This window comes from Acinetobacter sp. 2JN-4, from assembly GCF_003687745.1.
Taxonomy (GTDB): Bacteria; Pseudomonadota; Gammaproteobacteria; order Pseudomonadales; family Moraxellaceae; genus Acinetobacter; species Acinetobacter halotolerans.
This window is the reverse complement of the sequence record NZ_RDNY01000001.1, coordinates 1-57189: the sequence shown is the minus strand read 5'-3', so window position 1 is coordinate 57189 and position 57189 is coordinate 1. Positions and strand designations below refer to the sequence as shown.

Below are 57189 nucleotides of genomic sequence, written 5' to 3'. Positions count from 1 at the left end.
AAGCCAGGGACTAAATAACGGTCATCATTTTTTATTACGTCAGATTCTTGAGAGTCTGTTTCAAGTGTTGAGTTCATCTGTTCAATTTTCCTATTTAAAAGCACAAATCAGTACATTCAGCTTTATTTGAATCCTATTGTAACTGCAAATAGATTTATGGAATATAGTTTTATATATGAAACTATATTTTTTAAGTAAAACGTAAAAGAATGTGTAATAAATATCAAGTGTATGAATTTTAATAATATATATAGTTTGACATGAAAAACATCATAGGAGTATTCTTAATTAAAGTTTGTTATATCAAATTATGTTTTATATATAAAACAAATGAGGATGCAAGGATGAGTTGGATCTCAGTTTGTCAGCAAGACGACATCACCGAAGATGAGCCGAAAGCCATAGAAGTCGACGGTAAGAAAATTGGAGTATTTTTCATCGATGAAAATTACTTCGCTATTGAAAATGTATGCCCACACGCCTACGCCTTATTAACAGAAGGCTTTATTGAAGATCAAACCGTGGAATGCCCATTGCATGAAGCAATTTTTGATATTCAAACAGGTGAATTGAAAAGTGGTCCGGGATGCCGAAATCTGTGTACTTATCCCGTACGTGTTGAAGGGCAGGACGTTCAAATTCAACTATAAGTCAAATTTATAAGGATGGAATCTCATGAAAACATTTAATGAGAAGCTCGCGAACTGGATTCATGCCACGCCAGCGAAAGAAGCAGGGATTAACAATATTCAGGTTCCAGGACAGCCAGAACTTTTGGTTTGGCAAACGCGTTATAAAGCGCCAACGGTTTATGAGCAAGACTTTGTTCAGCACTTAATCAGCGCATTTTCATCAGGTGTAACTGAGCTTGCAGATTTGGTTCAGTCTTTAAACCAACAAGGTTTTCGTTGTGAGTCTGGTGAACTTTGGACTTCTGAGTCGTTCTCAGAAGAAATGCAACGTTTAGGTTATTGATTCAAGGAAGAATAGTGATGAACGCAGCAGTATTAGCCACGCCAAGTGTCGAAGAGTATTTAGATTTAGGTTTACGTGATCAATGGCATCCAGTGCTTGCAAGCTGGGAAGTTGCAGCAAATCCAGTGGGGATCACTCGTTTAGGTGAAAATATTGTGGTTTGGCGTGATGACCAAGGTCAAGTCCATGCCTTAGAAGATCGCTGCCCGCATCGTGGCGCACGCCTTTCACTCGGTTGGAACTTGGGCAATCGCGTTGCTTGTTGGTATCACGGTGTAGAAGTTCGCCACGATGGTGTGGTTGAAGATGTACCCGCTGTACATGACTGCCCAATGAAAGGCACTAAATGTATAAAAAGCTATCCAGTAATTGAAGCGCACGGTGCGATTTTTATGTGGTTTGGGATTGATCCAAGTGAAGAGCCTAAAACACTTGAGTTTCCTGAACAACTTGCGAGTGAAGACTGGAGTGCATTTCTTTGCCAAGCAGATTGGAAAGTGAATCATCAATATGCGATCGATAATGTGATGGACCCAATGCATGGTAGTTATTTGCATTGCACATCTCACTCAATGGCAGAAGGTGATCGCACCGCGGAAATGAAACATCGTTCAACTGAGCATGGTTTTGTCTTTGAAAAAGAAGGTCAAATCGGTGTCAACTTTGACTGGGTTGAATATGCCAATACAGGTGCAAGCTGGTTGCGTCTTTCGATCCCATATCGTAAAGATTTTGGACCGGGTGGTGAGTTCTGGATTGTGGGTTATGCAACACCGATTGATGCCAATAATACCCGCGTATTCTTTTGGCGTTGCCGCAAAGTCAGTGGCTGGCAGCGTAATGTGTGGCGTTTCCTCTATCGTAATCACTTGGAGAAATTGCATTGGGATGTATTGGAACAAGATCGCATTATTTTAGAAAACCTTGCACCGAATGCACGCCAACAAGAATTCCTCTATCAACATGATGTCGGTTTATCACGCTTACGCCGTTTGATGAAGAAAGAAGCGGAAAAGCAATTAAAGAAAATTGCAGCGTTGAATAGCTCAAACCGGATTGAAATGCAGGAAGAAGCGCATGGCTAATGTCGCATTGTTACAAGGTAAAAAAGTCCTTGTCACAGGTGCGGCAAGAGGCTTGGGACGCGACTTTGCACAAGCAATTGCGGAAGCAGGGGCGCACGTGGTCATGGCGGATATTTTAACTGATCTGGTGCAGCAAGAAGTAGTTGCCTTACAGGCGCAAGGTCTAAATGTTGAGGCGGTAACGATCGACTTGGCGAATGCAGATTCGATTGAACTAGCTGTTCAGCAAACAGTTGAATACTTGGGTGGGATCGATGGCTTGGTGAATTGTGCGGCTCTTGCAACCAATGTTGGTGGCAAAAGCATGATGGATTATGACGCTGATCTTTGGGATCGTGTGATGAACATTAATGTCAAAGGGACGTGGTTAGTGACAAAGGCCTGTGTACCTTATCTTAAACAGTCTGAGGCAGCAAAAGTCATTAATGTGGCATCGGATACAGCACTTTGGGGTGCTCCAAATCTGATGGCTTATGTGGCAAGTAAAGGTGCTTTGTTGGCGATGACGCGTTCAATGGCGAGAGAGTTAGGGCCGTTCAATATTTGTATCAATACGCTTTCACCAGGATTGACTCTGGTCGAAGCAACCGAATATGTACCGCAAGAACGCCATGATTTATATGTCAATGGTCGTGCGATTCAACGGCAGCAGTTACCTCAGGATTTAAACGGAACAGCCTTGTATTTACTGTCGGAATTGTCCTCATTTGTGACGGGTCAAAATATTCCCGTAAATGGTGGTTTTGTCTTTAATTAAGGAGTGATCACATGATTACAGGGATTGAGATTTTAAAGTTTGGCGTCGAGGACAGAGCTGCTTCAAATAAGTTTTTAGCAGACTTCGGATTAACGCACACTCATTCAGACATTGAAGGTGCTGATCTCTATCAAACCCAAAACGGCAGCAAAATTTATTTATTTGATTGTGATGATGCGCGTTTACCTCAAGCAATTGAATCAGGTTCGACGTTACGCGAAGTCATATGGGGTTTAGATGATATAGCACATGATTTACCGGATTTAGCTGTTCGATTGCAAGATGTAGATGGTTTTGAGGCAACAGAAGAAAGTGTGCAATGTATTGATCCTAATGGGATGACCATTCGCTTTCAGAAAAGTTTTACCCACGAAATACCTGCGTTAAGAACCGAAGGGATCAATCAGTACGGAACAGTCAATCGTATTAATGCAGCCAGTCCAGTCTATGAGAAGGGCCAGCCTGTTGCGATTGGTCATGTGGTGTTCTTCACCCCGGATTTGGAAAAAACCGAACAGTTCTATATTGAAAAACTGGGGTTCTACTTATCAGATGCTTATCGTAATCGTGGTGCATTTTTGCGCTGCCGAGGCAAGGGTTATCATCATGATTTGTTCTTACTTTCAGTACCCAATAAACCCGCAGGTCTAAATCATGTTGCCTTTGTGGTCCGTGATATTCATGAAGTCATTGGTGGTGGATTAAATATGAATCGTTCTGAATGGTCGACTTTTATCGGTCCAGGGCGGCACCCGATTTCTTCAGCTTACTTTTGGTATGTCAACTCGCCATTAGGTGGTGCATTTGAGTATTACACCAATGATGATTATTTGACTGAGGAATGGCAGCCACGTGTTGAAGAACACTGTTTAGAACTATTCACTGAATGGGCGATTGAAGGCGGTCTAGATGATCATACCCGTCGTCAAGTCAAACCTGCGTAAGACTCAATCGGGCAGGGAGATCAAGCTATGGAAAGAATCGTAATTGTTGGTGCAGGTCAGGCAGCAGGTTGGGCGGTAAGCACACTACGTCAAAATGGATACTCAGGTGAGATTCATGTGGTATCCAATGAAGATCAAGTGTTTTACGAGCGTCCACCACTTTCTAAACAGGTGCTATCAAAAGAAGCCAGTTATGAAAGTTTGCATCTGTTTTCTCCAGAGCAAGTGCAAGAATTTAATATTCAGTGGCATAAGCCTGCTGTGGCGACTCAAGTCGATCGCCAGCTGAAACATGTGGTCTTAGCAAGCGGTCAAATTTTACCTTATGACAAGTTGTTGATCGCAACAGGAAGTCGTGCCCGTATTCCAGTCAATACATGGCAGTTTATTCCGAATGTGGTGACTTTACGTAATGTGCAAGATTGTGAGCGTCTTGCTGAAATCTTACAGCATGCGCAAAAACTAGCGGTGATTGGTGGTGGCTGGATTGGTCTTGAAATTGCAGCAACGGCACGGAAACAAGGCAAAGAGGTTCATATTTTTGAATATGGCGATCGGCTCTGTGCTCGTAGTGTAAGTCCTGATGTATCTGATTTCTTGAAACAGATGCATGAACAACAAGGCACTCAGATTCATTTGAATAGTAAAAATTTACATTTGATTGAAGCTGGTCATCAGAAAGTTGAAGTGGTGAATCATCCAAATGTAAGTGTATTGTTTGATTGTGTGGTGGTGGGTGCAGGTGCTGATATAGCCAAAGAACTGGGTGTCAATGCAGGCTTAGATGTCAAAGATGGCATCGTGGTGAATTGTTTTGGGCAAACCTCTGACCAAGATATTTATGCCGCAGGCGATGTTGCAACTCATCCGATGCTTGGATATTGCATTCAGTCTTGGGCAAATGCGCAGAACCAAGCGATTGCAGCAGCAAAGTCGATGTTAGGTATGGATACCGAATATGCTGATATCCCTTGGCTCTGGTCCGATCAATATCACTTCAATATTCAAATATTAGGGACTTATCAACCTGAAAGAACCAAACAGATCGTCGTACGTAAAAGTACAGATGATCAATGTAGTTATCTTTATTTAGATGATCAAAATTGCTTAATCAATATGATCGCAATCAATGATTCGAAACTGGTCAAATTGGCTAAACGTTGGATGCAGTCCAATACCATTTTAGACCCAAAATTATTAGCAGACCCTGAATTTAATGTCATGAAATTAAAACCATAAACATTAAATCCGGTTCATGACTCAATCGAAGGAATGAAGTATGAGTAATGAAGTGAAAAGTGGATGGAAGCATTGGGTTCCTGCTTTCGTTCTGATGGTATGTGTTGTTCTCGCATTTTTCGACAAAATCAGTATTGCGGTTTTGTTTGCGGATCCAACCTTCCAAGGTGCAATGGAGATTGCTGAGAACAAAGCCAAACTCGGATGGTTAATGACCAGTTTCTTGCTGGCTTACGGTTTTTCATCTGTATTCCTCAGTTTCCTTGGTGATATTTTCGACCCAAAGAAAATGCTGTTTTGGAGTGTTGCATCTTGGGGTGTGCTTATGTTGTGCATGGGCTTTACCACCAGTTATGCAGGGATGTTGTTCTTACGTATTTTGCTCGGTTTGGCTGAAGGGCCTTTATTCGCCTTAGCTTATACCATCGTGAAACAAACCTATACCGATCGTCAGCAAGCACGCGCCTCGACCATGTTTTTGTTGGGAACACCGATTGGGGCTTTCCTTGGTTTTCCGATCACTGCTGCGGTATTAGCAAAATACGATTGGCATACCACATTCTTTGTGATGGCCGCACTCACGCTCATTGCTTTGTTTGCGATCATGATTGGTTTACGTGATTTACAGCTTAAGAAAACCATTGAACTGCAATCCACCAGCAAGCGTATCAATTTTAAAGGTCATCTTCAGAACACCAAAGTGTTGTTGCAGAACCGTTCATTTTGGTTGGTCTGTATCTTCAACATTGCTTTGATGACGTATTTGTGGGGATTAAACAGTTGGGTGCCTTCTTATTTAATCCAAGACAAAGGTTTCAATCTTAAAGAGTTTGGAATGTATTCAAGCTTGCCATTCATTGCCATGTTGATTGGTGAAATCGTCGGTGCATTCCTTTCTGATAAGACAGGTCGTCGTGCAATTCAAGTTTTTGGTGGTTTATTGGTCGCAGGTATTTTCATGTACGTGATGGTGCTCATGACTGATCCAATCTTGGTGATCGCTGCGATGTCTTTCAGTGCAATGGCTTGGGGTTTTGGTGTGGCATCGGTATTCGCTTTGCTCGCCCGAGTGACTACGGCTGACGTCGGTGCAACAGCAGGTGGGATCTTTAATGGAATGGGTAATTTTGCCAGTGCAATCGCACCTGTTTTGATCGGTTACATCGTAATGCAAACACATAGTTTTAATCTAGGAATTACCTTCTTGGCAGCAGTCGCCGTTATTGGGTCGTTCTTCTTGCTTCCTTTATTGAAACGCTATTAATCAAAGAGATCTAGGAGTTAAAACATGACTAATCAACAATTTGAATCATGGAAACAGCCAGAAGGCACGAGTTTAAATGATTGGTTAAACACACGTATCGCACGTTTTGAAACACGTAAATATGACTTTGATGCGTTGAAGTTCCAAGCAGATTATGACCCGAAATATCGTCGTGCTCAAATGCGTTATATGGGAACTGGGGCAACAGGGGTAGTCAATGATGGCAACACTGTCCCAGCAGAAAACTTTACTTTTTCAACCATGGTATTGCCTGCACAGTGTGAAGGTCCATTGCATATTCATCACGATGTGGAAGAAGTGTTTTTCATGTTACGTGGCGAGATTGACTTATTCATTGAGCATAACGGTGAAAAATTCCAAACCAAACTCAAAGAGCGTGATCTAATTTCAATTCCTCCGGGGATTTATCGTGGTCTATTTAACCCTGGTCAGGAAGATGCCTTGATGTGTGTGATGTTAGGGGCTGGAAAACCAACCATTCCGAACTATCCACCTGAGCATCCATTGTCTCAAATTAAACGTTAATTCGATTGATAAAAGTATTTGAGGAGTGAAATGATGACTTTGATCGACACATTAGCCAAATACCCAGTGAAAATTATTGAGGTCAATGGTCAAGTGCAAGCCTACCGTGAAGCAGGTCAAGGCCAACCACTGATCCTTTTACATGGGATTAGCTCAGGTTCAGCCTCTTGGGTGAATCAGTTAGATGTGCTCAGTCATCATTTTCATGTCATTGCTTGGGATGCACCAGGTTATGGCATATCAACTGGCTTAAATATGGAACAGCCCAATGCAGCAGATTATGCACAACGTGTATTGGGTTTAATGGACGCTTTAGCTATTCAAAAAGCCATTGTAGTGGGACATTCGCTCGGCGCATTACAAGCCAGTGCCTTTGCTCATCTTTATCCTGAACGAGTTGAAACTTTAATTATTGCCAATGCTGCACAGGGTTATCAGCGATCAGATGAAGAAACCAAAGCACAGGTTTATCACAAACGCCCAAATCTATTAAAAAGCTTGGGCAATGCAGGCATGGCGGCGAGTCGTGGACCACATTTAATCTATAAACAAGAAGCTCAGGCCCTTGCCTTGGTGAACGAGGTCATGAGCCATTTAACTTTAGACGGCTTTACGCGGGCATCGTATTTGTTGGCGTATGACGAAATCAGAAATTATTTAACCAATATCAGCGTTTCGTGTGTGGTGATTGCAGGTGACAAGGATGAAATCACCCCTGCGCAAGCGATCAAGGAACTTGCTATCGAAATGCAATTGAGCCGATGTCATCTCATCACAGATGCAGGTCATCTGAGTTATGTCGATCAACCTGAACAGTTTAACGACATTGTTTTATCGGCAAATTAAGATTTAAACGAGAGATATGGATATGAGCTTCCAAGTTGAAGGAAAAGTAGCAGTTGTAACAGGTGGCTCTTCAGGCATTGGTTTGGCTGCTGTGGAAATTTTAGTTGCAGAAGGTGCCAAGGTTGCGTGGTGTGGTCGAGATGAAGCGCGTTTAGCAGCATCGAAACTTTATATTTTAGAGAAATATCCGCATGCCAATATTTACACCAGTATTTGCAATGTCTTAGACAAAGAAGATGTAAAACGATTCGCACAACAAGTGAATCAAAATTTAGGCAATGTCGACATGTTGATCAATAACGCGGGTCAAGGTCGTGTGTCGAATTTTGAAAATACCCAAGACGAAGATTGGATGAAAGAAATTGAACTCAAGTATTTCAGTGTATTGCATCCCATCCGTGCATTTTTAAATGATTTAAAGCAATCAGCTTGTGGCTCAATCACCAATGTGAACTCATTGTTAGCATTGCAACCTGAGCCGCACATGATCGCAACCTCATCTGCACGTGCGGCATTACTGAATCTTACCCATTCACTGGCACATGAATTTACCCAATATGGTGTCCGTGTGAACTCGATTTTGCTGGGTATGGTGGAGTCAGCACAATGGAAACGCCGTTTTGAAACACGTTCTGACCCAAATGCAACGTGGGAACAGTGGACGGGAAATATTGCAAAGAGTCGAGGTATTCCGATGCAACGTTTAGGCAAGCCTGAAGAACCTGCACGTGCTTTGGTGTTTTTGGCATCGCCATTGGCATCCTATACCACAGGTTCAACATTAGATGTCTCTGGTGGATTTAATAAACATTTATAAGGTGTGCACATGAAACAGTTGATGATGATCGGTTTTGGCGCGATGGCAGCAGAGGTTTATACGCATATGCCATATGACCTACAACTTAAATGGATCGTGGTACCCGCACGGAGTGTTGAAAAAGTTCAGGCACAAGTTGCTCCAGATGTTCAGGTCATTTCATCAATTGATGAGTGTCAGGGCACACCTGATTATGTGATTGAAGTTGCTGGCCAAGCCGCGGTGAAAGAACACGCGCAAAAGGTACTGGCGAAAGGTTGGACGATTGGTCTGATTTCAGTGGGGACTCTTGCAGACAACGATTTTTTCATCCAACTAAAAAATACGGCGGAACAACATGATGCTCATCTTCACCTTTTAGCAGGTGCGATTGCAGGAATTGATGGAATCTCAGCGGCAAAAGAAGGTGGTTTAGAAAGAGTCACCTATAAAGGTTGTAAAAGCCCAAAGAGTTGGCGTGGCAGCTATGCAGAGCAATTGGTAGATCTTGATCAAGTCAGTGAAGCAACCGTTTTTTTCCGTGGTACAGCGCGTGAAGCTGCACTGAAGTTTCCAGCCAATGCCAATGTTGCAGCGACGATTGCGCTTGCAGGTTTAGGTATGGATGAAACGATGGTTGAACTGACTGTTGATCCAAACATCAATAAAAACAAACACACCATCGTGGCAGAAGGTGTGTTTGGTGAAATGACCATTGAATTAGTTGGTGTGCCTTTGGCGAGCAATCCCAAAACCTCAACTTTGGCGGCGCTGAGTGTGATTCGGGCGTGTCGCAATAGTGTTCAAGCGATTCAGATTTAAAAGGATTTGATCATGATAAAAGAAATTTATATCGCAGGTGAATGGCGATTAGGCAAGGGCGGTACGATTCAAAGTCTGTTTCCAGCAGATCAATCTGTGAATGCTGAGATTTCAACCGCGAGTTTAGATGATGTCAATGAAGCGATTGAAAAAGCGGATTTGGCATGGCGTAAGGCGGAGTGGCGCAACAGTCTACCGCATGAGCGTGCGCGGATTTTGTATAAAGTGGCTGACATCATTGAAGCGCGTGTTGATGAACTTTCAAAACTACAAACACGCGATAATGGAAAACCACTGGCGGAAACACGTGCCTTGACCATGAGTGCCGCAGCAACTGCACGTTATGTCGCAGCAGCTTGTGAAACGATGAATGGTGAATTGACCACGCAACGTGCAGCAGATTTCATGACAATGAGTGTGCATGAACCTGTGGGAGTAGTTGCGGCAATTACCCCATGGAATTCACCGATTGCCAGTGAAGTACAAAAACTTGCACCAGCCATTGCGGGCGGAAATGCTGTGATTTTAAAACCAGCAGAAGTGACTTCTTTGATCGCATTGGAATTAGCAAAAATCTTTGAAGAAGCAGGTTTGCCTAAAGGCTTACTGAGTGTGTTGGTTGGTCGTGGTTCTGTGATTGGTGATGCAATTGCGAAGCATCCATTGGTACGCAAAATTTCATTTACAGGTGGAACCAGTACAGGTCGCCATTTGGCACATATCGCAGCAGATAAACTCATTACAACGTCTTTAGAACTTGGCGGAAAATCACCAACAATCGTCATGCAAGATGCTGATATTGAGCTTGCTGCGAAAGGTGTGGCTTATGGCATTTTTAGTTCAGCAGGACAGGCATGTATTGCAGGCGCTCGCTTGTTTGTGCATAGCAGTATTTATGAGCAATTCCTAAATCGCTTGGTTGAAATTACCAAAAGCTTGCGCGTAGGACATCCCGAAACAGCAGGTGTGCATCTCGGTTCTTTGATCAATCCGAAGCATTTAGCTTCTGTGGATGCTTATGTTCAATTGGCTAAAAAAGAAGGAGGGCAAATCCTTATTGGTGGTCATGCGTTGACTGAGGGTGAGTTGGCAAAGGGTAGTTTTTATTCACCGACCATTATCACAGGTCTCAATAATTCAGCACAAACTTGTCAAGAAGAAATTTTTGGCCCTGTGCTGGTCGTCATGAAATATGACGATGAAGCTGATCTGATTGCTCAAGCCAATGATAGTTGTTTTGGTTTGGCAGCAGGGATTTGGACTGAAAACTACCGTAAGGCATGGCAACTTGCCCGTGCTTTAGAAGTGGGAACAGTTTGGATTAATACCTACAAAAAATTCTCTATTTCTGCGCCATTTGGTGGCTTTAAAGAAAGTGGTATCGGACGTGAAAAAGGACGTTTAGGCATTTTATCTTACATGCAGCAAAAAAGTATTTATATGGGATTGAGCGAGCAGCCAAACCCTTGGTGTGATTAATAAATTCATGGAATGAATAGTTTTTGAGGAATAAACCAATGACAGAACGTGTAAATGTAGGCGAAGCCATCGCGCGTGTTTTAGAAGCACATCAAGTAGATAGTATTTATGGCGTTATTTCAATTCACAATTTACCAATTGCTGATGCAGTCGGTCGCCGTGAAAAAATCCGTTTCGTAGCGGCACGAGGTGAAGCAGGTGCAGTGACGATGGCAGATGGTCATTCACGCTTTAAAGGTTTGGGTGTCGCTTTAACCAGTACAGGTGCGGGTGCAGGGAATGCGGTCGGTTCATTGATTGAAGCGATGAATGCAGGTAGCCCAGTGTTACATCTAACTGGTCAAGTTGAACGTGAATATTTAGATCGTGATGCAAGTTTCATTCATGAAACCAAAGATCAGCTCACCTTCTTACGTGCATCAAGCAAAGCCGCTTTTCGTATTACCAGCCCTGACAATGCTGTAGGTATTATTCGTGAAGCGATTCGCGTAGCCACTACAGTACCCATGGGGCCTGTCAGTGTTGAATTACCGATTGATGTTCAAGCAGCTGAAATTGATCTACCACTGAATCTAGGTCCAGTCAAAGCACTTGAATTGCCTCAAGCAGATCAAGTTGAAGTTGATTTGATTGTTGATGAGATTAAGAAAGCTAAACGTCCAATTTTTTGGATTGGCGGCGGTACGCTGAATAGTGTCGATGAAGTCAAAGCCATTGCTGACTTGGGGATTCCAGTGGTGTCTTCAACCCATGCGCGTGGTGTATTGGCAGATGATCATCCACGTAGCCTAGGTGCATTCCATAACTCTGCAGGCGTTGAGCAACTTTTAAAAGATGCCGATTTGTTGGTTGTGGTCGGTTCGCGTTTACGCAGTAATGAAACCAAAACCTATTCAGTGCAGTTCCCTGAAAATATTATTCAGGTCGATGCCAACCCTGTCGCACAGCAACGTAATTACAAAATTCGTAATTTCATTTGTGGCGATGCCAAAGATGTGTTGCAACGTGTTCTCACAGGTTTAGCAGGCATGTCTAAAGTCGATGCGGAATATGATGCAGCCGTAGTTCAAGCAAAACAGGCTGCAATAGATGCCTTACGTACACAACTTGATCAATATGCATTAATTTGTGATCACCTTCGTGCAGCATTGCCACAAGACGGCATATTTGTGCGTGATATCACCATGTCAGGTAGTACATGGGGAAGCCGTTTATTCCCAGTACAAGCACCAAACCAAAATATTCACTCTTTAGCAGGCGCAATTGGTTTAGGTTTAGCAACCGCAATAGGCGCTTCGATTGCCAATCCAGACAAGAAAGTGATTGGTTTGGTCGGTGATGGTGGTCTGATGCTAGGTATCGGTGAAATTGCCACGATGGCGCAAGAAAATACCAATATGGTACTGATGATCATGAATGATGGTGGTTATGGGGTGATGCGTGGCATCCAAAAAAATTACTTTGGTGGTCGTCAATATTTCAATGAATTACATACACCTGACTACAAAGTTCTAGGTGAGGCGATGGGCGTGAAAAGCTGGAAAGTCGGCAGTGCAGAGGATTTTAAAACAGTCATTCAGCAGGCAGTTGATTTCCAAGGACCAAGCGTCATCGAATTGGATATGCATTCAATTGGGCCACTGAATTTTGCAGGTCCGCCACAAAAGAAATTGTATTAATCCATCGCAGCATTGCTAGGTAAGGCTGCTGAAAAATGATTTGTAGGCAAAATTTTTTGTCTACAAATCGATAAAAACTATGTTTTACAGGTAAAACAAAAACAGAGCCAACAGGATGGTTGGCATCAAAGCGAAGGAACATGATATGAAAAAGACAATGATGGTCGCGATGCTTACTGCATGTTATTTGGGTACAGCATCTCATGCATTTGCACAAAGTTCGGCACTAGAATGGAAAAGTGAAGATGGGACAGATTCTGTCAAACTTGGTGGTGTAGTGCGTTTAAATCAACGTTACGAAAACTGGGAGGGGCCGAACGGTGGTTTTGGAAAACTCTATTTTGATATTTTTAGAGTCGATCTGAAAGGCAAGTTTGATGATGCCTATTTTAATGCCAGTTACCTCTTTCAAGATCAAGGTAAGCGCTCGATAGAAAAAGCCTATGTGGGTTATCATTTGGATGAACATAACAGCATAGAAGCTGGTTTTGTCTATAAACCCTTTGCAATTTATCCTTATCCACAAAATGGTTGGACTTATCACATTCCATTTTTCTTGGGTTACGGTAATAACATTGCTCCAGGTTTGAATTGGAATTTTCAGAATAAAGACTGGGACATGAAGCTCGGTTATTATCCTGAAATGCTGGCAACCAATCTTCGTTATTCTCCTGAAAGTGCCACCTATGATGATTTAGCTGACAATGCATTCCCAATACAACAAGGCTATCAAAATGAAAAACGTCATCAAGTGAATACAAGGATTGTTCGTAAGTTAGAAACCGAATTTGGCAAGCAAGAGTTTGGTGTATCAGGTGCTGTTGCTCAGTTACACAATAAAATTACTGATAAAGATGGTAAGTATTATGCAGTAGGGCTGCATAGTAACAACAACTACAAACGCTTTAATTTACAAAGCTCGGTAATTCATTATCAATATGATGCGAAAAATCCAGATGGTGTAAACAATGATATGACACTGATGGGTGCGAATGGTTTCACCCCTGCTTATTTTATTGCTTCTGAGGCTACAGTAGCCAGTCTAAATTTGGCTTATACCTTACCCGTTCAAGACATGGGGAAACTCAAAGCAATCCGTTTCTACAATGATTATAGTTACTTAGACAAAAAACGGGATGATTGGTCTGATTCGCAAATGAATACCACAGGGATGATGTTTATTGCTTCGCCATTTATGGTGTGGACTGATTATACATGGGGCAAAAACGCCAATATCATTGGTGGTGCAACCAATGCCACAGGCTTTACTTCAACAGTCTCTTCCAATAGTGACAAATGGCTTTATCGCATTAACTTAAATATTGGATTTAGTTTTTAAATCTTCATAAATTTTGATCACAAACAAAAAAGCAAAGCCGAGGCTTTGCTTTTTTATGATTGAATTGCCAGCTTAAATTTTGCTAATCAATTCATTAATTTGTTTTGCTTGTTCAGCAGCGTTACCTGTATATGTTGCTGGGGTAAGTTCTGCTAAACGCGCGCGTTCATCTGCTGGTACTTGTAATAGTTCATCACCATTCACAAAATCAACCATCATGTCGCGTGTCATTGCTTGACCACGCGTCAATGCTTTTAATTTCTCGTATGGTTTTTCAACGTTATAACGACGCATAACGGTTTGAATTGGCTCAGCAAGCACTTCTTGCGCTTGGTCTAGATCTTCATTAATACGCTGTGCATTCAGCTCAAGTTTACCAACACCTTTTAGGCATGCATCAAAAGCAATCAAGCTTTGTGCAAAACCAACACCCATGTTACGGAGTACAGTTGAGTCAGTTAAGTCACGCTGCCAACGAGAAACAGGAAGTTTTTCACCGAGGTGACCCAACACTGCATTGGCAATACCTAAGTTACCTTCAGAGTTTTCAAAGTCAATTGGATTCACTTTGTGTGGCATCGTTGAAGAACCCACTTCGCCATCTTTTAACTTTTGTTTGAAGTAACCAAGCGAGATATAACCCCAAACGTCACGGTTAAAGTCGATCAAGATGGTGTTATAACGACGTAATGCATCAAACAATTCAGCCATATAGTCATGTGGCTCAATTTGCGTAGTGTATGGGTTGAATGCCAAGCCTAAAGACTCAACGAATGCTTGTGCATGCACTGCCCAGTCAATTTCTGGATAAGCAGAAAGGTGAGCATTATAGTTACCAACCGCGCCATTGATCTTGCCAAGTAATTCAACATTTTCAAATTGCTTGATTTGGCGCGCTAAACGATAAGCAACGTTAGCCATTTCTTTACCCAAAGTGGTTGGGCTAGCAGTTTGACCATGGGTACGAGACAACATAGGTTGTTCAGCATGGGTGGTTGCCAAAGCTGAAATCGCATTTAAAAGTTGCTTCATACTTGAAACTAAAACTTCACGACCATTTTTAAGCATCAATGCATGAGACAAGTTGTTGATGTCTTCTGATGTGCATGCAAAGTGAATAAATTCACCTGCATTTTTGAGTTCATCAATATTCGCAATTTTTTCTTTAAGGAAATATTCAACTGCTTTTACATCGTGGTTAGTGGTGCGTTCGATCTCTTTAATGCGGTTGGCATCTTGCTCAGAGAAGTCTGCAACAATCGCATCTAAAGCGGCATTGGTTTCAGCAGAAAATGCTGGAACTTCGATGATTTCTGCACGATTTGCCAGTGCTTGTAACCAACGCACTTCAACTGTGACACGAGCGTGGATTAAACCAAACTCAGACAAAAAAGGGCGTAGTGCATCGCATTTGCTTGCATAACGTCCATCAAGTGGTGAGAGTGCGGTTAAAGCATTCATACAGATTCCTTAATCTTGGAATAAACATAAAAATAAATTCGTTGTAGCATCGGTTTAAACCACCTGATACTGCAAACGAGCGAGAGCTTGAATATCGTGCAATAACTTACGTTTGCTAAAAATCATACCCCATGAACTGCCACCGAGTTGTCGCCATAAGTGTGCAAGCTGTATGCCGGTAAACAGGCAAGCTCGAATGCGATTGGTATGGTTCATATCTTTGAAGGCTTCAGCATTGCCACGGACTAAAATGCGTGGATTAATTTGACCCGCAGTTTCAACATAAGTTTGCGCTAAACTGGCAATAATACTTGGGTGTAAATAGTTATTATCGAAAAAAGACAACTGTTTTAAGATTTTTTGTTGTGCTTTTTCAATGATTTTTACATATTCTGGGTTGCTATAAACTTTCTTTTCTAACTGCAATAGTGCCATTGCATAAGACATTGGAAGTTTGGCAGTGCCCAGTTTAGGAACTCTTGATTTAGGTGCGGTATTAAAAGGCTGAGTAATACAGCCTTCTAGGGTTTTTAAGCCCAATGAAATATCAGCGAGTTGATTAAAAAAATCTAAAGTCTGCGTTGCACTATTACTGGCGGGACGAATATTTAAACTGGCTTTGATCAGTAGTTCTAAATAGAAATTACCACTGTCACCAATACTTTGTTGACCTGCCATCGCCGTCATATGCGTAAGCTGAGTTGCCTGAAAGACAGCCGCCAATGCCAAAGCACGGTTTTGTCTAACATTCAACGCTTGAGTGGGCTGAAAGGGGAACTCCGCCATGCTTCGCTTCCAATGTCCTTAAATAAAATCTGGCTGAGGTGCATTGGTATGGTGAATAACACCACCGCCTAAGCAGACCTCTCCTGAATAAAACACCACACTTTGCCCAGGAGTAACGGCTCTTTGTGGTTCATCAAATTCAACACGAATTCCATTTTCTGTCTGTTCATCGCGGTAAATTGTACATGCTTGATCCGACTGACGATAACGTGTTTTAGCAGTACATCGGAAACCTGTGCTCGGAATTTCCTGTTCGCCAGCAACCCAATCAATCGACTCACTCCAAAGTTGTGTACTTTGCATGAGTGGATGTTCGTGTCCCTGTCCAATCACCAGTCGGTTATTGGCAATATCTTTGTGTAATACGAACCATGCACCTTCTTGTACACCCTTCATACCACCAATTCCGATACCACCGCGCTGACCCAGCGTATAGTACATTAAGCCGTGATGTTCACCAACTTCTTTACCATTGTCTAAAACAATTTTTCCAGCTTGAGCAGGGAGGTATTGTTTTAAGAAATCACTAAAACGACGCTCACCAATAAAACAGATCCCTGTTGAATCTTTTTTCTTGGCTGTAGCGAGATCTAGTTCTTCTGCGATTTTGCGTACCTGCGGTTTTTCAATTTCACCGACAGGGAACAAGGTTTTATTAATTTCACGACCATGAACTGCATGGAGGAAATAAGTCTGATCTTTATTATTATCTACACCACGTAATAACGGTGCATACGTTTCACCATGTGAGTTTTGCATCGTTGCACCGCGACGCGCATAGTGACCAGTTGCAATAAAATCTGCGCCAAGAGTCATCGCGTGATCGAGGAAAGCACGGAATTTAATTTCTTTATTACAGAGAATATCTGGGTTAGGCGTACGTCCAGCCGCATATTCTGCTAAGAAGTGCTCAAACACACGATCCCAATACTCCATCGCAAAGTTTGCGGTATGAAGTTTGATCCCAATCTTATCTGCAACGGCTTGAGCATCAGCCAAGTCTTCTAGTGCTGTGCAATATTCCGTACCATCATCTTCTTCCCAATTCTTCATGAAAAGACCTTCAACTTGATATCCTTGTTGAAGTAAAAGCGCGGCAGAAACAGAGGAATCTACACCACCAGACATACCGACGATGACACGTTGTTGCATAGGATTAAGCATCCAAATGAGGGGTTAATGAGGGAGAGAAAGGGTGCTCATAAATAAGCGATAAAGGATATTTTTTGCCAGCGAGGGCATCTTGAACAGCTTTTAAAACCAATGGGCTACGCGCACGTGCTGATTCTTGTAGTTCATCTACATTCATCCATACCGCAGCAACGATGCCTGTATCGAGTTGCGCATTTTCTTCAACTGAAGTGACATGCGCCAAGAAGCAAAAACGGTAATAGGTACGATCAGGAAACATCGGTGGCGTATAGGTATAAATACCGAGTAAGTGATCAACTTCAACATGATGACCTGTTTCTTCTAAGGTCTCACGAATTGCTGCCTGGATAATGGTTTCATCACATTCAACATGACCAGCAGGTTGATTAAACACGGTATGTACATAGCCCTCGCTGTGTTCTTCGACAAACAAAAAACGTCCGTCTTTTTCGACTACAGTGGCGACTGTGACATGAGCTGTCCAAGCGGTCATAGAAAGCACCATAATTTTAAAAAATGTATTCTACAAAATTTGTGAGTTTTTGGCTATGGTGAAGTTTTTCATTTGGGCACAATGATTTCAGGTTGAATTTTAAGTTTTGCTGCTTTTCGTGAGAATTTTTTATCGTCAAATGAATAGATTTTTTCACAAGTCGAATAACTTACTAAATGTATAGCATCAGCAAAGTCCAGGCCCTTTTCATAATATTGTAAGGCTTGGTTTATATTTACTTCGTCTTCAACCTTGATATGACTTAAGGTTGATATATGTTCAAACACACTGGAAATTTGTTGACGATTAAATTGATAAAATCCACGCATTACCCATTCAAACTCTAATAATACTGTTTTTGCAACGTATAGTTGTTCAGTCGACTCAATGATGTCTTTTGCCAGTAATCGCTGCTTTTGCGCTTCGTTATCTGATTGATCTTCTATGTAGTAACGGGCAAGAATATTAGTATCTAAGCCAATCATTTTGATAATAGACTCGCAACATCAAAATCTACAGGAACAGGGGTTTTATTCGATTTGAGCATGCCAAAACCCGTATTTGATCTATTTTCATTTTTTGCTTGTAGTGCTTGCTCTAATAGTTTTGCTAATTCCTCAGATTCAAGTAAGCCCGCTTGTTCTGCTTTTTTAACTAATTCATCAGGTAAATGAATGGTTAAAGATGTCATGTCACACCTCACGTTTAATTTTTATAAGAATTGTTGCTTATTTGATCATAACATAGTCTCTTTTATTAATGAGTTGCATCTTTATAATTATCCTTCACTTTCACATAGTTCTGCGCCGAATAAGGTAAAAATGCTTTTTCTTTATCTGTGAGAGGGCGGACTTGCTGTACTGGACTACCAACATACAGATAACCACTTTTTAAGACTTTACGGGGTGGAACTAAACTACCAGCACCGATCATCACATCATCTTCAATAATCACGTCATCTAGAACCACGGTATTAATCCCAATCAGGACGCGATTACCAATGGTACAACCATGTAAAGTCACATGATGCCCAACAGTCACATCTTCACCAATCACCAAAGGTGAACCGTTTGGTTTAGATTGATTTTTATGGCTGACATGCAACATACAATGGTCTTGCACATTACTGTTTTTTCCAATCTGAATTGAGTTTACGTCACCACGAATCACGGCAAAAGGCCAAACTGAAACATTCTCAGCTAATTTGACATCACCAATCACGACAGACATGTCATCAATATAACAGCTAGAATCAATATCAGGTGTTTGGTCTAAATAAGCGCGAATGTTCTTGGTCATAAGGGGCATCAACATAAAAGATAGCGGAATTATAAAATAAAAAAGCACTCGAACTAAATAGTCAGAGTGCTTAATTCACTTATTCAAAAATGAGGATTTAGAATAAGTTACCAAAGAATAATTTAATATGATCAATCATACGTGCAAAGAAACCTGCTTCTTCGATCGGTTTTAATGCAACAAGTGGTTTTTCAGCAATGACTTTACCATCAAGGCTAGCAACCAATTTTCCAATCACTTGACCCTGCGCCAAAGGTGCATTGAGTTGTGGCTGTACCACGAGCTGAGTTTTGATTTTATCAGCTTGTCCTTTTGGCATGGTGACATTGAAGTTTTCAGCTAAGCCAATTTGAACGTCATCTTCTTTACCAAACCAAACTTTTGCTTTGGCAATGGCTTGGTTAGCAGGCTGCACATTTGCAGTTTCAAAGTTTGCAAAACCCCAAGCGAGAAGGGCGCGAGTTTGACTGGCACGTTCGTTCATGCTTGGCGTGCCGAAGATCACCGAGATCAAGCGCATTGGACCACGTTTACTTGAAGTGGTTAAACAGAACCCAGCTTCATTGGTGTGACCTGTTTTTAAACCATCTACACTTGGGTCAGTGTAAAGCAAGGCATTACGGTTACCTTGTTTAATACCATTAAAGGTAAACTCTTTTTCCGAATAAATCGGATAGTACTTTGAGCTGTCCTTGATGATATGTTGCGCCAAGATCGCCATATCTTTTGCAGTCGAGTAATGACCTTCAGCAGGCATACCTGTTGAGTTGATAAAGTTGGTATTGGTCATGCCAAGACGTTTAGCTTCTTGGTTCATCATATGAGCAAATGTACCTTCATTGCCCGCGATATGTTCAGCCATTGCTTTTGATGCATCGTTACCAGATTGAACAATGATGCCACGCAGCATTTCAAGCACAGTTGCAGAACCATTTAATGGGACATACATACATGACTCGGCGCTACTACCACGGCACCACGCCGATTCGTTCATGCGGACTTGTTCTTCTTCGGTCAGTTTGCCTTGTAGTAATTTTTGTTCAATGATGAAACTGGTCATCATTTTGGTCATCGAGGCAGGCGCAAGTTTTTCATTTTCATTTTTTGCAGCGAGGATCTGACCTGTTTCATAATCCATTAATACATAGGATTTATTATTTAATTCTGGTGGAGCAGATAGGACAGTTGCTGCATATGAAAAGCTTGGCAAAAGTAGTAATGCAGCAATAGCGCTTTTTCTAGTCATTCTAGGTGGTTCCAATATCTTGTATGGTACGGATGAGCCTAGCATTTTAGGATAAAGCAAAGCCGACTTCTATGGGGGAAGTCGGCTTTTTCATACAGTATTGTAACTAAGACATATCGGGTACTTTTATTTGGTCATACCTGATACGTTGTTATGGTTATTTTGAATTAATAGTTTCGAACATCTTCGCAAATTTGACGATTCTTTTCATCAGCGGCAGCTTTGGCATCTTTACGTGCTTCGACGAGGAATTTTTGGAAATCTTTTGCTTTTGCCCGTTTATTGAGGGCGTCAACGGCTTTAGATTCTTTTGGTAAGTATTCTTTGACCAAGCGTTCATAGCCTTGCGTAAACTTCTTATCTTCGTCAATTAAACTTGGACAAATTTCAGAAAGTACATAAATTGCTGCTAACTCTTCTTGTGTTGTTGTTTGCGACATTGGAGTCACTTCAATGTTTTCTGACTCTTGTTTTGCATTTGCTGCATATGCAATCGGTGTTAAAGCACTTGAGGCAATAAGCAATGATAAACCTAGTGTTTTAAAAACATTTTTCTTCATAACAAACCAAACTCAAATTAAGACTTAAACGATTTGAATAACTTATAGCATAGAAGAAAAATAAAATTGTATATTTGCTGTAGGGAAAGTGGAGGGAATGTGGTTTTAAAGACTCGGTGTGTTAAACCACCGCAGCACTTTAATAATTGATTTATCTTCGAAAATTAAAGAGTTTAATTGCTAGGTTGAGTTGCTTTTGGTCTTGGCTTGACTTGTGATTTGTTCTATAACATGATTAAAAAACAATCAGAACATCACCTCTGATGAGACTAACTTTTCAGAATGTTTCAGCAGATGAGCAATCTAAATAATAAATTGTTGAAGTTACGGTCAACCTGAGCAAGCCGAGTCCTTCTTTTATAAGTAAACAAAAGTAAGCCTGTTTGCGATCATCGGAATGTGAATGAAAAAGGAGCAGGATATGACGACCAAATTTGAGGGCGGTATTGATATCGCATTGAAGCTACCACCACATCAATTCGAAGCGACTGTTGCTTTCTATCGTGATGTTATCGGTCTAAAGCAGATTACAGAAAAGGGAGCGGAGGTAGGCTTCGAATTCGGTCCAGTCAAATTGTGGATTGATATCGCACCAGAGATGAGCCAAGCCGAGATTCGGCTCGAATTATTCACGGATGATTTTGCTAAGGCGGCTAAACATCTTAGTGATGCTGGTGTTGTTCGTTGCGATGCAATTGAACCATTGCCAGAAGGCTTTCGAGGGGGATGGATTACAAATCCAGCCAACATTATCCATATGGTTCGTGAGCCAGATGCTTGGTAATTTCATTGTATTTTTAAGTTGCCAGACTTGAAATAAATGTGGTTTTAAACAGACCTCTATCATCATTATTTGCCCTTTTGTATTTCTCCTATGAGGTGAAATAAAAGGGATCTATGAAAGAAGTTTAATATTTAAAACCACAAATAGACGATACTTTTAATTACGCTTCAAAATCTACGACTTCTTGGCACACTGTCTTTTGCTCAGCTCGGTCAACTTCTTTTGCAGCCTCATGAGCATCTTTGAGCAAAGCTTTGAACTCGGCATCTTGCTGCAAGCTTCCAAGTGAAGCTGATTTGTCTGAATAGCCACTTAAATAAGAAGCGATGATTGTTTTAATGTTTTGGTCGAACTGGGCATTTTTACCGATCAATTTTGGACACATTTCGATCAGTACTTGCGCATTGGCGATATCATCTTTGATCAATGCATTTGCTTCTTGAGCTGAAACGGCTTCATTTGCATAAATTGCTTGTGCTGTTAAAAGTGAGAAAGCAACCCCAAAAACTCGAATAAATTTAGATAAATGTCTCATGATTGTATAAATTTCTAATACTATGAAGTAATAAATATATATAATTCAATGAATAATTCAATTGAAAAAACTGTGTAGTAGACGGGCTATTGACATGTTATCAATACATGGTTGAAGTAGCAGCAAGCCCTAATGAGAGAGACTGAATTTTAGTGAATATTTTGATTGCAAATGATGATGGTGTATTAGCACCAGGGCTTCAAGCATTGGCTTTAGCGTTAAAACCTTTAGGTCGAGTGGTCGTGGTTGCGCCTGAAAGTGAGCGTAGTGGTTATTCAAGTGCATTAACCTTAGATCGTCCTTTACGTCCTATTCAGATTTCCGAAGATGTTTGGGCGGTAAATGGCACACCTGCGGATTGTGTTTATTTATCCACTAATGGGCTTTTTGATTTTGAATTTGATCTTGTGGTCAGTGGTATCAATAATGGAGCGAATTTGGGGGATGATGTTTTATATTCAGGCACTGTGGGCGCAGCGTTTGAAGGGCGCTTAATGAAACATCCTGCTATTGCGGTATCACTCGCAGGAGCAAATGTACGCGCATACGACCACCCTCAACAATACGCACAAGCAGCACAGTGGGTGCATGATTTCATTGCTCAGGGTTTGCCAATTTTACCACCACGTCATATTTTCAATATTAATATTCCTGATGTTGAACAGATCAAAGGCACTCAAATCACCTATCAAGGGCGCAGGGCGCAGTCTAAACCGATTAGTAGTCATGTTGACCCACGAGGGCGTCAAGTCTATTGGATCGGTCTTGCAGGTGAGGCGGTAACTGATCCTCAACAAGCCTCGAGTCAGATCCAGTCAGACTTCTTTGCTGTTTCAAGTGGATATGTCAGTATCACACCGATTCAAATGGATGCAACCAATTACACAGTGTTAGACAATTTGCATAATCATGTGAATGGTAAATAACTTGAATGTTATAACTTTGTGAAGATCGTGCGTGAATGCTCGTTTTTTCTCACTTTTTTGGTACTCTAAGGCGCAAATAGATTAAGGATTTTTCGATGAGGGCGAAGATGCACTTAAACCATGTCTCGATTTTTCATTCACAAAAAATGATCAAAACAATCGTATTGTCTATGGCGGTTGCAACAGCGGCTGTTGTAACAGGTTGTGCATCTAAACCACAGGTGAGCGGTGGTGCAAGTTATGCACACGCACCAAATTATTACACAGTTCGTTCTGGTGATACTTTGAGTCGTATTGCAAATCGTTATGGGATGAACTATTTAGATATCGCAGCACTCAATGATATTGCGCCGCCATATCGAATTTATGTCAACCAATCATTGCGCTTAAAAGGTTCCGCTGCACAGCGAACAACATCAACACAAGCGATGGCGCAAACAGCTCCAATTCAGCGTCAAAGTGTCAATTTACCAACACAGCGACCAGTTACTCCACCAACTCAGACCGTCACCACGCCGACTCAACGACCTGTTGTTCCCGTCGTGCCTGTGAATCCTTCATCATCTACTTTGGCCTCAGGCCTACGCTGGGTTAAACCATCAAATGGTGCGATTATTCAAACCTTCAATTTGGCAAGTAATGTTAAAGGTACGCGTTATGGCGGCAATGTTGGCGATCCAATCTTTGCTGCTGCAAACGGGCAGGTTGTTTATGCTGCGGATGGCTTGAAAGAATATGGCAATTTGGTCTTGGTTAAACATGTTGATGGCTATATTACTGCCTACGCGCACAACAGCAAAATGTTGGTCAAGAGCGGAGACAACGTGACTGCTGGACAAAAAATTGCAGAGATGGGTTCTTCAGGAGCATCACGTGTCATGTTGGAGTTCCAAGTGCGGTTGGATGGTAAGCCAGTTAACCCAACAACAGTACTCCCTAACTAGTTTCATAACGTAAACAAACCCTCAACAAATTGTTAATAATCTCTAGTCTAACAATAGACTTCTCTGTATACTTATTATGTTTGCTTTTATTAGAACAATAAGCATATTAATAAATTGAGAGGGAAGTTTATGTTAGATCAATTGCGTGCAATGGGGGTTTTTGCTTGCGTTGTAGAGAAAAGCTCTTTTAGCGGAGCCGCTCGGGATTTAGGAATAACAACAAGTGCGGTCAGTCAACAAATCCGTTCATTAGAACAAGAAATGGATGTCACATTACTTCATCGCTCAACACGAAAACTCAGTCTTACAGAGGCTGGACAGGCATTTTTTTTTAGTTGCCAAGAAATGTTGGCTGCGGCTGAGCGTGGCAAAATTAGAATCAATGAGTTGCGTGATGATTTGGTCGGCGATTTGCGTATTGCAACTACGCCTGAACTTGGTGCATTACATGTCGTTCCAGCACTTTCTCACTGGATGTCAGCGCATAAGGGGTTAGCTGTTCATTTTGAAGCAGACCATCGCTATATTGATTTGATTGAAGAACGTATTGATATTGCGATACGTATGAGTTTAAAAGTTGATGATCCCCAACTAACGATTGTTCCTTTAGCGCGTGTCGATCAGGTTTTAGTTGCATCGCCTAGCTATTTGAACCAAGCACCCTCAATTACTCATCCGCAAGATTTATGTCATCATGAATTATTGCCCATCACTTTGATGCAAAACTTTCAGCACTTTTCATTTCGTCATGGTTTAAGTGGTGATGTCGTGAATGTTGATATGAAAACACGTTTGGGCACAAATAATGTTTTTGTAGCGAAATCACTGTGTCAACAGGGGCTTGGGATCGCGCGTATTTTATATATGGATGTTCAAAAAGAACTGATCAGCGGTTCGTTGGTTGAAGTCTTACCAGATTGGCAACTGCCTGTTTATACCTTACAAGCACTCACATCCAAGCGTGAACAATATCCAGTAAAAGTACATCGTTGTATTGATGCACTTAAACAGTATTTTGCTCAACTACCCGGTGGACGTTCCTTACAGGGTGTTGCTTAAGGCGATTGAAATTTCATAGCTTCGAGATTTAAAAAAGCCATGCTCCTCAACGGAACATGGCTTTTTCTTTATTTACGTCGCTTTTTAGTGAAGGGTTTGAGTGTTTTAGTCTCGGCTAAAACCTCCTCAGATGCTTTAGTTGTACTGGTGTCTTTCTTACTTTTTTTCCGCTTTTTCTTTTTCTTTGGCGTTTCATCCTCAACGGCATCACCATCTTCGATCGCTTGCCAATATTCCAGTTGTTCCATTACGGCAGCATAGATAGAGTTTTTACTATATCTACCTTTCTTGTCTAACGTACCCACTGGGCGCGCCATTAAGATTTCTAAGGCTTGATCAATGGTATCAATCGCATGTACATGGAATTGCCCCGCTTGAACAGCCTCACTTACGTCTTGACGTAGCATCAGATGTTGCATGTTTTGGCGTGGAATAATCACCCCTTGTTTGCCAGTTAGACCTTGCAACTTACATGCATCATAGAAACCTTCAATTTTGGCATTGACACCACCAATGGGTTGAACTTGACCCAGTTGGTTCATCGACCCTGTAATTGCCCAAGATTGATCAATTGGGATCTGACAGATCGCTGAGATTAAAGCTGACAATTCCGCAACGGTGGCACTGTCACCATCGACTTGTCCATAGCTTTGTTCAAAAGCGAGTGCCGCAGAGAAATGTAGAATTTGCTCACGCCCAAAATGTGCTTTGAGGAAACTAGACATTAGCAACACACCTTTGGCATGAAGTGAGCCACCTAACTCTACGCTACGTTCAATATCAAGAATATCGCCACCACCTTGGTAAACTGAAGCAGTGAGGCGAGAAGGCAAGCCAAATTCAACATCAGCGTAGTGAATCACGGAGAGGGCATTGATTTGACCTAGACGATGTCCTGAGGTTTCGATCAATTGTGTGCCACGCGATAAATCTTGCCAGTACAGCTCACGGAGATAGCCCAAGCGATATTGGCGATGATGCAGGGCTTGATTGACGTGATGATTGGTGACTAGCTTGTCATCTGCTTTAAAGGCATGATGGTGGGCTTCTCGAATGAGATCACCAAGTGTCGAAGCGTGTAATGACAAAGAGCTTTGATCTTCAGCTTGGCGACTAGAGTCCGTCAGCAAAGCGGCTAATGCGGAACGATCAAAGGGCAATAGCTTATCTGCTTGCACATAGTCGGCGATCAATTGCATGTAGGCCTGTTCGTTACTGTCATTACGTTGTAATGTATCGGTAAAGTCGGCACGAATCTTAAAGACACTACCAAGCTCAGGTTCTATTTCTAAAATTTCATAATAAATTTCAGGCTCTGCCAGTAAAACCACTTTAATATCTAAAGGAACTGCCGCTGGTTCAATCGAAATGCTGCCTGTTAAAGTCAGCATGTGTTCCAAAGACGAAAGCTTGAGTTTTCCTGATTTTAAGGCACGTTTTAAACCTTGCCATGCGTAAGGTTGTTCAAGTAAATGCTCAGCTTCGAGTAATAGAAAACCACCATTGGCGCGATGTAGTGAACCAGGACGAATCAAAGTGAAGTCTGTGGTAATGGTGCCATTATGGGTTAACTGTTCGACATGACCCAATAAATTGTAATGAGTTGGGAAGTCTTCAAAAATGACAGGTGCACCACTGTTTGGCTTGTTTGATGTAATTACATTTGCTTGATAACGCGCAGGCACGCGATTGAATAAAGCAGGGGTAAAATCATCTTCTTCTTGTTCTAAAATAAGTTCGACATTATTAATAATGTCATCAGCATATTGTTTTAAATATTGTTCGAGATGTTCGACCTCTTTATGTCGGCTTAGAATCTGGTTGATCCTTGGCATTACTACTTGCGCTGCAATGTCACGATTTAAGGTCGAAACTTGATCCCGTGCGTCATCCTCTAAATCGCCTAAGTGTAGACCTAAACGTTCTAGTTTCTTCTCCATATAGCGGAGATTTGATTTGATATCAGCTCGTTCTTGGCTAGTGAGTGTGTTTAGGTCATCTTGAGTTAACTCGTGATATTCATCATTCTTGAGTAACATCGGAATAAAGACATGTTTGTCATTACGAGAAATGAGCTTTAAATCGAGTTCTTCACCTTCTTTGGTGAGTTCAACCAATGCCTGTTGTTGTACCTCACCTGTGTCTTGGCGAATGCGTTCAATACGATTGTGATAACTCTCTGCGCTAAAGCGACGTTCCAATTGCTTTAAGCTGATTTGCCATGCTTGTTGTAGTGCATTTTGGAACTTCGTACCTTGACCCGCAGGAAAACGCAAAGCAAGCGGCTGTCTTGGGTTTTTGAAATTATTAACATAGACCCAATCATCAGGAGTCGGCATGGTTTTGGCGTGTTGCTGGAGTAAACGTTTAATCATGGTACGTTTACCCAGTCCTGCTGTACCCACTGCAAAAATGTTATAGCCAGAATAAGGGAGTGAAATCCCAGCCTCAACGGAAGCGCGCGCGCGATCTTGACCTAAAAAGTTATTCAGCGGTTTTATGCGTTTAGTCGAGCTTGGGATTTTGGCTAAATCTGGAATATGCGTTAGTTGGTCAGCGCGCAAAGCTGTATTTGTCAGTGTTGGTTGTATATCGGGTTGTTCAAAAGCATTTGGAAAAATATTGGTATTTGCTTTAATCGTGTTTGTTGGTGTTAGAGATAAAGTTGTTGCAGTCATTTGGTCGAGTTTTTGGGTCACTATTGCTATCCAACAAAGAAACGAAAGTTAAGTAATTAAAGGTATACAGTTTTGGGTCTAAAGATCAAGCGAACTTGTGTTTTTTATCGACAAAACAAAACAATGATTGCATAAAGCAACTTGCAAGCTGAGGCAAGAAACGATTGAATAGGCACATTTGAACATTTTGGAAAATAATAAGCAATGACGACTCAAGCCTCTGGTTGGGCGGCTGCATTTAAAGCATTTTTAGATCGCCGTGCGCTGATTATGTTTTTTCTTGGTTTTTCAGCAGGTATACCGATCCTTTTAATTTTTTCTAGCTTATCTTTATGGCTAGGAGAGGCTGGTATTGATAAAACTGCGGTGACGTTTTTTAGTTGGGCGGCATTGGGCTACTCATTTAAATTTGTTTGGGCGCCATTGATTGATGAGTTGCCAGTTCCATTTTTGACTAAAACATTAGGTCGCCGCCGTGCTTGGCTGTTGATCGCACAATGCCTGATTATTTGTGCGATTTGTATTATGGCTTTTTCTGACCCTGCACTGGGGCAAAGCTATTTAATTCAAATGGCAGCAGGTGCGGTACTGCTGGGCTTCTCTGCGGCAACTCAAGATATTGTGATCGATGCTTATCGTATTGAGTTGGCTGAAACAGAAATGCAAACGGTTTTGGCATCGACGTATAATGCAGGCTATCGCATTGGGATGATCGTTGCAGGTGCAGGTGCTTTATTCTTGGCTGCTTATTTAGGTACGGCTAAAGGCAACTATATCTACGAAGCTTGGAAATATACCTATTTGACCATGGCAGCTGTCATGGTGATCGGGATTGTAACCACCCTGGTCGTCCGTGAGCCTATAGTTAATCGTATTTATAAAAATTATAAAAAAACAGATTATTACCGTTTGGTGTTTGTCTTTTTTATCGCAGTCGCCACGTTTGTGCTGACTTATATCTATTCGGGTCAACTTACACAGGCCTTGATTCAAGCAACAGCGATTAAAGACACAGCAGCATTATTTGGCTTAGAAGCGTTGAGGTTTTTAACAGCCACTGCCTGTGCTTTATTGATTGGTTTTGGACTGGTCAAAATGAGTGTTGTAAATCAACAGATGGCGAAAGAAACATGGGTTGCACCGATTCTAGATTTCTTTAAACGCTATGGCGTGAAACTCGCGTTGGTGCTGTTATTGCTGATTGGCTTCTTCCGAATCTCTGACATTATCGCAGGGGTGATTTCCAATGTGTTCTATCAAGATTTGAACTTTAGTAAAGAGCAAATTGCTGAAGCAGTTAAAGTTTATGGTGTCTTGTTTAGTTTAGTTGGTGGTTTCTTGGGTGGTTTGCTGGCGCAACGAATGAATATCATGAAGCTGATGTTTATCGGTGCAGTGCTTGCAAGTTCAACCAATTTGATTTTTATTGGCTTAGTAAAATCTGGAAAACCATTAGATCAGGTTCATGTCCAAGTCGGCAATCAGTCTTATCAAGTACCTACAGATGAAGTGGGTTTCTGGAAATTACAAGTGCCGCCCGCTGTTTTGAGTGAAGCGAACAAAGTTGAAGTCACTGCATCTTATCTCGATAAAGCGCATGAAAAGCCGATCTCGATTTCACAACCATATTTGGTTGGAGATGCACAAAAACCACAAATTCAGATGTTGCCTATCACCAGTAATAATGAAATCACCCTACATGAACAATCGGGTAGTATCGTGGTGAGAGGACAGTATTTTGGTGAGCCATTAACCGCGACACAAAAAATTGTGGTTGATTTGGATGGTCAAAATTATGATGCAAAACTAGATCGAAATGGTGTTTTTAGCAGCGTGATTGAAGCGAAACAATTGCTTTCTTCGCCATCTAAGCAACTTGATGTTGCGGTGTTCGATGGCGATCAGTCGATATTATCGATATCGCATCGTTATCAGTCGAATACCAACCTCACCATAGGGAATGAACTGGATGTGAATATTGATCCTTTACCACTGATCAATCCTCAGTCTACTCAGGATGTCGAGATCAAGGGTAAAGTCATCAAACAGTATAGTTCCTTGTGGTTGTATTTTGCGATTGTGGTGGATAATCTTGCTGCTGGTTTGGCTGGTGCAGCATTTATTGCGTTCTTATCGAGCTTAACCAGTGTTTCTTTTACTGCGGTTCAATATGCTATTTTTAGTTCATTAATGACATTAACACCGAAATTATTGGGTGGCTATTCTGGCACAATGGTCAGCAATATGGGCTACCCGAATTTCTTTTTAATGACGACTTTGATTGGTGTTCCAATCTTAATCCTCGTGGTTTGGGTTGCAAAGCTGTTACGCGAGCATGAAAAACCATCAACACAACAGACAGGTGAATAACGATGCGCATGTTACATACGATGCTACGTGTAGGTAATTTAGAACAATCTTTAAAGTTCTACACTGAGGTACTTGGTATGAAATTGCTACGCCAACGCGACTATGAAGAAGGGCGTTTTACCCTTGCTTTTGTTGGCTATGGCGATGAAGAAAACAATACCGTACTTGAGTTAACTCATAATTGGGATACTTCGAGCTATGAGCTTGGTAATGCTTATGGACACATTGCGATTGGTGTAGAAGATGCTTATAAAGCATGTGATGACATCAAAGCGCGTGGTGGAAAAGTGGTTCGTGAAGCAGGTCCGATGAAGGGTGGTGTGACGGTTATCGCTTTTGTTGAAGACCCAGATGGTTATAAGATTGAGTTAATTCAACAGGATCAAAATGCACGTAATAACTAATTTGAATTCATCTTAAGCTGAAGATTTCTCATTTAAAAGCGCTAGCATTATTTATATAGCCCAGTATGATATGTCGATCAAATGGTCAACAATATTGTATTGGGCTTTATTGTACTTAGTGGGTGAGTAGGAATAAGATATGTTCAAAATTTTGGCACTGGATCGTTTTACATTACTCTTGGTTGCGATGGTTGTACTTGCAACATTTTTACCAGTTTCAGGCCAGATTGCATCTTATTTTAATATTCTCACAACCGTTGCTATCGCGATACTTTTCTTCTTACACGGTGCAAAGTTGTCGCGTGAAGCTGTGGTTGAAGGCATGCTGCATTGGAAAATGCATGCTCTCGTCTTTGCGTTTACCTTTCTACTTTTCCCTGCAATCGGCCTCATGGCCCGACCAATCTTAGAGCCGCTTTTGGGACAGCAGTTGTATTGGGGTTTTCTGTTTATGTGCTTTCTGCCATCAACAGTACAATCTTCGATTGCATTTACCTCGATGGCCAAAGGCAATGTCGCAGGTGCTGTGTGTAGTGCATCATTTTCCAATATCATTGGTATGATTATTACGCCTATTTTAGTCAGCTATTTTATTCTTGGACAAAGCCAACATGGTTTTGATCCAACCCAGTCAATTATTCAAATCACACTATTATTATTGGTTCCATTTATATTAGGTCAAATATTACGCCCTTATATCTTTCCTGCAATGCTCAAACGACCAAGTCTGGTCAAGGTCTTTGATCAAGGCTCTATTTTAATGGTGGTTTATGGGGCGTTCAGCAGTGCTGTCGTTGCTGGACTATGGCAGCAGGTCAGTGGTTTAACCTTATTGTATTTAATCCTTGCGTGTTCAGTCTTGCTTACCATTGTGATGCTATTGGCTTTCTATCTACCAAAGTGGCTTGGTTTTAATCAAGCGGATCAAGCGACAATTTTCTTTTGCAGTTCAAAGAAGACTTTGGCGAGTGGGGTGCCTATGGCGCAAATTTTATTTATAGGACAACCTTTAGGCATGATTGTTTTACCAATTATGATCTTTCATCAAATCCAGTTGATGGTTTGTGGGATAATTGCCAATCATTGGTCGAAAACAAGACAAGAATAATTCGCTAAATCTGTTTTGTTGGCGTATAATGCTCGGCACTTGTTGGCTTTGCTCTGACCTTTAGAGTCTCGGTGAGTCAAAAGAAATGGTCTGTTGTGGTGTTGATCTGCAAGTGTAAAACACTTTGCTTTCCTCATATTGAGAGTGATCAATTGCGATAACAGCTTAAGCCTTTCTTACTAATTAGGAGCATCGAGCATGCGCGCCGATATTCATCCAAAATACCAAACTTTAGTTGCTACTTGTTCATGTGGTAACGTTATTGAAACTAAATCTGCTTTAGGTAAAGAAACTCTTTATCTTGACGTATGTTCAGCTTGCCACCCATTCTATACTGGTAAACAAAAGAATGTGGATACAGGCGGCCGTATCGACAAATTCAAACAACGTTTTTCTGGTATGTCACGTTCTATCAAACGTTAATATCAAGAAAACAAAAAAAACGGGCAATATGCCCGTTTTTTTTGTGTCTGTATTTTTTAAATCCCTCACCAACCTCTCTTTTTAAAAGAGAGGAGAAGTCCCCCTTTATCAAAGGGGGGCTTAGGGGGATTCTAAAAGTGTTTTATAGATCGGTATTACATGCTAGGGGGTTATTGATCTTGTACGTCCGTTAAGCGATCAAGTTTCTTCTGAAAGTAATTGCCTTGTAAGAAACGACTCTCTACATTCCATGCATTTGCAAATAAGTTCATGTCATTCAATTCATTTAAGAATATTTCAACAGGTTTCTGGGCAATGAAATGCAGTACCTTTTCTTGCAAAGCGACCATCTCTTTATCTGATGCAAGCATTTTCGATAATGTCGGGTGAAAACTGACGTATTGGGTGTCGATTTGCTGAAGAATCGTATCGCTATAAATAGAGTTACCAAAATCACGAATAGCAACTTCAGCGCCATATTGGCGAAGTAAAGCAATTTGCGGCTGTGCCTGTGTTAGGTTCTGTTGCAGTGCTTGCTCTGAGAACTGTAAAATAATTGGATGGGCTTGTTTACTTCCAATAATGGTCAGTAATTTTGCAACCAATTCAGGAAGCTTTTTATCACTTAATAGGATGTGATGGTTGAGATTAATAATCAGTTTTGCTTTTGGATATTGCGTAATGAAATTATGTAATTGTTTACATGCCTCTACCAATATCCAGCGGTCTAATTGAACGGATAGCTCAGGATCATCTTTTAAATCAGCAAGATCGCTTAAATCCTGCCATTGGTTGTTATGTATAAACCCACTAGAAACTTCATAGGTATGGGTATATTGGTCTTGTTTGTCATAAGTTTGCTGATATTTTAGATGAATATCACCTGTATCTAACTTCTGTTTCAGCTCTTGTAATAGGCTGATTTGAACTGTTTTTGGAATATGTTCGGTGGTTAAACCGATATTGGTATCAATCTTAGGCGTATTAAAGACAGGCAGCGCCAGTAAGAATGCTTTAGAAAGTATGCGTTCAAAATGAGCTTCGTCAGGAATCTGTTTGGTCAGTTCACAATAGCCCAGCTTTAAATGTAATGGGAAGTTGTATTGTTCAGTGATCAGTAGTTGTGGCTTTTGCAGACCGTTCAAACTAATCAATAATGAGTTCAATACCACTTTAGATTCTGCTTGGAATAAAGCGACATAAAGTGCGGTATCAACTTGATATACAGGAACACTCACTTGTTCCTTAATAAAGTTTGGAATATTGGAGAAATAGGCTTTTGTCGCGTGCCAATCCTTTTGAAAAACTTCATTTGGACAGTTGTTTAGACTAAACAACACCAGTGCATTGGCATTGGCTGGCTGATTTGCGAGTTGTCGATTAATTTGCTGTAACGCCGTAAATAAGCTCGAAATTTTTTCAGTTACTGTAGTGCTTGGGGCTGCTGCAGCTACAGATTGTTGTGTTGTCTCACATTCAATATTGAGTTGGATTTCATCTTCATTGCCAGAAGGGAGGAACTCAACGTGTAGCGGATTATTTTTTATGACGGGATTCTGAGTAAGTAGTTCAAAGCGTGCTTGCTCAAATTGACCCTGTGAAATCTTCTTGAAACGTAACTTAAACTGACTTAAATCTTCAGGCTGTAAAACATCGAGAATCGGTAAACCAACCAAATCGTCGGCACTGTCAAAACCAAATAGCGTTGCGTATTCGGCATTTACTTCGATATGAATGCCTTCTTGTAAGATCGCAACGGCTTTATGGCTTTCTGCGACTAGAGATTGAGCTTGGGTTTGAGCTGCTTCTAATTCACTTAATAAACGATGCTCAGCTTGAACCAAACGACTGTAGGAAAGTGTGCGAACGATGTTGATGTAAAATTTTTCTGGCGATTCGAGACTCAAGACATCATAAATCCCTTTATGAATATAAGTCTGATATTGCTCAGCCTGATAATTATCTGGTTCAAGTAATAAAACCGGTAAGCTAGGCTGTGCTGATGCTTGAATGAGCGATAGGGTTTGTTCAATTTTTAAATCGTATGCACGACCAAAAATCACAATATCCCAAGCTAAGTTCAGTTGCTTTTCAAATGCTTTAAGGTCATCAAGTAGGGTTGCTTGAATTTGATGATCTTGAGCCGCAAATAATGCCGAAATTTGATTATACCGTAATTGATTATCATCAATGATGAGTAAACGAGTTTCAGTCCGTTTTAGTTTTTTAGAGAGTAAAGAATTTCTCACTTCAATGCTTCCCATAAGTCTTGATCAATTTTATCTAGATTTTTTTGTGCCATAAATCGACGAAGAACAGGTTGTTCTTCATCATTTAGTAGTTCAAATTCGAACTGAACAAAACTTTGGGTAATGAGTTGCGCGTTTAATAAATACACTTTGACTTCCTCTTTCCCCAATCTTAAATGAACAGCTTGGTGTTCCCGAAAAATTTGCGAACCTGGTAATATTAAAGTTGTTTTGGTTTCATCCAAATTTTGGTTCTTTAATAAAAGTGCTGGATGATAATTACTAATATGTAGATCGGCTTGGATACGTGCGGCACAAGGGAAAATTTCTTGCGCTAGTACTTCCAAGCCTAGTTCTAAGCTTTTCTCAGAGGACTGTTTGAGCCAGCGAATCACACCACCACGCCAATGGCCATGAGAGGTTTCTTTAACGAGAATATATTCACCTGTTCTTAAGTTCTTGGGTGCATCTCCAGACCACTTTATACGATAACCATTGACACTAATGTCCAGTATATCTGCTTGATATACCGTTTTACTTTCACGGTTTAAACGTTGAATTGCAGACTCTTGATTATCTGTTGTGTTCTTTTTATCCCAAGCTGACATGAACCTTGATTCATTTTGTAGTCCATAACTATGATCTAGAAATAATGTTTCTGAAAAGTTCTTCGCTTTGGACAGGTAAAAATGTGCGGTCAAAAGACCAAAACAAATATGTAGCTGAGCATTATATTCATAACGCTCATGGCGACGCTCCGCGATCGTTCCTAGAATTGTCTGCACATGAAATTTTAAAGCAGGGGTGAGATAGACTTTTTCGTTTTTGGACACATATTCCGCATTTTTATGTAGGGTGGCCGTGACATGATCCAATAGGCTGTGCGTACTGATAAAAATGTTCGGTAGAAAACCTGAACTTTGCTTTTTATTATAAATCGGTGGGTGATCTTTACTTGTGTCGACCACATATTTGGTTAAGTCTGTTTCTTTGGGTAGAATTTGAACCATTTTAGCCCAATCAAAACTACACTGGAACAGTGCTTGTATTTCAGATTGGCGAATTTGATTGGTATTAAAAATATCCATCAAAATGAGTTGGGCGTAGGCTTGAGAAATATTGCCTAATGAACTCGATGTACCGTGAACTTGATCTAAGTTGGTATGGTGATATCTATGTGTAACAGCGGCATCATAGAGTTGATGTGCGATGAGCCATTGTCCTGCAACGGGTTCACTATACAACATATGTTGTTGGTATAAGAGTTGGGTCAGTTGTTGTAAAGACTGGAAGGTTGCCAGTGTTCTTGCGGTCTGCAAATTCTTCTTTTGATTGAGTGCAAATATAGAAAACTTCTGCTGATCTAACTGTTCATTGCTACGTCTTACAATATTGATATAAACCGCTGCAAAGTAGCAGCGTAATAGCATCGCGAGTTCAATGATATGTTCATTGCGATCAGAGCTAATCACACCTTGATTGAAAAAATTCTTTTCTAAACTGCCTAAAACATTTTCGATGGTCGGGTGTAACACTTGGACTAAGTCAAAACGCAAGGTTTCCGAACATTCTAACTCGCTGAGTTCTAATAAAGCGGCAAAGAGTGCTTTGGATGTATCGCCCAATTGCATGATGGATAGATTGGAAATCCATTCATTCAAACTTTTGGTGTTTGTGTCACAAAAACTCAGTTTGTCCCGTCTTAGTACAGTTGGAATTTGAAAAATATCCGAAAAAGCTGTGTTCATCATTGTGTTATCAATCTCAGAATGTTTGAGCCCCAAAAAGCGGTGTTTTATTTTTTTCGCCCGCAATTTCCCTCACAAGTTTTGGAACTAAATATCCCGGTAAACTTGCTAATACATCACTGTATATATGGTCTATCTCTGAAGACCTTAAATCAAAATGTTGAGCACCTTTGACTTTATCTAAAACATGCAGGTAATACGGCATTACTCTCGCTTCAAATAAACGGCTACTCAACTCAGTCAACGTTTTTGCAGAATCATTCACACCTTTGAGTAAAACCGCCTGATTTAACACGGTAATATGATGTAATGATAACTGTAATAACTTTGAGCAAGTGTAATCATCAAGCTCAGCTGCGTGATTTGAGTGTACCACTACTATTATGCGTAGCCTACTGTTTTTTAAAATAGAAATCAGCTCTTTATCGACACGGTTGGGGATAACAATCGGAACACGTGAATGAATTCTCAGTATTTTAATTTGAGGGAGAGATGCTAGACGTTCTAGCCATAAAGCGAGTTTTCGGTTGCTGAGGGTGAGTGGATCACCGCCACTTAAAATGACTTCATTGATCTTCGGATTTTGCTCAATGTACTGCTTAATATTTATCCAATCATCATTTTTAGGCAGATTTTCTTGATATGGAAAATGACGGCGAAAACAATAGCGACAGTGAATCGCACATGCGCCCGTTAAAGTGAGTAAAAACCGTGATTGGTATTTGTGTAAAACACCTGCCATTTGGTTGGCGGCTTCTTCACCTAATGGGTCGGTAACGAAGGCTGGATGTTCTTCAAGTTCTAAATGGTGTGGTAAAACTTGCAGTAATAGCGGGTCTAAAGGATCGCCAATGTTCATTTTCCCGACGAATGCACGAGGAACACGTAATTTGAACTGCTCAGAGGCGAGGATTGCCCCAGATAATAACTGTTCGGTAGATAGCTCAAGCAGATTTAACAGCTCTAAAGGATCGGTAATTAGATCACTGAGTTGTGATTGCCAGTTTTTCTCTTGATGTAAATAGTTTATCATGCCATACGTAAAAATAGTGTTAGCCGCAGCTGTGTGCCTAGTCTAGCATTAATAGATTTGAGTTTTAAGTTTGGAGTGCGCCTTTCATGGCCTATTATTCTACAAATGATTTTAAAGCAGGCCTTAAGGTTATGCTTGATGGCAACCCATGTTCAATCATGGAAAATGAATATGTGAAACCAGGTAAAGGTCAAGCATTTAACCGCGTAAAATTGCGTAATTTACGTTCTGGTAAAGTATTAGAAAAAACGTTTAAGTCAGGTGACTCTTTGGAAGCGGCTGATATTGTAGAAGTTGAAATGGAATACCTCTACAACGATGGCGAACTTTGGAATTTCATGGATCCTGTCTCTTTCGAGCAAATCGCTGCAGATAAAACGGCAATGGGTGATGCTGCGAAATGGTTAAAAGACGACTCAAATGAAAAATGTACCATCATGTTATTTAATGGCGTACCTTTAACCGTTAACCCACCTAATTTCGTGGTCCTTAAGATCATTGAAACTGATCCTGGTGTACGTGGTGATACTTCTGGCGGTGGTGGTAAACCTGCTAAATTAGAAACAGGTGCTGTGGTACGTGTTCCGTTATTCGTACAGCAAGAAGAAAGCGTTCGTGTAGACACCCGTACTGGTGATTATTTAGAACGTGCATAATCGAATCTAACGATAAGATTATCGAAGGGATGATGAAAATCATCCCTTTTTTTATGCCAAAGTATTAGATAAATCATCTTTTAAAAACGATAAACTGACGAAGATATTTCCGAAGAGAAAATATAGGTATGGAAAGCCATGTAACAACTAACGAAAAGTTATGTATTTGAGAGGTTCTAAATGGAAACAACACAAACAAAATCATCGCTTCCCTCCAAACTTTTATGGAGTTTGGTTGCCATTGTAGGCGCTATCTCATTTGGGATACTCGCAGTGAGTCGAGGTGAACATGTCAATGCAGTTTGGCTGGTCCTTGCTGCGGTGTGTGTGTATAGCATTGCTTATCGGTTCTATAGTTTATTTATCGCGACTAAAGTTTTTGAGTTAAACCCTAAACGGTTGACCCCAGCGCATCGCTTGAATGATGGTCTGGACTATGTGCCAACCAATAAATACGTTTTATTTGGTCACCACTTTGCCGCAATTGCAGGTGCAGGACCATTAGTTGGACCTATTCTAGCTGCACAAATGGGATATTTACCCGGAACAATTTGGCTGTTAGTGGGTGTGGTCATCGCAGGTGCAGTACAAGATTTCTTGGTGTTATTCATCTCTACCAGACGCGACGGTCGTTCATTGGGTGAAATGGCAAAACAGGAATTGGGCACCTTTGCTGGTGTGATCGTCATGCTGGGTACGTTAGGCGTGATGGTGATTATCCTTGCTGTATTGGCCTTAGTCGTGGTCAAAGCACTGGCCGAAAGTCCATGGGGGGTATTTAGTATTGCGGCAACCATTCCAATCGCACTGTTCATGGGCATATACATGCGCTATCTGCGCCCCGGGAAAATTGCAGAGGTTTCGATTATCGGCTTTGTCCTGATGATGGCGGCAATTGTATTTGGTGGCGATGTTGCAAAACATCCTTATTGGGGTGAGTTTTTTACCTTAACTGGAACGCAGCTAACGTGGGGACTGATTATCTATGGCTTTATTGCCTCAGTGTTACCCGTTTGGTTGTTATTGGCACCGCGTGATTATCTCTCTACATTCCTTAAAATTGGTGTGATCGCAGGTCTTGCAGTCGGTATTTTATTTGCGATGCCTGAGTTAAAAATGCCAGCAGTGACGCATTTTGTTGATGGAACAGGTCCTGTTTTTTCTGGAAGTTTATTTCCTTTCTTATTTATTACCATTGCTTGTGGTGCGATTTCAGGTTTCCATGCCTTGGTTGCTTCAGGCACAACCCCAAAACTGGTTGATAACGAAGTCAATATTCGTGTGATTGGCTATGGTGGTATGTTGATGGAATCATTCGTCGGTATTATGGCGATGATTTGTGCCACTGTTTTAGATCCAGGTATTTATTTTGCGATTAATGCACCAGCAGCAGTTTTGGGAACAAGTGTTGAAACTGCTGCGGAAGCAGTACGAAATTTAGGTTTTGTGGTAACCCCTGAAATGTTGACTGTTTTGGCACATGAAGTGGGGGAAAGCTCGATTTTATCGCGTACAGGCGGCGCACCAACCTTTGCAATTGGTATGGCGCATATCATCTCTGAAATTTTTAATAATCGTTCGATGATGGCATTTTGGTATCACTTTGCGATTTTATTTGAAGCCTTATTTATCTTAACAGCGGTAGATGCAGGTACACGTGCATGTCGTTTCATGGTGCAAGATACGGTAGGTATCGTTGTTCCAGCAGTAAAAAACTCAAGTTCATTCGTTGGGAACTTAATTGGAACGTTTGTTGCAGTTGCAGGTTGGGGGTACTTTGTCTATCAAGGTGTGGTTGACCCTCTAGGGGGTATCAATTCTTTATGGCCTTTATTTGGTATCGGTAACCAGATCCTTGCATCAATGGCATTGATTTTAGGTACGGTTATTCTATTTAAAATGAAAAAAGAAAAATATGTTTGGGTTACGATTGTACCGACTGTCTTCTTGATCATTACTTCAATGACCGCTGGATGGCAAAAGATTTTCCATGACAATCCTAAAATTGGTTTCCTTGCTCAAGCCAATCGTTTCTCGGATGCGATTGCACGTGGTGAAGTACTTGCTCCAGCAAAATCTGTGGCTGAGATGCAGACTATTGTATTGTCAAATCAGATTAATGCAGGGTTGTGCGCGTTCTTTATGATTGTTGCAATTGTGATGATTATTGCCTCGATTGGCGCGATTCGTAGAGCCTTGGCAAGTCCAACACCAACAGCCAATGAAGCACCTGCGGTCTATACCGAAACTCCGATGACTGCAAATAGTATCAAAGGAGAGTGATGATGGATTTTAAAATTGCTCGTAAAGGAAGTGCCGTGATTGTGAGGATCATTAAATTTACCATCATGTCGCAAAAACATTTGTTATTGTCACCAAGAAACTGGTCGAAAATCGCGGTTTTATGGCAGCATTTGCAACAGAGTTTTCGTTTAATGGTCGGTGTACCTGACTATGAAAATTATGTGCAACATATGAAAACACACCATCCAGATTTAACCCCAATGGATGCTAAAACTTTTTATCGTCATTGTGTAGATTCGCGCTATCCAAGTGCGGGCGGTGGGATGAAGAAATGCCCTTGTTAGAAATAGAAATTATTTGATTTCTTTGAAAAAAATCTAAAACAGTGTATGTTGATTCATACACTGTTTTATTTTTGGGGGATAGAATAATGTGGGGTCTGGAAAAAGTTTCAGTTCAAGAAAACAATCAGCAAAATCAAAAAATACAACAAGATATTCAGCATTATGGGCATAAGATCAAAAGTTTTTTGCTCGAGGTTAATCAGCTTATTTTGGATAAACCGCAGCAAACCAAATTGGCGCTGACGTGTTTATTGGCTGGTGGTCATGTGCTGTTTGAGGATTTACCTGGACTTGGAAAAACAACCTTAGCCAGTGCATTGGCACGTTTAACAGGACTGCAGTTTCAACGGATTCAATTTACCAATGACATGCTGGCAAGCGATGTGATTGGGATTAATATGTTTAACCAGAAAGAACATTTATTTGAGTTGGCGGATTCAAGTAGTAAGCACAACAGTATAAAACTAGCCATCACTTCACTAGGAGTCGCCACCCTAAGGACTTTCTAGGACGATGATTTAGAGCGTTCTCAATCTCTTGAATTCGCTCTTGAGTCATGTGATCGAATGATGATGATTTTGGCAAATATTGACGAATTAAGCCATTGGTATTTTCATTCCTCGCCCTTTGATTTGAACGATAAGCATCGGCAAAATAAGTAGCAATTCCTTGATCTGTAATACACCGCTCTATGCAATGACTTATCGTTTTTGATGAAACCCTTGTCTCCCCAATATGAACATATAAACTTTTACGATCTACAAGCGTGAGAATAGCTCCCTTATGATGTTTGCCAATCACCGTGTCTCCTTCAAAATCACCAACTCGTCGCCTTTGTTCAATGACTTCATCTCGGCAATGGATACTTTGTCTATTTCTTCTGAATGAAATAAGAAATATAGTGATAGGCGAAGTCTGTGAGAGACGATATTTTACGGTAACAACGCCGCTTTGAAAGTTCCTGTGCCTGTTTTGCTCGATAGCCTCGTTGCTTCATTGTGTGCTTTCCAATTGCGAGTTGAAAAAAATCAGAATGAGTTTAATACACTCTAACTTTCTCAACTACTTACAAGTGTGTTGCACTTCGTTATTGAATCCGCCTAATAAAAAATCTACGTGTTTGGAATGATTATTTAAGTTATCAATGGCAAAGCAACGTTGTAGGTTACGACGCTGGAAAACAGAAAAACTGGCTATTTAAACTCGGGCTTGATTCAACTTATGCAGAAAATACTCACTGAAACGTTCCAAACGTGGATGCAGCGTTTATCTTTAACTGTTGAAAATCAACAACCATTTAAACAAGTGATTGTGCTGTATCAGAAAATCGTATTTTTAGAGCAAATGAATCGCGTTGATCTACAACAATTTAAAAAGTTGCTTAAAGACTGTGCGGTTGTGATAAAACAAGATCAAAAAAACTTGTGATCATGCAAAAAAATGAATATTATGCTTTTCATTCTAGGTGTATAGCTCAGTTGGTTAGAGCGCTACGTTGACATCGTAGAGGTCAGCAGTTCGAGTCTGCTTATACCTACCAAAATTCACTGTGAAAACAGTATATTAAAGCCCACTCAAAAAGTGGGCTTTTTTGTTTTCGGGGGGATTTCGGGGTATTTTCGGGGAACTCAATCCTGTTTTAATGTGAATAAGTACAATAAATCGCCGTGTTTAGAATTTAAAAAATCATCTAAAACTGACTCGTTGCGGCTTCGGTTCTTCATGTCCTTGTAGGTAATGATCCGTCATTTTTTCAGTCGCATGACCAGCCAATGCCTGAGCATAAGCTTTGCCATATTTCTCGGTAATATTGAAAATACCTAGCGCACGTAGATCATGAAAAGATGGTCTTTGTCTCGGCTCTAAATGATCACATGCACCCGACAAATCCCGATACTTTTGGAATTGCTTGGTGAGGTGATCTTCAGTCACAGCAAATGCGTGTAACTTCACAGCTCGGTTATGCGCTGTGATGCGAACAGGACGAGTCGCAATGAGGTAAGGGCAGTTCAAACGGAATGAATTTTCAAGGCACTTCACCACAGCTTCCGCCAGTTCAGGATGCATATCCACTTCGATATAGATCGGCTTGTCATAATTTAATGACTTGTGCTGCAACACGGTAAATGTATTTTCTTTCACATTCACCGCAGTGCGTAACAATGCCACTAGATCGCCACGGCGTTGAGTTGAATGCAGTGCTAAGTCGATTGCATACTTCAACCAATCAGGGCTAACAGCGCGTATTTGAGCAAGCGTTTCATTGCTCAGTCGTTGCCGTGTTTTCTTCGGTCGAATCGGTTTTAAAGTTTTCTCAGCGATGTTGTCATTCGCCCAACCATTTGCCACAAAGTATTTAAATATGTCGATCAGTAAGGAACGATGCTTTTCTGCTTGGAACGGCGTTTGTTCTTTTAAATAAGTGGCCAACATATTTAAAGTGATTTCATTGCAATAGATCGAGCCCCAAGTTTCGATGTATTTGTCACAGTTGGCATTGATAATGGTCAATGTCGATTTGGCATAAGTCTTTTCAGAGAGTCGCAGTTGTAGGAACTCTTTCAATCCATCTTCAAAGCTTGGAATGTTGGTTGTGATTTTACGGTTGGTCTCTAGTATTTTTGCGACGATATCAGGATGTCTGTCCAATGCCGCATTTAAAGCCATCGCCGCGACGATAGCTTCATTACGATCTTTGCCGAGTGATTTGCGTTGTCCATTTGGCAACATATAACGATAGTAGATCGTACCATTCGACTTTTTATCAATCTCGACATGGGGTGGGAGGTCGAGGCTCCCTGTTCCGCGTGGTCGTGGTGTCATATCATATCTCAGCTAATATTCGATCTGCGATCGGATTGCCAGTTACTGGTGGAGAGTCCAATGCAATTTTGGGTGTATCGCTGTTGTAGTAGAGTGGTGCGCCCCAAGATGTGCATTCGATATACCATTGTGTTCCAATTTTCTTGCCACTCAACCAACCGCGTTGGATGTGGCTAATGAGAGTTGCACGGCATGGTCGAGACTCTTCATCTGTCCAATATTTTTCAGCAAAGATAGTGAGCTTAACTCGTTTGATATTAGTCGCCATTTGGAGTTACCTCCTTATCGCATTTGCATGTGCCGAATAGGGCATACGTCAATGCATTTGGCGCATCACTTGGAGAAACATTAGAGATATTTCTGAGGTAAGTTTTTTTACCGACATTGATTTCGCAAACATCACCTGTGATGGCTTTTACTGTACCTTGCTTTGATGAAAAACGTGCAGTTCTTGAGGTTTGGTATGTGGTGGTAAAGCTAACGTCATCGCCAACTTTAATGTTTGAGCAATCTACTGGAATGTATTTATCACAGCTTTCACAGCGGTAATCATAAGTAGCCATGTTCTTACCCTCCAATCACTACATAGCAAAAATGGATGAAAAGCCAGAGTAAAAAGGCGAGTAGGGCAAAGAGGCTAAACTCTTTGAGGTTGGTGTATATGATTTTCCGAACTGGCAGACGAAGATCTGCCGCAGTTGGATGTTGAAAAAGAATAGGTGTCGTTTGACTGTGTATAGGCTTTTGTTTCATACTTATCTCGCTTTAATGCAAAGCCCCGTCGCCGTCCAAAGTGAAGGGGCTTTTTGTTGTTTGCAAGATGCATATTAGGCATGCCTAACAAATAAGTCAACATAAATTAGGCATGCTTTATTTTTTTATAAGTTAGATTTTCCGATCAACTTATTTTTGAATGTTCTAGTTCCATTTAAGTATTCTATTCTATTAGCACTTTCTAATACTGGGAATAATTCAGATGTTGCACAGATAAGTTGAAACGGTTTTGTAAGGTTTTGGCAAGTTTCAAAAATAATTTTTTGTAAATTTTCTGCTCTATCATTTTCAAGCCCTCCATCATTGATTCCATCAAGTACAAAAAAATGTGGAACACGAATACTATCATCTTGATCAGCTAATTGAAGTAAAGCTAAATGAAATAGATGTCTTAGAACTATCGTTGAACTTTGAGAAAAATGACTAGTACCATTAACCATAATTCTATTATCTTCAAAAACAACTTCTACTTTATTATTTGGATCAAGAAACTCTTCTTGAATACCAATGTCTTTTGCAAGAAGATTTTTCAAGTTTAAGTTCAAATTATTTAAAATTCTGGTTAATTTATGTTTTGCATCATTTGTCATACGTTCAATAGTTCTTACAATGCTATTTAGAGTCTCTTGAAGATGATTTCTTCTCACTTCTAAGGATTTTATTTCTTTAGCAATCTCCAATCTTTTTTCAATGTTTTTTAACTCGCTATCAATTTCTCCTAGTTCTTTATAGGATTGAAAAAGTTCTAACTCATAAGAAGTATGCCAACGATTTGTTAGCAAATCGAACTCTTGCTTTTTTTGGCTAAATAAGAGTTTTTGCTCATTTAGAGACTTAACAGTACGTAAGTAGTTCTTTCTTTCATCATTAACTAGCTTATTTGTTTCTTGGATTTGGAAATTTAGCTCAGTTTTTAATTGAAGCAAATTGGACTGGTTTATATCTTCAGATACATGTGACTTACATAATTTACATATGTTCTCATCAGTTTCAATTTCAATTTTGCTATGACAACATGGGCAAAAATCAAAAACAATATTAGTAATTAAAGAGTTGCTAGCAATTGAGTTGTTTAATTCGGACATTCTAATTGTTAATTCTTTAGAAAAACTTTCAAGATCTAAAATTTCAATCTCTTGATTTGATAACTGACTTTCTAGAGATAAAACAGCTTTGTTAAGTTGCGTTAATTCGATTTGAGTTCGATTTTGAATATCTTGCTGGTCTGATGCTAATTCTATATCATCATTTTTATTAGTTAATGAAAAAATTTTATCAAGTAATATGTCTTTATTTTTATCAAGAATATTTTTTTCTTCAATGATAAAATCTTCAATCATTTGTTCACTAGATCTTCCTAGAACTTTGAAAATTGATTGTAGCTTGTTTATTGCATCATCGAGTTGCTTGGTTGTTGATTTTTTAAAAAGTTGCTGTTCATATAATTCTCCACTAAATAAACCAAATATATAATCACGAATAGCAAGCCTTTTTTCTACATTGTCCCATTGTTCATGTCTAAATATAGGGAGATGATTATTTGATTGATCAGCATATAGTATTCTAAGAACTTGATGAGTAGTAATAGTTGTTTCAGTAGAAACAGTTTCTGGGTAATTTAAGAAATCAAAAAAAATCTTAGAAAAACCAAACTTTTCATTATACGAACTATAAGGGAATGTATGCCAAAGAGAAGCTTCTGACAACATAGCTTCTTCAATATTTCCATAAAAAATACTAATGGGTAGTTTTCTTTTATTTGATAATTCTCTTGATAAAGTAATTTTATTTTTTTCTATTTCTATTTCAGTTAATACATAAGAGCATTCTTCAACAATAGGATTTAAATCTATATCTTCCCCACCTAAAGAGTGTACTAAAGTATCTAATAATGAGCTTTTACCTGCACTATTTTTTCCATATATCACATTTAATCCTTCTAGAAAACTGATCTCAAGAGCGCAGAATTTATTCTGAAAAACCATCATTTTATTTATTTTAAAATTATTATAATTTGTTGTCATAACGGAACTCCATAAGTGCTGTACGATCTTTTAATCCATCTTTGCCATTAAGCGGGAAATTAATAAAAAAATCTAAAATCAAATTTTCTAGATCTTTGTTTATGAAATTGGAAAATAATGAGTTCGATAGTGCTAAATGTGAAAATTTAGAGCCTTGTGTGTATTCATTTTTTGAACTAATGTAAGATAAATGTTCGTTTGTAACTAAGCTATTTAATACTTTGTCCTGAATAATAGACATTTTTTGTTGTATTAAAAAAGGGGAACGACAAGGTCTATAACTATCATTAATCTTATCTAGTTCAGATCTAATTTTTCTTGCACCAAGATTTTGAGGAAATCTAATACTTCTCATTTGCTTTGGAAAAACCATATAAAAATCAATTATTTTTATACGATCCTTTTCAATTGATTTATCTAAAGAAATTTTGCTCAAGATTTTTAATATTCTGTAAGAACAGTGACTAGCATCAAAAGCAGGATGGTAAATTAACATTTTTTATCCCAACAAATATGGCAATTACCTGCTAAAAAGTATAATAAATGCAGAACACATTCACTACTAGCACCTAAAGGTGTTCCAATAAGTAGGGCCTCTATTGGATAAATAACCTGTTTAAGTATAGCAGTTTCGACATCTTGTATGTCTGCATCATTTTCAATCATAGGGCGAATAATTTGCCCAAAGGTCAATTCTATTCTAGCTAATATTTTTGAAATAAGAAATTGAAAAGCAGGGCTATCTTGATGCTTAGTAATTAGTCTGCTGGCTTTAGATTTATATCTCAACGCACTATCAATTTGATATTTTCTATTAGAATCTAGAAGTTTTTGTTCTAAGCCTCTAGTATCGTGTCGAACTGTACCTTTAAAATGATTTAAATCATCTAATTGGTCTTCAATGTCAATTTCAAAACCAGCATCTAATTTTTTAACAATTTCTAGAAATGGAAATAAAAAAATAGCTCCTTCAGTATTATAAATATTGAAAGTCCGCTTATCCATATCTCTACCAGCAAAATCTCCTCCATTGGTATTAATATTTTCTTGGTTATTCATAAAAACTACCTTGAATAGCTATTACTTGTTTTGAGGTTTATCAGTGTTTTTAAACATGTCTCTACCAGCAAAGTCACCTCCGCCTGTTTTAATGTCTGTTTGTTGAGCATTTGTATAAGAGTTATCTGGATTATTGAAATTTTCATTGTTATCTGAATTTTCTTTAATACTTATCTTTTGATAAACGATAGTGGCTGTTATTCCTGCAAGAAAACCTAAAACAGCACTAATAATTTCACTTATGTATTCCATTTGATTTCTCCTAATCTATTTTATGGAAAATGTATCAATAATAATTTTAATGCCTTGAATTAACTCTTTTGGGAGCTGACCTTTAGAATCTAAAATTATCAAAGATTTAACTAATTGATATATTTCAGGGTTATTAACTTCAAGAAAATTATTCTCTTTATCATTAACTAAGTTTAAATCTATATTTTTATCAGCTGGTTTACCCGAACCAGTAGCTAGCCAAATAGGATTAACATTTAAATATTTGGAAGCTTTTAAAAGATTTTCACCTTCCATAGTTTTTGACTTACCACTGAGCCAATCACTAACAGAAGGTGGCTTTACCCCAACAGCACGAGCAAGATCTACCCCCTTAATTTTTTTAGAAGGGAGTATTTCCATAGCATATTTAAGACGTTCTGCTAATGTTTTCATGATCTTATCCTAACTGTTAGGCAATCCTAACACAAATTAAATTAGGCATGCCTATTGAATATAAATAAGGAATGCCTAATAATGGTTTGTAAATTAGGAGCTAGACATGACAGACAACCAACTTATAGAAGCTTTGGGTGGATGTAACGCCGTTGCTCGCTTATTAGGAATAAAACCTTCCTCTGTAAGTGGTTGGAAAGCTATTCCTACTGATCGAAAAATTCGTTTGGCTGTAATTGCCGAAGAAAATGGAATTAGTACTCGTAAAGAAATCTTTCCAGATACATATGTTGATATTTGGATTGAGTTAAGAGAACCGATTAGAGCCAGCAATATTATTAGGCAAGTCCTCTAATAAAAACGTTCAAAGGAACTCGATATGAACATATTAGATGCTGCTTATAACACTGTGCATGACTACAAAGGCGGCGCATCAGCACTTGCTCCACGTATGGGCATCAAAAGTCCCGCCGTGCTCAACAGCAAAGTCAATCCAAACACAGACACCCATCACTTGACGCTACTCGAAGCCTCAAAACTGATGGCACTTACCAACGACTACCGAATACTGCAAAGCCTCAATGCCCAACACGGCAAAGTGGCAATCAACCTGCCTGACATACCCGAAAGCCGAGACACCGCATTAACCGATCTCGTCCTGACCTTTGGAATGAAAGGCGGAAACGTCTACACGCTATTTAAAGAAATGATGGCAGACGGACGCATCACACGCGGGGAAGCACTAGACATGTCTAGGGTAATCCACCGACTACACGAAATATTGGCAGAACTCGATACGCAGATACACCAGTGCGTAGACGATAAAAAAGAGGTAACCCCATGAGCTTAGATGCAACGATTTGGGCTTGGAAAGCGGAAGTAGAAAGTTCCACACAACGCCTCATATTACTTTCACTTGCAGACCGTGCAGGAGAAGACCACAAATGCTACCCAAGCATTATGCGAATGGTCAAAGACACCAAGATGAACCGCAAAACCATCATCAAAGTATTAGACGACCTAGAACAAAAAGCCCTGATCAAATTTACAGGCAGCATCGTTGGCAACGGCGTAAAAGTTTATCAACTGCTCGGTGTGGTCGGTCGGGAAGATGAAACAACCAGTACCAAAAAGGGGACTAGTGGTAAAAACGGTACTAGTACCAATTTAGGTACAGGTTCCAATATTGGTACTAGTACCGAAAACGGAACAAGTACCAGTACCAAAAACGGTACCGAGACCAGTACCGAAATTGGGACACAGAATCTCCCAAGGAATCTTCCAATAGAATCTAAAAACAAAAAAGACTGGTTTTGCTTGAAAAAACTTCGTGAAGAAATTTCATTGGCGGATGACAGCATCGAACCAGAAACCATCTTGAACGCAAAATGGGCTGAACGAGAAAAACGCGCATTCGAGATTTACAACCAAGACAGATCCCTTTGCGACGCACTGATGAATTTTCACTTTGCCGATTGGTTGCTCAACGCATACCGAAGCAAATATTCAAATGCTGAAAAAACGGGATACAGCAAAAACACCGCATCTGAAAACCCAAAACAGCTCAGTGACAAACAAATTGCGAGCTTTGCTCAGAAACTTGCACACCATCCTGAATTTTCGAGCAAGTACAGTGAACCAGGTGAATCATTTGAAAAACTGGCAGCACGCATCGCCGTAAAACTACAAAACCCAACCCAAGCCAAAAAATGGGAAGGCTACCTGAAGCAAGTCGGATTTAGCGGCAACTTGAAGGAGGCAGCATGATTCCTGAGGGCGCAACACACATCGAAAACGATGGAACATTTTGGCAAAACCAAAACGGCACGTGGTCTTACTGGAGCGACACATTTGGTTGGTGTGGATACATCGGTTCGGTGAATCACATGTTTTTGAATAACAAGATCGAGTTGGGGATGGTGCAAGCATGAAGATCATGATCGGGATAGATACTGGTGTGAATACAGGATTCGCCGTAGCTGCTGACCGTGGTAACGGCGGAGAACTGGAACATGTTGAAAGCCTGTCAATCACACAAGCGATGGCCAAAGTTCAAAAGTACGCTCAAACATGGGGTATCCAAAACATTTGCCTGTATATCGAAGATGCCCGAAAACGTACTTGGTTTACAGGTGGACGTGAAAAGGCACAAGGCGTTGGATCTGTAAAACGAGATGCGCAAATTTGGGAAGACTGGTGCAAAGAGCAGGGCTACACCTACAAGATGATTCACCCCGCAGCCAATGCCACCAAAAAGCAAGCGACTGACTTTATTCGAATGACAGGTTGGAAAGGTCGAACCAATGAACATGCGCGTGATGCGGCCATGTTGGTATTTAAACGATTTGCGAAGTTTTGAGGAGTAGAGAATGAATGCTGCAGTAGTAAACCAACATATCTTGCAAAGTGTGGATTGGACTCGATTTGATTTGGAAGGCTGGCTCTACCAGTTCGGTGCTTGGATGTTATCGGCAATGGGTACATGTGGACGCATTGTTAATCCTATTGCTGTGGCGATGGACAGTGCAGCCAAAGCGAGAAAGTATAAGAAGCTCTCTAAAAAGGAACAGCAACAGATCATTGTTGATTATCTAACAGGGGACTTTGAACCACCTAAGATCAAGAACAGCCGTATAAGCTGCCAAATCAATGATAATGAAGCTCGCGCCGTGCAACGTTTGATATTAGATATGTTTGGTCAGTCTGAGATTATGGATGACTGGATGGATGCAATCATCGGCCGATACTTTTATGGCAATTCATGGGCTGAGATGGTGACAGATGAACGCAGTCAGATGGATGCACGTATGGATGTTAAGTGTGGTTTGGCTGCGTTGCATTGTCGGTATGGGTTTATTGGGTTTTAGCTTAAAACTAATAAAATATTTCTTAAACGTTTTAGTGATTTTTATAAAGCTTTTAAGAAACAATAGTCTAAAACTTACCCTTAAAATCATTAAATGTTTTTAGAATAATATGCAAAATATGGAATAATGGTTTTAAGTTTTATTAGTAAGTGCTGACTGATAATTAACTAAACTCTTTAAGTAGGTACATGAGTACTTACTTACGTACTTAGGTAAAAGGTTTATGTCTGAATCAAATGATACGCATCGTATGACACCTGATCAGTTGAGACAGGCTGGCGAGCTACTATATGGGAATCAATGGCAAAGTGATTTAGCTAGGGCAATTAATGTTGATTCAAGACGAATCAGACAATGGCTATCTGGTCAGAGAGCCGTTCCAGAAGGTTTGTGGTTAGAAATCATCGAACTTTTAAAAAATAATAGTCGTGATACAGCAAGGTATGCTGATAACTTAAAAGATTGCTACGAGTCACTCAAAGAAAAACTATAAATAGTACACTTGACTTGTTCCTAAAATTAGGTACATTATTGCTATGGAAAGCATGCTCACATGGGGCGGCTTAATATCTATAGGTGTGATATATGAGCAATTTAATTTTTAGATCAGTACAGTTGTATCCAGTACAAAGTAGTGATGACCAAATTTGGCTAGGGGCAACCCAAATTGGGTTAGCCTTAGAATATGCTAATCCTGAAACAGCGATTACTAAGTTATTTAATCGGAACTCTGATGAGTTTCGTGATGATATGACGAAATTAATTGAGATAAGTACTACAGGTGGATTACAAAAAGTAAGAATTTTCTCATTACGTGGAGCACATCTTATTGCGATGTTCGCACGCACTGAAGTTGCCAAAGAATTTAGAAAATGGGTGCTAGATATTTTAGAAAAAGAAAGCAAACCAAAATCTTTAACAGATATACGAGATCGCATACCGCTAGCAGAAGCAGTAGGGGTTTTAGTCAGTAAATCTAACTTCAATACAGTTGAAGTTTATAAAATGATTAATCAACGCTTTGATGTGAACAAAGTCGATGAGATTCCACAGGATGTTCTACCTTTCGCAGTTGAGTATGTGCATAACCTAACTGCCGTGGTTGCACGTAGTAATGAACTACAACGCCAAGACCAACATGCTGTTCAACAATTAGTAGAAGCCGTCATCCAACAAAACTTTAAGATGATGGGTGTTTGGAATGCATTGAGATATTTAAACCCAAACGATTTCTTTACATACTCAGGCTTAATCGTTCGCTCTAATCAGCTTGCCCTGAAACTCAGTAAACGATACAACTTGAAAGGGGAAAACGGCGAGCCATTAGTCAGCCAAAATTTCAGACAGGTTTCTTTTTCTAACGGTGAGTTGATGGAGACAAACCCGAATTGGTTTAATGCACCTGCTTAAAGATTTTTTTATAAAAAAATGCTGAGAGAATTGTAAACAAAAAAAAGCGCCGACTCGGAAAAGTTGGCGCTATTTAATTCTATTTAAGCAGAAGCTATGTAAAAAATCAGTTATAAAATCGTATTAATATTATTAAAAATCAAAAATTAAGCATATTGTTTTGTCGACAAATAAGCATTATCTTTACCTCCATGTTTGCAAACATAATAACTTTAACTTAATGAAAATTAATGATTTTTAGGTGTTCCTATGTATATCTTAACTAAAGAAGGTCAAGACGCATTCTCATGTTTCATGGGGAGTTTAATCTCCCAAGTATTTTTAGGGTCTATCTGTATCTATTTGCTTTTTGTAAATGATCAATTGCCTATGTTTACTTTAGATTGGGGCATTCGTCTCATATTTTGTTTAACTATGATCTTATATTTGGGTTACTGGTGCTTTTGTAGTTTTGCAAAATTTATAAGACCACTAAATGAGGAACTAAATAAAAGAATTGAAGAACTTGAGATTGAAATGATACAGGATAATTCTCTTAAACAAGCCATAAAGAATTTGTTTAGAAAAACTCGATTAGCGTGGAAACATGATCGAGTAATATTTTGGCAAATTTTTAGATTATTAATAGCAATTGAAGTTCCAGCAATCTTTCTAATATTTGCCTCCGCTATTGGAGCAGCTCAGATTGCTATAGCACTTGGATGGAGTTAAATTAAATTTTCGGGTGATTGACATTTGTAGCTTATAGGCTACAATCTAGATAAGCAAAACGAGGTTGTCATGTATCAGGTACTTTTAACAGATGAATTTGATCAGTGGTTAAATGGACTACGTGATAACCCAACCAAACGAAGATTGGCTCGCCGGTTAGAGAAAGCTCAATCTGGAAACCTTGGTGATACAAAGCCAGTAGGTGAGGGTGTTTGGGAGATGCGAGAATTCTTTGGTCCTGGTTGGCGTATGTATTACATACAACATGGCGATGTGATTATTGTCATGTTAGGTGGAGGTGATAAATCCACTCAACAACGAGATATAGCCAAAGCCATTGAACTGTCTAAAACATTGGAGGATTAGATCATGGTTAAAATCTCTGAGCTTAAACGCTTTGATATGGCAGACCACTTAGATAGTGAAGAAGCGATCGCTGATTATCTTTCAATGATTTTGGAAGAAGATGATCCAGAGGCATTTATTCAAGCTTTAGGTACTGTTGCTCGTGCAAGAAGTATGAAAGAAATTGCAGAAAAAACAGGCTTAAACCGTGAAAGTTTATATAAAGCATTATCAGGTGACTCAAGCCCTCGTTATGAAACGATTGCTAAAGTGGTAGGTGCATTGGGATTAAAAATAGCGATTGTCCCACAAACTGTCCATTAATTTCATAACTTGACCTTGTACAAAGGGTATGGCATATTCATGTTACGTTGGAATTTTTATATTCAAAGCCAACATGAAAAGCTCGCATTTTGCGGGTTTTTTTGTTGATAATATTTATTCATTTCATTAGTAAAACTTAATTATTCGCCTTGTTTGGTTAAGTTGGGTTAATTACAGCCAATGCTAAAGGATTTCGTCATTGATAAAATCGAACAGTAGTGCACCAATGAGTGGGCTGCATTTCAGACTTCAGTGATATTCACTAGACCTACATCATTTTGGTGTAGGTTTTTTCTATTATAACTTTCATTCTTTTAGAGCATTTTCCACAGTTTGAGTTAACCAATTAATGTGATTTAGTTATTGTATATTTCAAGCAAAATTGTTGCTATGGTAGGGTGTCGAATTATATGAATTATCAAAATTATGAACTCAGACATTACTTTTGAAGAAGTTGTGAAACGCTCAATTAAAATTAGAGAGCGTTATCATGAGTTGGAAAGACAAAACCACAATGCAGAATGGACAGTTCAAGAAGATGCGCTAGCTTTTCTATCTGATGCTGGTTTAGTTGGAAGGTTAACTATGGCTCAAACAGGTAAATGGGTGCATAGTGGTAACACGAAAGAAGAATTGACACATAAATTAGGAGAATGTGTTTGGTGGTTAGCAATATTGTCAAATGAGTTAGATATTAATTTGACAGATGCCACTGAATATTTTCTAAGTAAAACTGAAAAGATTTGAAATGAATAGCCTCCTTTGGGAGGTTTTTTTATGCCAAACAGATTACGGCATACGAAGCCCTGCTAACACAGATGTGATAGCGGGGCTTTTTCTTTTTCATATTCGAGGATCAATCTATGAAGTTTGTAAATTGTCAGGGTTGTGAACAACGGAGGAAATGGCTGCATGACCGAGCAAAACAATCAATCAGTTCTATCCAGCGAGCAATTGACGCTCTCTCAAGTGTTGGAACAAAACAACCAGATCCTAAAGCAAAACAACCTACTGATCGTAAATCAAAACGAACTGATCAAAGTGATAAAGCAGTTAGTGCTGATCAACACTAACCAATCTCATCACATCCAAGAACTTATATGTTTGATTACGGATGAGTCAAAGGGTGAGGATCAGCATCAATCTTTGGATGACTAATGATGTCAAGACCATGCCGAGAATATGGATGCCCCAATCTTGTTAAAACACGAGACCAGAAAGGCTACTGTGATAATCACGCCAGCAAGCGAAGCAATTGGAACAAACGCCCACAACGATTAGGATCAACCACAGAGCGTGGATATGGACATGCATGGCGATTGCTGCGTGAGCAGGTGTTGCGCCGTGATGATTATCTTTGTGTGACTTGTGCGGCCAATGGTTACATCGTTGAAGCAACAGACGTGGATCATATCGTTGCCAAGGAACATGGCGGTAAGGATGACTTAGTTAACCTCCAATCGCTTTGTTCGCCGTGTCACAAAGAGAAAACGGCAAATGAAGACAGTAAAAACATCGCCGTGATGGTAGGGGGCACCCGAAAAGTTCAGACCTTTGCCCCTAAATGACCGCCCCCCAAGTCACATTTTTACGTGCGCGAAATTAAAAATTCAGGGTATTGACAAATGAGTGGAATTGCATCTGTTCCTGGGCGAGGTAGAAAGCCCAAACCGCAAGAGACCAAACAGGCATCTGGGAACAAAGGTAAGCGACTGCTCAATAATAATGCGCCTGAGTTTTCTGAAGTTACAGATATCGAGGTTCCTGAGTACATCACTCCAATGGAGCATGCAGCCATGATGTGGCGTTCGGTGATTCCAGAGTTACTGAAAAACAAAGTGCTTCGGATTACTGATATGCACAATGTTGAAGCTTTCTGTATTGCTTACCACAACTGGCGTTCAGCCCAAAAAGAAGTAGCTTTGTTCGGGGTTACGATGACAAATGATCAAGGTGGCGTTATAAAAAATCCGGCTTTAACAGTGCTAAACGAAGCATCAAAACAGATGGTTACTTTCGGTTCATTGCTGGGTTTGGATCCGTCATCTCGTAGTCGTTTAACTGGTGGAAATGGCAAACCAAAAGATAACCCGTTTGCAAAGGTATTGAATATGTGACGAGGTAGAAATGACAGCTTTCCCAAACGTCGACATAGCAAACAAGTGGGCAAAGCAAGTTGTTTCAGGAAAAATACCTACGTGCAAATGGGTAAAACTGGCTTGTCAGCGCCATTTAAATGACTTAATTCACGCTAAAAAGAAAGAATTTCCATATAAATTTGAGCCTAAATTGGCTGAAAAGAAGATCGCTTTCATTGAATTGCTACCCCATACCAAGGGTGAATGGGCAATGAAGAGAATGAAGATATCGCTTGAACCTTGGCAAAAGTTTGGAATTGCTTGCACCTTTGGATGGACGCGAAAAAAGGATGGATTCCGACGTTTCAGGGAGAGTTATTGGGAAGTACCTCGTAAGAATGGTAAATCAGCGATTGCTGCTGGTGTCGCTCTTAACATGTTTGCGAATGATGGTGAGTTCGGTTCAGAAGTCTATGCTGGTGCTACGACAGAGAAGCAAGCTTGGGAAGTATTTAAACCTGCAAGATTAATGGCCGTTCGATCTCCTGAATTTATTGAAGCGGCAGGCATTTTGATCAATGCTGGAAGTCTAGAAATACCAGATCAGGGTTCAGTTTTTGAACCAATCACAGGTGATCCACCAGATGGTCAGTCACCACACTGCGCTGTAGTTGATGAGTTCCATGAACATCAGACTTCATCGCTATATGACACGATGCAAACAGGTATGGGTGCTCGCCGTCAGCCAATGATCTTCACGATTACCACAGCAGGTTTCAATATCGAGGGGCCTTGCTACGATCTACGTGGACGAGTGCAGGAAATGCTGTTGGGTACGGTACCCGATGATGAGCTTTTCGGTTGGATTTGGACCATTGATGATGGGGATGATTGGACTGATCCAAAGGTGTTGGCCAAAGCCAATCCAAATTATGGCGTTTCTGTCTACGGTGATTATCTAGAATCACAGCAGCGTCGAGCAATACAGAATGCATCTAAACAAAACGCATTTAAGACCAAGCATCTAAACGTTTGGGTATCTTCTCGAACTGCCTATTTCAACATGGAAAAGTGGCAAGGTTGTACGGATAAAAACCTTAAATTTGAAGATTTTTTCACTGTTCCATGTTTAATGCCAATCGACTTGGCATCCAAGATAGATATTTGTGCTCGAATCAATTTGTTCTACAGGATTGAGGATGGGAAATTACATTACTACTGCATTGATCCTCGCTTCTATCTGCCAGAAGACACTGTGATGAACGGTGAGGAAAAACAGGTAATTGATCGGTATCAGAAATGGATGAATCTAGGGTTTTTAGAAGTTCATGATGGTTATGAAAATGATTTTACGCTTGTTGCAAGTGATCTGATTAACGATGCCAGTAAAGTACCTCTGACTGAGGTTCCTTATGATGAGTGGGGTGGTTTTCAGGTCGCACGTGACATTACAGATGCGGGATATGAGGCAGTGAAAATTCCTAAGAATGTGAAAACCTTTTCACCGGCGATGAAAGAACTGGTCGCAGCGATCTCATCTGGACGTTTTCATCATGATGGTAATCCGATTTTATCTTGGATGATCGGAAACGTAATTAGTAAGCCTGATGCCAATGAAAATGATTTTCCTCGTAAAGAGAAAAGTGCAAAGAAGATTGATGGTGCTGTCGCATTATTGATGGGTATCAGTCGTATTTTAGCTTTAACGAGCCAGAAACAAGAATCGAATTTATCTCAACACTTGGAGAAACACGGGGTTAGAAGATTGTAATGAATTTATTATCAAAAATGGGGGCGTTTCTTGGTTTCAAGAATTCGCCCTCAATCATTTCTAG

62 protein-coding genes, 1 tRNA gene and 4 pseudogenes (1 of these 67 only partly in view) are annotated in these 57189 nt (G+C 40.1%); 43 read left to right on the top strand and 24 right to left on the bottom strand.

Annotation, left to right across the window (positions count from 1 at the left end; genetic code table 11):
- A protein-coding gene (locus EAH57_RS00340) for an IclR family transcriptional regulator (protein ID WP_121928365.1) crosses the window boundary here: on the bottom strand, positions 1-77 show its 5' end (the start). It extends 736 nt beyond the left edge of the window; the window shows 77 of its 813 coding nt (coding positions 1-77); its start codon is at positions 75-77; its stop codon lies beyond the left edge, outside the window.
- Positions 78-344: 267 nt separating this feature from the next.
- Between EAH57_RS00340 and EAH57_RS00335 the strand changes: the two genes are divergently transcribed.
- The 14 genes from EAH57_RS00335 to EAH57_RS00270 all read left to right on the top strand — a co-directional run bounded on the left by EAH57_RS00335 (position 345) and on the right by EAH57_RS00270 (position 13771).
- The gene (locus tag EAH57_RS00335; protein WP_004671931.1) at positions 345-650 is read left to right on the top strand and encodes a non-heme iron oxygenase ferredoxin subunit; all 306 of its coding nucleotides are present in this window, start codon (positions 345-347) and stop codon (positions 648-650) included.
- A 25-nt stretch (positions 651-675) separates the two neighbouring features.
- A complete protein-coding gene (locus tag EAH57_RS00330) occupies positions 676-975 on the top strand; it encodes a recombinase-like helix-turn-helix domain-containing protein (RefSeq protein ID WP_004671928.1) in 300 nt (99 codons plus the stop codon).
- Positions 976-992: 17 nt separating this feature from the next.
- The gene (locus EAH57_RS00325; RefSeq protein ID WP_121928364.1) at positions 993-2060 is read left to right on the top strand and encodes an aromatic ring-hydroxylating oxygenase subunit alpha; all 1068 of its coding nucleotides are present in this window, start codon (positions 993-995) and stop codon (positions 2058-2060) included.
- Complete coding sequence (locus EAH57_RS00320; protein ID WP_121928363.1) at positions 2053-2817, top strand: SDR family oxidoreductase; 765 nt, start codon at positions 2053-2055, stop codon at positions 2815-2817. The genes EAH57_RS00325 and EAH57_RS00320 overlap by 8 nt, the downstream gene beginning before the upstream one ends.
- A gap of 11 nt (positions 2818-2828) precedes the next feature.
- On the top strand, positions 2829-3761 hold the full coding sequence (locus EAH57_RS00315) for a VOC family protein (RefSeq protein ID WP_121928362.1): 933 nt from the start codon (positions 2829-2831) through the stop codon (positions 3759-3761).
- Positions 3762-3788: 27 nt separating this feature from the next.
- Positions 3789-5000 (top strand): NAD(P)/FAD-dependent oxidoreductase, encoded by a 1212-nt coding sequence (locus EAH57_RS00310; RefSeq protein WP_121928361.1) that lies wholly within the window; start codon positions 3789-3791, stop codon positions 4998-5000.
- A 40-nt stretch (positions 5001-5040) separates the two neighbouring features.
- Complete coding sequence (locus EAH57_RS00305) at positions 5041-6264, top strand: MFS transporter (RefSeq protein ID WP_121928360.1); 1224 nt, start codon at positions 5041-5043, stop codon at positions 6262-6264.
- Positions 6265-6288: 24 nt separating this feature from the next.
- Positions 6289-6810: a cupin domain-containing protein gene (locus EAH57_RS00300; RefSeq protein ID WP_121928359.1), complete on the top strand. Its 522-nt coding sequence runs from the start codon at positions 6289-6291 to the stop codon at positions 6808-6810.
- 30 nt (positions 6811-6840) lie between these two features.
- A complete protein-coding gene (locus EAH57_RS00295) occupies positions 6841-7656 on the top strand; it encodes an alpha/beta fold hydrolase (RefSeq protein WP_121928358.1) in 816 nt (271 codons plus the stop codon).
- A gap of 22 nt (positions 7657-7678) precedes the next feature.
- Positions 7679-8473: an SDR family oxidoreductase gene (locus EAH57_RS00290; RefSeq protein WP_121928755.1), complete on the top strand. Its 795-nt coding sequence runs from the start codon at positions 7679-7681 to the stop codon at positions 8471-8473.
- A gap of 9 nt (positions 8474-8482) precedes the next feature.
- The gene (locus EAH57_RS00285) at positions 8483-9274 is read left to right on the top strand and encodes an aspartate dehydrogenase (protein WP_121928357.1); all 792 of its coding nucleotides are present in this window, start codon (positions 8483-8485) and stop codon (positions 9272-9274) included.
- Between the two features lie 12 nt (positions 9275-9286).
- Positions 9287-10753, top strand: coding sequence for an aldehyde dehydrogenase (locus tag EAH57_RS00280; protein ID WP_121928356.1), 1467 nt, complete (start codon positions 9287-9289; stop codon positions 10751-10753).
- A gap of 38 nt (positions 10754-10791) precedes the next feature.
- The gene (locus EAH57_RS00275; RefSeq protein WP_121928355.1) at positions 10792-12432 is read left to right on the top strand and encodes a thiamine pyrophosphate-binding protein; all 1641 of its coding nucleotides are present in this window, start codon (positions 10792-10794) and stop codon (positions 12430-12432) included.
- 145 nt (positions 12433-12577) lie between these two features.
- Positions 12578-13771, top strand: coding sequence for a hypothetical protein (locus tag EAH57_RS00270; protein WP_121928754.1), 1194 nt, complete (start codon positions 12578-12580; stop codon positions 13769-13771).
- Between the two features lie 72 nt (positions 13772-13843).
- Here the strand turns inward: EAH57_RS00270 and purB are convergent, their stop codons facing one another.
- The 9 genes from purB to EAH57_RS00225 form a co-directional block, all read right to left on the bottom strand.
- The gene (gene purB, locus EAH57_RS00265) at positions 13844-15232 is read right to left on the bottom strand and encodes an adenylosuccinate lyase (protein ID WP_121928354.1); all 1389 of its coding nucleotides are present in this window, start codon (positions 15230-15232) and stop codon (positions 13844-13846) included.
- Between the two features lie 54 nt (positions 15233-15286).
- Entirely contained in the window at positions 15287-16018 is a 732-nt protein-coding gene (gene hflD / locus EAH57_RS00260; protein WP_004671904.1) for a high frequency lysogenization protein HflD, read from the bottom strand.
- A gap of 18 nt (positions 16019-16036) precedes the next feature.
- Positions 16037-17170, bottom strand: coding sequence for a tRNA 2-thiouridine(34) synthase MnmA (gene mnmA / locus EAH57_RS00255; protein ID WP_121928753.1), 1134 nt, complete (start codon positions 17168-17170; stop codon positions 16037-16039).
- Between the two features lie 4 nt (positions 17171-17174).
- Positions 17175-17663: an NUDIX hydrolase gene (locus EAH57_RS00250; protein WP_121928353.1), complete on the bottom strand. Its 489-nt coding sequence runs from the start codon at positions 17661-17663 to the stop codon at positions 17175-17177.
- Positions 17664-17731: 68 nt separating this feature from the next.
- Positions 17732-18148, bottom strand: a complete 417-nt coding sequence (locus tag EAH57_RS00245; RefSeq protein ID WP_121928352.1) for a type II toxin-antitoxin system VapC family toxin — start codon at positions 18146-18148, stop codon at positions 17732-17734.
- A complete protein-coding gene (locus EAH57_RS00240) occupies positions 18145-18354 on the bottom strand; it encodes a hypothetical protein (protein ID WP_121928351.1) in 210 nt (69 codons plus the stop codon). Before EAH57_RS00240 ends, EAH57_RS00245 begins: the two co-directional genes overlap by 4 nt.
- A 65-nt stretch (positions 18355-18419) precedes the next feature.
- Positions 18420-18962 (bottom strand): gamma carbonic anhydrase family protein, encoded by a 543-nt coding sequence (locus EAH57_RS00235; protein WP_121928350.1) that lies wholly within the window; start codon positions 18960-18962, stop codon positions 18420-18422.
- 97 nt (positions 18963-19059) lie between these two features.
- Entirely contained in the window at positions 19060-20208 is a 1149-nt protein-coding gene (gene dacC / locus EAH57_RS00230) for a D-alanyl-D-alanine carboxypeptidase PBP5/6 (protein ID WP_121928349.1), read from the bottom strand.
- Between the two features lie 167 nt (positions 20209-20375).
- Positions 20376-20768, bottom strand: coding sequence for an MCR_0457 family protein (locus tag EAH57_RS00225; protein WP_121928348.1), 393 nt, complete (start codon positions 20766-20768; stop codon positions 20376-20378).
- 421 nt (positions 20769-21189) lie between these two features.
- On the opposite strand from EAH57_RS00225, the gene EAH57_RS00220 reads away from it, so the two are divergent.
- Entirely contained in the window at positions 21190-21552 is a 363-nt protein-coding gene (locus tag EAH57_RS00220; RefSeq protein WP_121928347.1) for a hypothetical protein, read from the top strand.
- 160 nt (positions 21553-21712) lie between these two features.
- Here the strand turns inward: EAH57_RS00220 and EAH57_RS00215 are convergent, their stop codons facing one another.
- Positions 21713-22087 carry an MCR_0457 family protein gene (locus tag EAH57_RS00215; RefSeq protein ID WP_121928346.1) on the bottom strand — a complete coding sequence of 125 codons (375 nt, stop codon included), beginning with the start codon at positions 22085-22087 and terminating at the stop codon, positions 21713-21715.
- Positions 22088-22239: 152 nt separating this feature from the next.
- Here EAH57_RS00215 and surE point away from each other — a divergent pair, with 152 nt between their 5' ends.
- The 3 genes from surE (at position 22240) to EAH57_RS00200 (ending at position 25016) form a co-directional block, all read left to right on the top strand.
- Positions 22240-23013, top strand: coding sequence for a 5'/3'-nucleotidase SurE (gene surE, locus EAH57_RS00210; protein WP_121928345.1), 774 nt, complete (start codon positions 22240-22242; stop codon positions 23011-23013).
- A gap of 107 nt (positions 23014-23120) precedes the next feature.
- Complete coding sequence (locus tag EAH57_RS00205; protein ID WP_121928344.1) at positions 23121-23957, top strand: peptidoglycan DD-metalloendopeptidase family protein; 837 nt, start codon at positions 23121-23123, stop codon at positions 23955-23957.
- Between the two features lie 129 nt (positions 23958-24086).
- Positions 24087-25016, top strand: a complete 930-nt coding sequence (locus EAH57_RS00200) for a LysR family transcriptional regulator (RefSeq protein WP_004671886.1) — start codon at positions 24087-24089, stop codon at positions 25014-25016.
- 68 nt (positions 25017-25084) lie between these two features.
- Here the strand turns inward: EAH57_RS00200 and EAH57_RS00195 are convergent, their stop codons facing one another.
- Positions 25085-27715, bottom strand: a complete 2631-nt coding sequence (locus EAH57_RS00195; RefSeq protein ID WP_121928343.1) for a Lon protease family protein — start codon at positions 27713-27715, stop codon at positions 25085-25087.
- A gap of 183 nt (positions 27716-27898) precedes the next feature.
- Between EAH57_RS00195 and EAH57_RS00190 the strand changes: the two genes are divergently transcribed.
- The 4 genes from EAH57_RS00190 (at position 27899) to rpmE (ending at position 31999) form a co-directional block, all read left to right on the top strand.
- Positions 27899-30064 (top strand): AmpG family muropeptide MFS transporter, encoded by a 2166-nt coding sequence (locus EAH57_RS00190; RefSeq protein ID WP_121928342.1) that lies wholly within the window; start codon positions 27899-27901, stop codon positions 30062-30064.
- A 2-nt stretch (positions 30065-30066) separates the two neighbouring features.
- Positions 30067-30468, top strand: coding sequence for a lactoylglutathione lyase (gloA, locus tag EAH57_RS00185; protein ID WP_004671883.1), 402 nt, complete (start codon positions 30067-30069; stop codon positions 30466-30468).
- A 139-nt stretch (positions 30469-30607) separates the two neighbouring features.
- The gene (locus EAH57_RS00180) at positions 30608-31576 is read left to right on the top strand and encodes a bile acid:sodium symporter family protein (RefSeq protein WP_004671882.1); all 969 of its coding nucleotides are present in this window, start codon (positions 30608-30610) and stop codon (positions 31574-31576) included.
- Positions 31577-31774: 198 nt separating this feature from the next.
- Positions 31775-31999 carry a 50S ribosomal protein L31 gene (gene rpmE, locus EAH57_RS00175; RefSeq protein ID WP_004671881.1) on the top strand — a complete coding sequence of 75 codons (225 nt, stop codon included), beginning with the start codon at positions 31775-31777 and terminating at the stop codon, positions 31997-31999.
- A 170-nt stretch (positions 32000-32169) separates the two neighbouring features.
- On the opposite strand, the gene EAH57_RS00170 is transcribed toward rpmE, so the two are convergent.
- Genes EAH57_RS00170 through epmB form a run of 3 tightly spaced genes read right to left on the bottom strand, consistent with a single transcriptional unit; the run spans position 32170 to position 37029 of the window.
- On the bottom strand, positions 32170-34263 hold the full coding sequence (locus tag EAH57_RS00170; RefSeq protein ID WP_121928341.1) for an EAL domain-containing protein: 2094 nt from the start codon (positions 34261-34263) through the stop codon (positions 32170-32172).
- Entirely contained in the window at positions 34245-35999 is a 1755-nt protein-coding gene (locus EAH57_RS00165) for a GTPase (RefSeq protein ID WP_121928340.1), read from the bottom strand. Before EAH57_RS00165 ends, EAH57_RS00170 begins: the two co-directional genes overlap by 19 nt.
- A 13-nt stretch (positions 36000-36012) precedes the next feature.
- Positions 36013-37029 (bottom strand): EF-P beta-lysylation protein EpmB, encoded by a 1017-nt coding sequence (gene epmB / locus EAH57_RS00160; RefSeq protein ID WP_121928339.1) that lies wholly within the window; start codon positions 37027-37029, stop codon positions 36013-36015.
- An 86-nt stretch (positions 37030-37115) separates the two neighbouring features.
- Between epmB and efp the strand changes: the two genes are divergently transcribed.
- The 4 genes and pseudogenes from efp to EAH57_RS00140 all read left to right on the top strand — a co-directional run.
- Complete coding sequence (gene efp / locus EAH57_RS00155; RefSeq protein WP_121928338.1) at positions 37116-37685, top strand: elongation factor P; 570 nt, start codon at positions 37116-37118, stop codon at positions 37683-37685.
- 180 nt (positions 37686-37865) lie between these two features.
- A complete protein-coding gene (locus EAH57_RS00150; RefSeq protein WP_004671875.1) occupies positions 37866-39968 on the top strand; it encodes a carbon starvation CstA family protein in 2103 nt (700 codons plus the stop codon).
- Positions 39968-40273, top strand: coding sequence for a YbdD/YjiX family protein (locus EAH57_RS00145; protein ID WP_171407337.1), 306 nt, complete (start codon positions 39968-39970; stop codon positions 40271-40273). The genes EAH57_RS00150 and EAH57_RS00145 overlap by 1 nt, the downstream gene beginning before the upstream one ends.
- Before the next feature lie 86 nt (positions 40274-40359).
- Positions 40360-40701: pseudogene (locus EAH57_RS00140) on the top strand (AAA family ATPase); the annotation flags it as partial.
- A 17-nt stretch (positions 40702-40718) separates the two neighbouring features.
- Here the strand turns inward: EAH57_RS00140 and EAH57_RS00135 are convergent.
- A pseudogene (locus tag EAH57_RS00135) lies at positions 40719-41279 on the bottom strand (transposase); the annotation flags it as partial.
- A 91-nt stretch (positions 41280-41370) separates the two neighbouring features.
- Here EAH57_RS00135 and EAH57_RS00130 point away from each other — a divergent pair.
- A pseudogene (locus tag EAH57_RS00130) lies at positions 41371-41701 on the top strand (DUF3488 domain-containing protein); the annotation flags it as partial.
- 35 nt (positions 41702-41736) lie between these two features.
- Positions 41737-41813, top strand: a tRNA-Val gene (locus tag EAH57_RS00125).
- 146 nt (positions 41814-41959) lie between these two features.
- Here EAH57_RS00125 and EAH57_RS00120 read toward each other — a convergent pair.
- The 8 genes and pseudogenes from EAH57_RS00120 to EAH57_RS16065 form a co-directional block, all read right to left on the bottom strand.
- Entirely contained in the window at positions 41960-43096 is a 1137-nt protein-coding gene (locus EAH57_RS00120) for a phage integrase Arm DNA-binding domain-containing protein (RefSeq protein ID WP_121928336.1), read from the bottom strand.
- A gap of 1 nt (position 43097) precedes the next feature.
- Entirely contained in the window at positions 43098-43364 is a 267-nt protein-coding gene (locus EAH57_RS00115; protein ID WP_121928335.1) for a hypothetical protein, read from the bottom strand.
- Positions 43354-43659, bottom strand: coding sequence for a hypothetical protein (locus EAH57_RS00110; protein WP_121928334.1), 306 nt, complete (start codon positions 43657-43659; stop codon positions 43354-43356). Before EAH57_RS00110 ends, EAH57_RS00115 begins: the two co-directional genes overlap by 11 nt.
- A gap of 315 nt (positions 43660-43974) precedes the next feature.
- Positions 43975-45894, bottom strand: coding sequence for an AAA family ATPase (locus EAH57_RS00100; RefSeq protein ID WP_121928332.1), 1920 nt, complete (start codon positions 45892-45894; stop codon positions 43975-43977).
- A complete protein-coding gene (locus EAH57_RS00095) occupies positions 45878-46390 on the bottom strand; it encodes an ABC-three component system middle component 5 (RefSeq protein ID WP_121928331.1) in 513 nt (170 codons plus the stop codon). Before EAH57_RS00095 ends, EAH57_RS00100 begins: the two co-directional genes overlap by 17 nt.
- On the bottom strand, positions 46384-46953 hold the full coding sequence (locus EAH57_RS00090; protein WP_121928330.1) for an ABC-three component system protein: 570 nt from the start codon (positions 46951-46953) through the stop codon (positions 46384-46386). Before EAH57_RS00090 ends, EAH57_RS00095 begins: the two co-directional genes overlap by 7 nt.
- 21 nt (positions 46954-46974) lie before the next feature.
- Positions 46975-47205 carry a hypothetical protein gene (locus EAH57_RS00085; protein ID WP_121928329.1) on the bottom strand — a complete coding sequence of 77 codons (231 nt, stop codon included), beginning with the start codon at positions 47203-47205 and terminating at the stop codon, positions 46975-46977.
- A 183-nt stretch (positions 47206-47388) separates the two neighbouring features.
- Positions 47389-47619 (bottom strand): annotated as a pseudogene (locus EAH57_RS16065) (helix-turn-helix domain-containing protein); the annotation flags it as partial.
- A gap of 106 nt (positions 47620-47725) precedes the next feature.
- Here EAH57_RS16065 and EAH57_RS00075 point away from each other — a divergent pair.
- The 15 genes from EAH57_RS00075 (at position 47726) to EAH57_RS00005 (ending at position 57125) form a co-directional block, all read left to right on the top strand.
- Complete coding sequence (locus EAH57_RS00075; RefSeq protein ID WP_121928327.1) at positions 47726-47974, top strand: Cro/CI family transcriptional regulator; 249 nt, start codon at positions 47726-47728, stop codon at positions 47972-47974.
- A gap of 24 nt (positions 47975-47998) precedes the next feature.
- Positions 47999-48463, top strand: a complete 465-nt coding sequence (locus tag EAH57_RS00070) for a phage regulatory CII family protein (RefSeq protein WP_005053186.1) — start codon at positions 47999-48001, stop codon at positions 48461-48463.
- Positions 48460-49386, top strand: a complete 927-nt coding sequence (locus tag EAH57_RS00065; RefSeq protein ID WP_121928326.1) for a helix-turn-helix domain-containing protein — start codon at positions 48460-48462, stop codon at positions 49384-49386. Before EAH57_RS00070 ends, EAH57_RS00065 begins: the two co-directional genes overlap by 4 nt.
- A 160-nt stretch (positions 49387-49546) precedes the next feature.
- Positions 49547-49978: a hypothetical protein gene (locus tag EAH57_RS00060; protein ID WP_121928325.1), complete on the top strand. Its 432-nt coding sequence runs from the start codon at positions 49547-49549 to the stop codon at positions 49976-49978.
- A gap of 10 nt (positions 49979-49988) precedes the next feature.
- Positions 49989-50486, top strand: a complete 498-nt coding sequence (locus EAH57_RS00055; RefSeq protein WP_121928324.1) for a hypothetical protein — start codon at positions 49989-49991, stop codon at positions 50484-50486.
- A 223-nt stretch (positions 50487-50709) separates the two neighbouring features.
- Positions 50710-50979, top strand: a complete 270-nt coding sequence (locus tag EAH57_RS00050) for a transcriptional regulator (RefSeq protein ID WP_121928323.1) — start codon at positions 50710-50712, stop codon at positions 50977-50979.
- A 92-nt stretch (positions 50980-51071) separates the two neighbouring features.
- Positions 51072-51896, top strand: a complete 825-nt coding sequence (locus EAH57_RS00045; protein WP_121928322.1) for a Bro-N domain-containing protein — start codon at positions 51072-51074, stop codon at positions 51894-51896.
- A gap of 249 nt (positions 51897-52145) precedes the next feature.
- Complete coding sequence (locus EAH57_RS00040) at positions 52146-52607, top strand: hypothetical protein (protein ID WP_121928321.1); 462 nt, start codon at positions 52146-52148, stop codon at positions 52605-52607.
- A gap of 69 nt (positions 52608-52676) precedes the next feature.
- A complete protein-coding gene (locus EAH57_RS00035; protein ID WP_121928320.1) occupies positions 52677-52973 on the top strand; it encodes a type II toxin-antitoxin system RelE/ParE family toxin in 297 nt (98 codons plus the stop codon).
- Between the two features lie 3 nt (positions 52974-52976).
- A complete protein-coding gene (locus EAH57_RS00030) occupies positions 52977-53276 on the top strand; it encodes an addiction module antidote protein (RefSeq protein WP_121928319.1) in 300 nt (99 codons plus the stop codon).
- Between the two features lie 426 nt (positions 53277-53702).
- Positions 53703-54023 carry a MazG-like protein gene (locus EAH57_RS00025; protein ID WP_121928318.1) on the top strand — a complete coding sequence of 107 codons (321 nt, stop codon included), beginning with the start codon at positions 53703-53705 and terminating at the stop codon, positions 54021-54023.
- Between the two features lie 165 nt (positions 54024-54188).
- The gene (locus tag EAH57_RS00020) at positions 54189-54434 is read left to right on the top strand and encodes a hypothetical protein (protein ID WP_121928317.1); all 246 of its coding nucleotides are present in this window, start codon (positions 54189-54191) and stop codon (positions 54432-54434) included.
- Entirely contained in the window at positions 54434-54844 is a 411-nt protein-coding gene (locus EAH57_RS00015; protein ID WP_416240480.1) for an HNH endonuclease, read from the top strand. Before EAH57_RS00020 ends, EAH57_RS00015 begins: the two co-directional genes overlap by 1 nt.
- 57 nt (positions 54845-54901) lie before the next feature.
- Positions 54902-55393, top strand: coding sequence for a phage terminase small subunit P27 family (locus tag EAH57_RS00010; protein WP_121928316.1), 492 nt, complete (start codon positions 54902-54904; stop codon positions 55391-55393).
- A 10-nt stretch (positions 55394-55403) separates the two neighbouring features.
- The gene (locus tag EAH57_RS00005; protein ID WP_121928315.1) at positions 55404-57125 is read left to right on the top strand and encodes a terminase large subunit; all 1722 of its coding nucleotides are present in this window, start codon (positions 55404-55406) and stop codon (positions 57123-57125) included.
- Positions 57126-57189: the final 64 nt, after the last annotated feature.

Coding starts and splice junctions, on each gene's coding strand:
- EAH57_RS00310 (WP_121928361.1), top strand. CDS start 3,789: ATGGAAAGAATCGTAATTGTTGGTGCAGGTCAGGCAGCAGGTTGGGCG.
- EAH57_RS00305 (WP_121928360.1), top strand. CDS start 5,041: ATGAGTAATGAAGTGAAAAGTGGATGGAAGCATTGGGTTCCTGCTTTC.
- efp (WP_121928338.1), top strand. CDS start 37,116: ATGGCCTATTATTCTACAAATGATTTTAAAGCAGGCCTTAAGGTTATG.
- EAH57_RS00270 (WP_121928754.1), top strand. CDS start 12,578: ATGAAAAAGACAATGATGGTCGCGATGCTTACTGCATGTTATTTGGGT.
- rpmE (WP_004671881.1), top strand. CDS start 31,775: ATGCGCGCCGATATTCATCCAAAATACCAAACTTTAGTTGCTACTTGT.
- EAH57_RS00295 (WP_121928358.1), top strand. CDS start 6,841: ATGATGACTTTGATCGACACATTAGCCAAATACCCAGTGAAAATTATT.
- EAH57_RS00285 (WP_121928357.1), top strand. CDS start 8,483: ATGAAACAGTTGATGATGATCGGTTTTGGCGCGATGGCAGCAGAGGTT.
- EAH57_RS00070 (WP_005053186.1), top strand. CDS start 47,999: ATGAACATATTAGATGCTGCTTATAACACTGTGCATGACTACAAAGGC.
- EAH57_RS00060 (WP_121928325.1), top strand. CDS start 49,547: ATGAAGATCATGATCGGGATAGATACTGGTGTGAATACAGGATTCGCC.
- hflD (WP_004671904.1), bottom strand. CDS start 16,018: ATGGCGGAGTTCCCCTTTCAGCCCACTCAAGCGTTGAATGTTAGACAA.
- EAH57_RS00050 (WP_121928323.1), top strand. CDS start 50,710: ATGTCTGAATCAAATGATACGCATCGTATGACACCTGATCAGTTGAGA.
- EAH57_RS00215 (WP_121928346.1), bottom strand. CDS start 22,087: ATGAGACATTTATCTAAATTTATTCGAGTTTTTGGGGTTGCTTTCTCA.
- EAH57_RS00290 (WP_121928755.1), top strand. CDS start 7,679: ATGAGCTTCCAAGTTGAAGGAAAAGTAGCAGTTGTAACAGGTGGCTCT.
- EAH57_RS00115 (WP_121928335.1), bottom strand. CDS start 43,364: ATGGCGACTAATATCAAACGAGTTAAGCTCACTATCTTTGCTGAAAAA.
- EAH57_RS00205 (WP_121928344.1), top strand. CDS start 23,121: ATGCACTTAAACCATGTCTCGATTTTTCATTCACAAAAAATGATCAAA.
- EAH57_RS00150 (WP_004671875.1), top strand. CDS start 37,866: ATGGAAACAACACAAACAAAATCATCGCTTCCCTCCAAACTTTTATGG.
- EAH57_RS00090 (WP_121928330.1), bottom strand. CDS start 46,953: ATGAATAACCAAGAAAATATTAATACCAATGGAGGAGATTTTGCTGGT.
- EAH57_RS00015 (WP_416240480.1), top strand. CDS start 54,434: ATGATGTCAAGACCATGCCGAGAATATGGATGCCCCAATCTTGTTAAA.
- EAH57_RS00110 (WP_121928334.1), bottom strand. CDS start 43,659: ATGGCTACTTATGATTACCGCTGTGAAAGCTGTGATAAATACATTCCA.
- epmB (WP_121928339.1), bottom strand. CDS start 37,029: ATGATAAACTATTTACATCAAGAGAAAAACTGGCAATCACAACTCAGT.
- EAH57_RS00320 (WP_121928363.1), top strand. CDS start 2,053: ATGGCTAATGTCGCATTGTTACAAGGTAAAAAAGTCCTTGTCACAGGT.
- EAH57_RS00235 (WP_121928350.1), bottom strand. CDS start 18,962: ATGACCAAGAACATTCGCGCTTATTTAGACCAAACACCTGATATTGAT.
- EAH57_RS00275 (WP_121928355.1), top strand. CDS start 10,792: ATGACAGAACGTGTAAATGTAGGCGAAGCCATCGCGCGTGTTTTAGAA.
- EAH57_RS00325 (WP_121928364.1), top strand. CDS start 993: ATGAACGCAGCAGTATTAGCCACGCCAAGTGTCGAAGAGTATTTAGAT.
- purB (WP_121928354.1), bottom strand. CDS start 15,232: ATGAATGCTTTAACCGCACTCTCACCACTTGATGGACGTTATGCAAGC.
- EAH57_RS00240 (WP_121928351.1), bottom strand. CDS start 18,354: ATGACATCTTTAACCATTCATTTACCTGATGAATTAGTTAAAAAAGCA.
- EAH57_RS00030 (WP_121928319.1), top strand. CDS start 52,977: ATGGTTAAAATCTCTGAGCTTAAACGCTTTGATATGGCAGACCACTTA.
- EAH57_RS00170 (WP_121928341.1), bottom strand. CDS start 34,263: ATGGGAAGCATTGAAGTGAGAAATTCTTTACTCTCTAAAAAACTAAAA.
- EAH57_RS00250 (WP_121928353.1), bottom strand. CDS start 17,663: ATGACCGCTTGGACAGCTCATGTCACAGTCGCCACTGTAGTCGAAAAA.
- EAH57_RS00020 (WP_121928317.1), top strand. CDS start 54,189: ATGACCGAGCAAAACAATCAATCAGTTCTATCCAGCGAGCAATTGACG.
- EAH57_RS00190 (WP_121928342.1), top strand. CDS start 27,899: ATGACGACTCAAGCCTCTGGTTGGGCGGCTGCATTTAAAGCATTTTTA.
- EAH57_RS00165 (WP_121928340.1), bottom strand. CDS start 35,999: ATGATGAACACAGCTTTTTCGGATATTTTTCAAATTCCAACTGTACTA.
- EAH57_RS00075 (WP_121928327.1), top strand. CDS start 47,726: ATGACAGACAACCAACTTATAGAAGCTTTGGGTGGATGTAACGCCGTT.
- EAH57_RS00145 (WP_171407337.1), top strand. CDS start 39,968: ATGATGGATTTTAAAATTGCTCGTAAAGGAAGTGCCGTGATTGTGAGG.
- EAH57_RS00225 (WP_121928348.1), bottom strand. CDS start 20,768: ATGAAGAAAAATGTTTTTAAAACACTAGGTTTATCATTGCTTATTGCC.
- EAH57_RS00045 (WP_121928322.1), top strand. CDS start 51,072: ATGAGCAATTTAATTTTTAGATCAGTACAGTTGTATCCAGTACAAAGT.
- EAH57_RS00245 (WP_121928352.1), bottom strand. CDS start 18,148: ATGATTGGCTTAGATACTAATATTCTTGCCCGTTACTACATAGAAGAT.
- dacC (WP_121928349.1), bottom strand. CDS start 20,208: ATGACTAGAAAAAGCGCTATTGCTGCATTACTACTTTTGCCAAGCTTT.
- EAH57_RS00100 (WP_121928332.1), bottom strand. CDS start 45,894: ATGACAACAAATTATAATAATTTTAAAATAAATAAAATGATGGTTTTT.
- EAH57_RS00095 (WP_121928331.1), bottom strand. CDS start 46,390: ATGTTAATTTACCATCCTGCTTTTGATGCTAGTCACTGTTCTTACAGA.
- EAH57_RS00220 (WP_121928347.1), top strand. CDS start 21,190: ATGACGACCAAATTTGAGGGCGGTATTGATATCGCATTGAAGCTACCA.
- EAH57_RS00025 (WP_121928318.1), top strand. CDS start 53,703: ATGAACTCAGACATTACTTTTGAAGAAGTTGTGAAACGCTCAATTAAA.
- EAH57_RS00085 (WP_121928329.1), bottom strand. CDS start 47,205: ATGGAATACATAAGTGAAATTATTAGTGCTGTTTTAGGTTTTCTTGCA.
- gloA (WP_004671883.1), top strand. CDS start 30,067: ATGCGCATGTTACATACGATGCTACGTGTAGGTAATTTAGAACAATCT.
- EAH57_RS00330 (WP_004671928.1), top strand. CDS start 676: ATGAAAACATTTAATGAGAAGCTCGCGAACTGGATTCATGCCACGCCA.
- EAH57_RS00035 (WP_121928320.1), top strand. CDS start 52,677: ATGTATCAGGTACTTTTAACAGATGAATTTGATCAGTGGTTAAATGGA.
- EAH57_RS00315 (WP_121928362.1), top strand. CDS start 2,829: ATGATTACAGGGATTGAGATTTTAAAGTTTGGCGTCGAGGACAGAGCT.
- EAH57_RS00065 (WP_121928326.1), top strand. CDS start 48,460: ATGAGCTTAGATGCAACGATTTGGGCTTGGAAAGCGGAAGTAGAAAGT.
- EAH57_RS00120 (WP_121928336.1), bottom strand. CDS start 43,096: ATGACACCACGACCACGCGGAACAGGGAGCCTCGACCTCCCACCCCAT.
- EAH57_RS00040 (WP_121928321.1), top strand. CDS start 52,146: ATGTATATCTTAACTAAAGAAGGTCAAGACGCATTCTCATGTTTCATG.
- mnmA (WP_121928753.1), bottom strand. CDS start 17,170: ATGCAACAACGTGTCATCGTCGGTATGTCTGGTGGTGTAGATTCCTCT.
- EAH57_RS00005 (WP_121928315.1), top strand. CDS start 55,404: ATGACAGCTTTCCCAAACGTCGACATAGCAAACAAGTGGGCAAAGCAA.
- EAH57_RS00200 (WP_004671886.1), top strand. CDS start 24,087: ATGTTAGATCAATTGCGTGCAATGGGGGTTTTTGCTTGCGTTGTAGAG.
- EAH57_RS00010 (WP_121928316.1), top strand. CDS start 54,902: ATGAGTGGAATTGCATCTGTTCCTGGGCGAGGTAGAAAGCCCAAACCG.
- EAH57_RS00055 (WP_121928324.1), top strand. CDS start 49,989: ATGAATGCTGCAGTAGTAAACCAACATATCTTGCAAAGTGTGGATTGG.
- EAH57_RS00335 (WP_004671931.1), top strand. CDS start 345: ATGAGTTGGATCTCAGTTTGTCAGCAAGACGACATCACCGAAGATGAG.
- EAH57_RS00180 (WP_004671882.1), top strand. CDS start 30,608: ATGTTCAAAATTTTGGCACTGGATCGTTTTACATTACTCTTGGTTGCG.
- EAH57_RS00300 (WP_121928359.1), top strand. CDS start 6,289: ATGACTAATCAACAATTTGAATCATGGAAACAGCCAGAAGGCACGAGT.
- EAH57_RS00280 (WP_121928356.1), top strand. CDS start 9,287: ATGATAAAAGAAATTTATATCGCAGGTGAATGGCGATTAGGCAAGGGC.